Raw genomic sequence first — 57,671 nt, forward strand, 5'->3', positions numbered from 1 at the left:
CACGCCCCCGCGCGGGGGGGCGACTTGGCGATCATGGGATGCTTTGAAAGCCACAAAGTGTTTCGATCCACGCCCCCGCGCGGGGGGCGACGGCCGGCGGTCGAATAGACGATCGGATAGTCGTAGTTTCGATCCACGCCCCCGCGCGGGGGGCGACCACGGTGGTATTCCGTGGTGTTGACGCCGCCGAGGTTTCGATCCACGCCCCCGCGCGGGGGGCGACCATCGCGCTTCCCGCCGAGGCCAAAGCCGATTGGGTTTCGATCCACGCCCCCGCGCGGGGGGCGACTCGAGCAGAACGCGCCGCACCCGAGGTTGTAGATGTTTCGATCCACGCCCCCGCGCGGGGGGCGACCTGCGAGAACGTCTTGATCAGGCCCGGTTCGGTGTTTCGATCCACGCCCCCGCGCGGGGGGCGACGTGCGATGTCAGCGCGGTCCAGGCAATAGCCGAGTTTCGATCCACGCCCCCGCGCGGGGGGCGACGTGCATGGTGTGGTCGTCCCGGAGTGGGTCGTTCTGTTTCGATCCACGCCCCCGCGCGGGGGGCGACCGCCCGATCTCGATCCATTTATCGCGCCAAGCAGGTTTCGATCCACGCCCCCGCGCGGGGGGCGACCTTGGCGGATTCCTCATGCGACGGCGGCGTCGAGTTTCGATCCACGCCCCCGCGCGGGGGGCGACTCGTCTCATCGTCCTTCGGCCTGAGCCCGATCTGGTTTCGATCCACGCCCCCGCGCGGGGGGCGACTCAGAAACGTCCATCACGCCACCGCAATGCAGTCGTTTCGATCCACGCCCCCGCGCGGGGGGCGACCTGTGGGCGCTGATCGTCTCGCAGCCCAGCCTTGTTTCGATCCACGCCCCCGCGCGGGGGGCGACTTCGGGCACACCGATGACAGCGGCGATCTGACGGGTTTCGATCCACGCCCCCGCGCGGGGGGCGACGCCCGCGTTTAACGCGGGATTGGCGGCTGCGCTGTTTCGATCCACGCCCCCGCGCGGGGGGCGACCTTGCATGATCCGCGCGCTCGATGTATGCCGCAGTTTCGATCCACGCCCCCGCGCGGGGGGCGACTTCCTTATCAGTCATGGCTTTGCTCCTTTTTGTGTTTCGATCCACGCCCCCGCGCGGGGGGCGACAGGAAACGCGTGTAATTATAGTGTAGATAGATTGTTTCGATCCACGCCCCCGCGCGGGGGGCGACCACAAGACAACGGCGCCGTTCTGTCTCTCACTGGTGTTTCGATCCACGCCCCCGCGCGGGGGGCGACCGGCCGCTTTTGGCACCCTTGGCATCACCCAGCCGTTTCGATCCACGCCCCCGCGCGGGGGGCGACCTCGACCACGATGAGACCTACGGCACGCTCTATGGGTTTCGATCCACGCCCCCGCGCGGGGGGCGACTCCTCGCCACGGTATCAGGGCAGACGGCACAGACCGCGTTTCGATCCACGCCCCCGCGCGGGGGGCGACAATCGCAGCAGACCTCTGCAGCCGCCTCCGTGGCGTTTCGATCCACGCCCCCGCGCGGGGGGCGACAACCGTCCTGTTCGTTTGGCTGATCGGCAACCAGTTTCGATCCACGCCCCCGCGCGGGGGGCGACCACCGCGACTCGCTGGCAGTGCGCGAGATGATAGTTTCGATCCACGCCCCCGCGCGGGGGGCGACTTATGCGAGGGCCAGTGCCAAGGCGCGCAGCGTAGTTTCGATCCACGCCCCCGCGCGGGGGGCGACACGATCCCCATGCCGATCCGGCCAGCCAGCGCCGCGTTTCGATCCACGCCCCCGCGCGGGGGGCGACCGCACGAGGGCGAGCCATATGGCCACGTCACCCGTTTCGATCCACGCCCCCGCGCGGGGGGCGACTTGCCCTCGGCTGCCGTGCTGATCGGCGAGTCGCTGTTTCGATCCACGCCCCCGCGCGGGGGGCGACTGGCCGGCCGTCGTGATCTCTGAATGGAAACTTTTGTTTCGATCCACGCCCCCGCGCGGGGGGCGACACGGCGCTCAGGTGCAGGCGGAGCAGATTGCCGCGTTTCGATCCACGCCCCCGCGCGGGGGGCGACGATCATCGGGGTTGGGAATATCGAAAATCTGTATGTTTCGATCCACGCCCCCGCGCGGGGGGCGACAGAGGCGATGCGTTTAGCGCTCGATTGTGGATTAGTTTCGATCCACGCCCCCGCGCGGGGGGCGACCTGATAATCGGCCGCGCCGTCGGGAAACTCAGCCTGTTTCGATCCACGCCCCCGCGCGGGGGGCGACCCCAGCCGGTGCACGAACAGAGACGGACATCCGTGTTTCGATCCACGCCCCCGCGCGGGGGGCGACTTGTGTTGATCTGGAACCAATCGACCGCATACCAGTTTCGATCCACGCCCCCGCGCGGGGGGCGACCCGCATCGAAGCATGCCTCGACATACTCCGAGCAGTTTCGATCCACGCCCCCGCGCGGGGGGCGACGGTCATTTCTCGCATCACCAACGGCGCCGTCACTGCGTTTCGATCCACGCCCCCGCGCGGGGGGCGACTCCCCATGCTTTCTACAAGACCGTCATCTACAAAGTTTCGATCCACGCCCCCGCGCGGGGGGCGACCGCGCACTGGACACCGACAATCTCTACGGATCGGTGTTTCGATCCACGCCCCCGCGCGGGGGGCGACGTGTCGCCAATAACGTGCTCGCGCTTCCGTTCCAGTTTCGATCCACGCCCCCGCGCGGGGGGCGACCCCAGCCGGTGCACGAACAGAGACGGACATCCATGTTTCGATCCACGCCCCCGCGCGGGGGGCGACCCCAGCCGGTGCACGAACAGAGACGGACATCCATGTTTCGATCCACGCCCCCGCGCGGGGGGCGACATGACAGCCTCCTGACGTCGCTCTCGAATATCGCGTTTCGATCCACGCCCCCGCGCGGGGGGCGACTTCGCGCTTCGGCCGCCTCGAATTGCACCCCGAGGTTTCGATCCACGCCCCCGCGCGGGGGGCGACCAGACGCTCTATGCTTTGTATCGTGCGGCGCATGTTTCGATCCACGCCCCCGCGCGGGGGGCGACACGCGCTCGGCGCCTATGGTGTGAGTGTTCGGAAGTTTCGATCCACGCCCCCGCGCGGGGGGCGACCCCGCATCGCCGAAATCGAATGGAGACCCCATGCGTTTCGATCCACGCCCCCGCGCGGGGGGCGACACCGCATGAGGTTGTCTTGTATCGGCAGATCATGTTTCGATCCACGCCCCCGCGCGGGGGGCGACGTCGATCAACTTGTCGTTGATCCACCAAGCCGACGTTTCGATCCACGCCCCCGCGCGGGGGGCGACGCGCGATTCTGATCCGCCTGGCTTCGCTTACTATGTTTCGATCCACGCCCCCGCGCGGGGGGCGACGGCCTTGTTGTATCCGCAGAACTGCGCTTCGTCATCATTACCATTTGCGCGAACCTGGCCAATACAACCGGCGCACGGCGCCCGTAACCGGCGCCGCTAAAATATCCTATTCATTTGTCAAAGAATTTTACTCCGCGAACCCGCCCGGAAAATGCCGCTCGCTACAGGTTCGCGCGGCTAAAACAGCAGCGGGCCTTCCAGGTCCAAGTCAGGTTTCGCACCCACATGCTCCACGCGCCGCCGCCCCTCGGCGCCAAGCCGGTAAAAGCGCAAGCTATCCTCCGCCGGCAGGATTTCGGCAATCAGCCGGGTGCGCAACGCCACCCATTGCGCCGGGTCCACCTCGCACTCAAACACCGAGTTCTGCACGCGCTGGCCGTAGTCAAGACAGGCACGCGCCACCCGGCGCAGGCGCCGCCGGTCCGCTACGGTCGTCGTGCCAACATCATATGTAATGAGCATCAACATCGCCGCTATTTCCAGATGAACGCCGGGTAGCCATCCATATCGCCGCGCAGATGCCGTGCCAGCAGCTGGGCCTGGATGTGAGGAACCAGGCCCAGCGTAACCTTCTCGTTTAAAAATGGGTGGACGAGTTCATCCTTCTTGCGTTCTTGGTAGGCTACCAGCACGGTTTTGCGGGCCTCATCCGTCAACCGCACGGCGCCACCATCTTCAAAGACAAAATCCTTCGGCGTAAGCTGACGGCGATTGATGAGGCTGAGCACCAAGCGGTCCGCCAGGACAGGGCGGAATTCCTCCATCAAATCCAGGGCGAGGCTTGCCCGGCCAGGGCGATCAGCGTGAAGAAACCCCACCTGCGGGTCCAGCCCCACGCCCTCCAGCGCCGATCGGCAATCATGCCCCAACATCGCGTACAGAAACGAGAGCAGCGCATTCACGGCGTCCAATGGCGGGCGGCGGGTGCGCACCGAGAATGAAAAATCGCTGCTGCGGATGAGGTGATTGAAGACACTGAAGTACACCTGCGCGGCCTCGCCCTCCAATCCGCGCAACAGAGCGACGCCGTCATTTTGCAGTGCTCGCCGGGCAACATCCGAAAGCCGCGCCTCGGCGCCCGTCAGCGCCTCGCAGGCTTCAGACGCAAGCGTTTCACCATGATCTCGCAGCGCCCGGCGAACAACGGCGCGCTGGTTGGCCGTCTTGGCCGCGACGATTCCCTGTACAATGGAAACCCCGCGCGCCGGGTCGTCCGCCAAGCGATATTGGCCCCGGCGAAGCAGAACATTGCCGCTGCGCACCCCTTCCAAACGGGCCAGGAAGCGGCCATTCGGATCGAGCAACGACACGCAGATGCCCGCTTCGGCACAAGCCGCCAGCGCCGCCGGAGATGCACCAGCCCGCCCGAAGCAAATCAACCCCGAGAGCATGTGCAGCGGCGCGCGGCCCAGTTCCTGTCCCTTCGCCTCCACCACCAGATTTTCGCCGTCCTTGCGGACCCAGGCGTTCTCCGTGGTCACATAGATGGTGTTGAGATGCCGCCGCATGACTACCGCCCTATTTGCCGTACAAGCCAAGCCGTGATGCGGGGTGGCGTTTGCAAGGCCTCCGGCGCGCACAAATCATGCAGCGAGCAGTTCGCACAGCTTGGCTTGTACACAGGCGGCGGCGTCTGACCGGACGCCAACAGGGCACGGGTTTGCCGGGCGATTTCCTGCGTCAGAGCGCGAAGCGTGTTATCGAAGGCAACTTCAATACGCCGCCGCGTGGCGCCGTAGAACAAGGCCCCTTGTGGCACGGCGCAGTCAAACATCTCCTCCAGGCAGATCGCCTGCGCGCAAAGCTGCACCTCGTCAGCCCGGTGCGCCTTCGGCCGGCCACGCTTGTACTCCACCGGATAAGGCTGGCCGCCGTGCATCTCCACCACGTCCGCTTTGCCCGCCACGCCCAGCGAAAAGGAGCGCAACGTGAGTGAACGCAGGATTTTAACGCCCTGGCGCCGCTCCGGCGGCCCCGTATCGGCGCGCTGGTGCAGAGCGCGCCCTTCCGCCGTCGCCGAATCCTCGGCCCAAAGCCGCTCCACGTGGATGAGCGCGCATTGCCTCGGGCAAAACAGAAAATGCTGCAAAGCCGAGAGCGGTATCAGCGCCTCTTCCTGCGCCTCCGTTCCCGGCTTCAGGCTCACCGGTCGATCAACTCCACGCCAGCGGGCAGGTTGTCGCGGTCCACACGAATTTCATAGTCATCGAAGCTGCGGGCCGGCGGCCAGTTGTCTGTGGCATCGTCGCCAATCGCGTGGGTGGCCCCTTTGTAGCGGCGCAGCGTGGTGACCCGCCCGAACAGTTCGTGCGAAGGGGCATTGCCCAGAGCGGATTGATGCCGGAAGATGAACAGCTTGCGCTTTACCATCTCGCCACGCGCGGCGGAGCGGTCATGCTCGAACATGTTCTGGTCCAGCGCCTCGAACAACACGTCCAGGTCTTCTTGCGTAAAACCCGTGCCCTTGGTGTCGTGTGAGGCGAGAGGCGCGGAGACATAGCCATGCACCCGATACAACCCGTAAGGGATGATGTGCTTGCGGCCCATGGTGCGCTTGTCACCGCGCTTCTCGTCATCGCCTTCGGTGAACTCTTTCTTTTCCTTCTCGCTGGTCGCCGCCATACGGGTGATGGAGATTTCCAGCGGCAACACTGGTTCCACGGACTCCGCGAAGCTCAACTGTACGGGACCGCGCACCTGGCCGCAATTAATGCCGGTGGAGAGCACGCCGCCGAAGGCGCGAATGTCGAAGAAATTTCCGCACATGAATTTGCGCAGCTTCAGCGCATCATCATCGTTCTTCGGCGAAAGCTTCGTTGCCGTTTTCACCTCCTTGTAATCAGGGCATTCCGCAATATAGGCCTCGCGGTGCTTCTCGTTCAGCACCGCACCCTCCGTAACATAAATGCGGTAGCGCGGCTGGTTCTCCCGGCTCAGCTCCACCCAGTTACGGATTTTGCGCTTCAGGCACACATCCGTAACCAAGCCCCTGCTGGTCTCTGGATCCAGACGCGGCATGTTGCCAGCGTCCGGATCACCATTCGGGTTGCCATTGGTCACGTCGAAAAACAGCACGAAGTCGTGCCGCTGTGTCAGGGGCGTGCTCATTTATTGTCTCCCTCTTCCTGTTGCGCGGCTTCGCTCTGACTACGTGGCGCCCGCTCATGGTAATAGCCGACAGCGAAACGTCCTTGCGCTTCCAAAGTCAGCGTTTTCGGGAGAGCCGGATCAAGATGCGAAAAAATTTCTTCCAGACGCCGCTCGATCCACCAACCTTTGTTGCGCTTTTGCGCATCTGAAATGTGATTGCGGGCGTTACGCAATAGCGGACCAAACACACGCGCCGGTGTGGCTGAAGCCGCGCCGTAATATCTGTCAGCAATGGAGGCATTCACCTTACCTAACGCCTCTTTTTGCGCGCCAACCAACACGGCGAATAGCCGCCCTAATTGATACGCTTGATCGCGGGACTCCGGGTTGAGGGCCACGGGCAGCTTCTCCTTTTCCGAAACACTTTGGTTAATACAGGCTTTGATGACGGCGGCGTGCCAACCGGAGAGCGAATCGCCCGCACGCAAGCGCATGATGACGGCGGTAAGCAGCGTGCGTGGATAGGGGTGCCCGGCCAGAACGGCCCTGGCCGTCTCCCCGGCCAGCAGCGGCGGCACGTTCTCGGGTTTTTCCTGCAAGGCCGTTGTACGGACAAGCAAGTAACGGATGGACGGCGGACGGTTCCACGGCGCCGGTTCGATATTTAGTGCCTCAAAATGTTTAGCCAGACGCGCAAAGAAGTTGCCGAACGTATCCACCAGCCAGAAGCGCACGGCGAGCCGCGCCGCGTTGGGGGCAAGGCCCAGGATGTAAAAGCGCGTGCCCGATTGTAGACCCGGAAATGCACTCGGCGGGCGCCCCGCGCGAATGTCCACCAAGGCATCGCGCAGTTTAGTCGCCTCGGATGGATCGTCCGGTGGCTCCATGCCCATTGCCATCGCCATTTCGGCAGCGGCGGCGGCTTCCTCGCCAAATCCCTGAGCATCCGCCCAGAAGGCGATGGTGGTGTCGCCGATCTTAAGCCGGTTGCTACTGCCACGGTCCAGTAGCCGGTTCAGCGCCGTACCGTAACGGAACGCCGCCTGCACCGAGGTTGGCGCGTTGGCGCCACTATCCGCGCTGTAGGAAGTGAAAGCATCTGCGTTGTACGAAACGAGCCGCGCTCCGGAACTCTGCGCACCGTCCACCCCTTGGATCGCCGGGTGTAGCCGTTCGATTGGTCTTTCCTCACCCGTCACCAAGCAGATGCCGGTTTTCCAAACCTCTCCCGGCTCTTCGATCAGCCGCTGCGCCGCCGGGCGCTCATGCAGATATTCAAGCTTTCCGCCAGTCAACCCAAACACGACATTCCTGTCGAGCATATCGGGCAAAAAGCGCGCGTCTCCCTCAAAATCTTCCGGCTTCCACGTGTTGAGAAATGCCAGCAACGCACAAAGGCCCGCATCGTCCGAACCCACCAGGCGCTCGCGGTGCAAGCGAACGAATTCAGCGTGCTCCTTTTCAAAGAAACGGATCGCTTTCTTATCCTTGTCGCGCCCGACGCCCAGCGTGTAAGCGGTTTTGTCCCACAAGAAATTGCTGGAAATACCAGAGGTCCGAATGACCTCCTGCGGCACGGAAAGCCTGCGCGGTTGTGGCTTCTTGCCGCTGTAGTCGTTCAAGTCATCGACCTTTGCAATGCTTCCATCCGGGTTCAACCACACGCAAACCTCGATGGACTTGCGCGAATACCCCGGCGGCTCGGCATCCCCCCGCTCCGCCATGCGAACATAGTAATGGTTAAGCGCCTGTAGAACGGTCATGCCGTCAGCCCCTCAGCCACCAGTTTAGCAACGTTCAGCACGCCATCCTCAAGCCGGCCACGGAAAAAACGGGAGGTGTTGTCCTTGGCAAAGTCGATGTCGTGCAACATCCAGCCCAGGTCGCGGTTACGGTCCGCCTCCGGTAGCTCATTGACTGGTAGCAATGCACCTTCCGGGACCAAAGCGAAATTTGCGGCGAATTCCCGCGTGCCCAGGCAAGGGCGATGAAAACATTGCCCCGTCTCCGCGCGCCGGTTGAACATGGAGATGTGCTTGGCCTCGGTGTCTTCCGGGCCGGCCTTATCTGTGAGGGTGAAATGCGCTTCAATAACGTAGGCCACATGGCGCAGCAGCGTGGTGGAGCGCTGCGTGCCGTGTGGCGCTCCAGCAGAAAGGGACAACCCCTTGAGGTCGCCGCGCTTCATTGCGCTGCGCGCCGTCGATTCGGAGATTTTGTTGTTCACTTCGTTGCGGCGGATGGTCTGAAAGCGGATCGGCTTCAGCACATGAATCCGGTCCACCTGCCAAAGGATGGCGGGCTTCCAGTGAATCGCCTCCAGAATCCCCCGCGCGGCGGAGGGCGTCATCACGTCATAGGAGACGCGCTCAACCTTCATCTCTGGGCGCGTGAAGCAGGCATAATCGCCCCAGACATGCAAACGGACGCCATAACTCATGATTGGACGCTCCGAATCGCTCTACTTGTAAGGGAATTGTTGACGGAATTTTACCAAACTTCAATCCCGACGCTTTGGTCCTGGTAAATTCTTTGTTGGCAGTGCCCGTTGAGCGAAGAGAAAATTGCCCCCGACATTTCTGTCAGGGGCTTTTGCGCGTCAGTTGCAAACGAGATTAACACGTTTCGATCCACAGGCGGTCTCACGCCGCCCGACTATTATGGGCTCAATTTCGACTTCGAGATGAAACGCGCCAATACTTAACCTGATTGTCAGCTTTTGACGTCGACGCATTTGCCCAGCCTCCTTTTGGCCAGGAAGCCTGTTTGCCACATGCGCGGAACCGGGTCAATGTTCTTGCAAAGGAAATTAACACGAAGATTATATTGGACGGATGTTAAAGAACATTCTCCTCCGCTCCTCGCTCCCATGGATCATCCAGACTCAGCCCACTTACCTCGTCATAAAGACCTGCACTTTCCACCACCATAAACCGCTCGTCATAAGCATCTGGCCGCACTGGCTGGATGCCCCCGCTCTTGCGCAGCCCCTGCCACACGTCCTCGGGCACCGGCACGGTATATTGCTGAAGCTTCTGCAGCGTGCCGCGCGGCGGCACCGGGGCATGACGCAATGCTTCCAGCGCCTCTCCGGCGCCGCCGCGCCAATTCACGATCACGTTGCGCATCCTGTCATCAATCAACCGGAACGCTTCGGCAATGCTGGCGAAGGGAAAGTCCGCACCGCTCTCAGCCACGGCGCGCAGCACGCCTGGGAACTCTCCTACCGTGAGTGCATCCAGCTGGTCTGGCCCCTTATTGAAGTAAAGCTCCTGGAAATAGCCTTGTACCGCTTCCAGCCCCAGTGGGTCCGGCATCTTCAGCGGCCCCTCGGCGGCCTGAGAAAATGCACGGAAGGCGCGGGGCGTCTTGTGGTCAGCCGGCTCAAACACCACCACCCGGCCCTTCTCCGGCAACTTCCCTTCCCTATTGCACCGCCCCGCCGCTTGCGCGATTGAGTCCAGCCCCGCTTTCGCGCGCCAGACCTCGGCGAAGTCAACGTCCACTCCGGCCTCAATCAGGCTGGTCGCCACCAGACGCACCGGGCGCGAATTCGCCAGGTCGTCACGAATTTGCACCAGCACTTCGCGCCGATGGGCGGCACACATCAGCGTCGTCAAATGCCGCGCGCTTGGCAGAGCGGCAATCAACCCAAACAGCGCCTTGGCATGGGCGCGGGTATTCACGATGCACAGCATCCGGTCCTGTTTCACGAACCGGGCGGCAATTTCAGCATCCGTTACCGGCGCCGGCAAAACCTCAACCCGAACGCGCTTCAGGGCTGCAAACAAGGCTTCGGGGTCAGGGGCCAACTCACGCTCCGGGCCGATGTCAAACCCGAGTTGCCGCTTGTCTTTCATGCGTGGCAAGGCATTATCCTGGCGCCGCCAAGCGGGCTGCGTGGCCGTACACAACACCACGCTGGCGCCGTAATTCAGCGTCAACTCCTCCAATGCCGCGAGACAGGGCCGCAGCACGGGTAAAGGCAATGTCTGGGCTTCGTCCAGCACGATCACGCTGCGCGCGATGTTGTGCAGTTTGCGGCAGGCGGAAGGCCGTGCGGCAAACAGGCTCTCGAAGAACTGCACCGCCGTGGTCACGATGACCGGCTCCGCCCAATTCTCCGTCGCATTACGGAGTTTCTTAACCCCATCCGGGTCGGCCTCCTCTTTCGCCTTGTTTCCGTCAAAACCGCTATGGTGCTCCAGCACGTCCGCATCGCCCAGGGCGTTCTTGAAGACCTGTGCCGTCTGTTCGATGATCGAGGTGTAGGGGGCAACGTAGATAACCCGCCGCAACCCGTGCTTCGCCGCGTGCTCCAGCGCAAAAGAGAGAGACGCCAGGGTTTTGCCGCCGCCGGTGGGGACCGTCATGGTAAAAAGACCAGGGGCTAAGGCGGCGCTCTCACGGGCACGGGACAGAATTTGGTTGCGAAGCCTGTTCAACTCTCTGGCCTTCTCTGTGGCTTTCGCCTGGGCAAATTTCGCCATGAAGTCCGCAAGGCGGGCGTGCAGATCAGGAGTGGCGGCGAAACCATCCCGCGTTTTGGCGGCGGCGGGATCATAGAAGGCCTCCGTGGCGAGAAAATCCGCGTCCACCAGGCAAGAAAACAGCATCCGCACAAAGAAGGACTGCGTGAAATACTTCTCCGGGTTTCGCCGGTTTGCATCCTTACCCCAGTCAGGCAGCGCCAGCGAGGGGAGCGAGCCAGTATAGGCTTCCCACCCCGTGTATTTCTCCAGCTTCTTTCGCAGCCGCTCGTTCAGGGATTTGCCGTCCGCAAGACCGGCATGGTGCCCCGCCACGGCAAAGGCCAGAAAGCGCCCTAACGGCCCAAATTGCTGTACCGCTTCCACAGCGCCCGCAGTGCTATGGTCGGGGCTGACGCCCCTGCCACGGATATAGGACTGGTAGGCGTCCGACGCCTTGCCGATGTCGTGTAACAACCCAGAAGCTTCCCCCCAGTTTGCCAATTTGAGCGGCTCGCCGAAATCGTGTGTCATTTTGGCGACTTCCCGCAAGTGATCTCCCAGCGGTTCCCAGCAGGTTTCATCGGTTGTTCTCGGTACGGAGTGGGCAAAGCGGAACACGCCAAAAGCCTACCATTCAACCATTGGTGGCGGAAGCTTTTGAGCGACGGCGGCGCTGCGGCGGTTTGAGTTTTGCCATCCCTACGATATTTTACGGGGGGCAAGCCCCTGGTTGCACTTTTACCTTGGCGCTGCGCAATAATGACCGCAATGGTAGCTTCCGGGACAATATGGCGCTAATGACCAGTTACAGGGCCAGTTACTGTTTGCCCCTCGCGCTAACCTTGGAGGTTTTGACGCATGTTGAACCGGCCACCGCCGCATACGGAGGCTGAGATTCAAGCTCTGGTGGATGAGTTCGCGGCCTCGTACGAGCCGGGGGTGACAATCCTGACGGCGTGGTTCCGGCTGCAAGCGCCTCGGATAAATGGGTTGCTGGACGCACATTGGAAATGGGCGGAAATCGCCGCGATTCTGACGCGTGCGGGGGTGATTTACGGCACGGGCAAACCCTGGACGGTGGAGGTTCTGACGGCGACCTATCATCGGGCCAAGAAGCCACTCAAATCGTCAAAGCCCCGTTGGCCTGCCGCGAGTGACATGCCGGCTTCGCCGAATGAGCCCTCGAAATCCTCGTAAAACAGCTTTCAAATGGTTGGATATGGAGAAGGTGCAAAACCTGAAACTACCCATCTATCTACTCGGATAACTGCCTATATAACTCACGCTATAACTACCTATATTACTGCATATGAAACTGCCAATATAACTACCTAAGTAACTGGGTAATACCGGCCGTTAGGTGTGGTATTGGGTTATGTTTCTACAACAGACCAAGGAATGCAAGCGCATGCTGCGATATTGCAATGACGCCGCCGATCGCGCCACCGCGTCATTCACCTCCCTTCTGATCTTGATTCTCCCTGCATGTGCTCGGCTGTGCAAGGCCGCTCGCCGTGCTCGCCCGTCGGGCTGCGCGCGTCTGCGCGCCGTCCGCGGCGGTGGCCGCTGCGCGTCCATCCTTTGACGGCCTGCGCGCATTGCGGGTTATTGTTCCCAGGGACGGGACAAGGAACGGGGGTTTGCCGGTCCGAACAAAGAACGGCTGTTGCTGCCATGACAAATGTGCCATTATATGGTACAAATAGAATAATTACGTTTGAATTGGGACCGCCGCTATGAATCTACAAATACGAGACCCTCGTGCGCGCGAGCTTGCCAGACGAATTGCGCAGCGCCGCCACATCTCCATGACCGAGGCTGTTGTTGAGGCCCTGGAAGCGGAATACCGGCGCGTGGCCGCTCGGCAATCTCTCGCAGAGCGTTTAGGTGCTATCGCGGACGAACTTGCCGCTTTGGCCAAGCCAGGCGGGCGGGATATGACGAAGGACGAGATCGACGCGATGTGGGGTCATCCCTGATGTTCATCGACACGTCGGTCATCGTCGCGATCCTTTCCAAGGAGCCCGATGCAACCGAATTTGCGAACAAGATCGAGGCGGCGGAGTGCTGCACGTCGGCTTTGGTTATTCTGGAAGCTGCCATGAGGCTTTCAACAAAACTGGGGATTGATCCGGTTGAGGTGGAACAGCGGATTCAGGCTCTCTTGGACGAGGCCAGAATCAGGCTCGCACCGATGGATGCGAGAACAGCCAGCTTGGCGGTGAAAGCTTTTGCCGATTATGGAAAAGGCAGGGGCCATCCCGCCCAGCTCAACTTGGCAGACTGTCTCTCTTATGCTTGCGCCAAGGCGCAAAACATCCCGCTCCTCTACAAAGGGAAGGACTTTTCGCACACTGATTTGGGGTAAGCGTTACCTATCCTCACCCCGCGATGGCCCGATCTGCCCCGGCAGCAAGGAGAAAGATCAAGCCCTGTAACTGGTGCCAGAATTATGCGAATACCGGCGCCATGTGGACCCAAACCCCAAATTCGCCCGTTGGCTGGCCTGTAACCGGAGCGCCCAGAGCCCGAGTGGCGGCACATGAAACAGCCCAATACCTGAGATCATTGCGATTTCGACCTGCACAGATTCTACACAGGCCGAAAAACGCTAAAATTATTTAAGGAAATCAACATCATGCCCAGCTATCAATACGTCTACGTGATGAAAGACCTCACCAAAGCCTTCCCCGGCGGGCGCGAGGTGTTCAAGGGAATCACCCTGTCCTTCCTGCCCGGCGTGAAAATCGGCGTGCTCGGCGTCAATGGCGCGGGCAAATCCACCCTGCTCAAAATCATGGCCGGGATCGAAAAGGAGTTCGGCGGCGAAGCCTGGGCCGCCGAGGGGGCCACCATCGGCTATCTGTCGCAGGAACCGCATCTCGACGCCGGCTTGACGGTGGGAGAAAACGTCGCGCTCGCCTTCGCCGAACTACGCGCGGCGATCGCCCGGTTCAACGCGATCTCGGAAGAATTCGCCGAGCCGATGGACGACGCCAGGATGAACGCCTTGCTCGCCGAGCAGGCGGAATTGCAGGAGAAAATCGACGCCAAGGACGGCTGGGAACTCGACCGGCGGATCGATATCGCGCTCGACGCGCTGCGCTGCCCGTCGGCCGAAAGCGCGGTCACCAATCTTTCGGGCGGCGAGCGCAGGCGGGTGGCCTTGTGCCGGCTGCTGCTGGAAAAGCCCGATCTGCTGCTACTCGACGAACCGACCAACCATCTCGACGCCGAATCGGTCGCCTGGCTGGAAAAAACCATGCGCAACTATGCCGGCACCGTGATCGTGGTGACCCATGACCGGTATTTTCTCGAAAACGTCACCAACTGGATTCTCGAACTCGAACGCGGCCGCGGCTATCCGTTCGAGGGCAATTACACCTCCTGGCTGGAGCAGAAGCAGAAGCGGCTGGCGCAGGAAGAGAAAGAGGAATCCGCCCGCCAGCGCGCGCTCAAGGAAGAGCGCGAATGGATCGGCGCGTCGCCCAAGGCTCGGCAGGCGAAAAGCCGCGCGCGCATCACCCGCTACGAGGACATGCTGGCGAAATCGCAGGAGCAGGTGTCGGGCGTCGCCGATATCGTCATCCCGCCCGGCCCGCGCCTGGGCGGCACCGTCATCGAGGCGGAAGCCCTGCGCAAGGGCTTCGGCAACAACCTGCTGATCGACGGCGTGTCGTTCAAGCTGCCGCCGGGCGGCATCGTCGGCGTGATCGGCCCGAACGGCGCGGGCAAGACCACGCTGTTCAAGATGATTACCGGCGCCGAACACCCGGATTCCGGCACGTTCAAGGTCGGCGATACCGTCCGGCTCGGCTATGTCGATCAGTCGCGCGACAGCCTGAACGCCGACAAATCGGTCTGGGAGGAAATCTCGGGCGGCACCGACGTGATCCATCTCGGCAAGCGCGCGGTGCCGTCGCGCGCCTATGTCGGCGCGTTCAACTTCAAGGGCGCCGATCAGCAGAAGAAAGTCGGCATCCTCTCCGGCGGCGAGCGCAACCGCGTGCATCTCGCGAAAATGCTCAAGGGCGAACACAACGTCATTCTGCTGGACGAGCCGACCAACGATCTGGATGTCGATACCCTGCGCGCGCTCGAAGAGGCGCTGATGGAATTCCCCGGCTGCGCCGTCATCATCTCGCACGACCGCTGGTTCCTCGACCGTCTCGCCACCCATATCCTCGCCTTTGAAGGCGACAGCCACGTCGAATGGTTCGAAGGCAACTTCGAGGCCTACGAAGAGGATAAACGCCGCCGCCTCGGGGCCGACGCCACCGAACCCCACCGCATCAAATATCGCCCCCTGACACGGTGACACGCCGATGCGGGGTGTGCATGGGCGCATGGGGCTCCCCCTTCAGGCGCTTTCCATTGGCTTTCGCCAATGGAACCTTGGCGCCTTCCGCCCCATACCCCGCCAGAGGCTCCGCCTCTGGACTCCGCTAAGGGCTAGGCCCTTAGAACCGGGATTTGCGGCTCAGGACAGGCGGGGCCAGAACGTGCTCGTCGTGAGCGTTAGCCCCGCCTGCCCTGAGCCGCAGTTCTGGATTCCAAAGGCTCGGCCTTTGGTGGGGGTTCAGGGGGCAAAGCCCCCTGATGGGGATCAGGGTGAAACCCCGCGCGACCCATGAGCAACCCGGCATGGTGTGTCGCCACGGCCAGGCTGCGGTTGGAGCCGGTGGGGTGGGGGGATTTGGCGGATCTGGTGGCGTTGAAGACCGATCCGCGGGCGTTCGCGATGATGCTGGGCGGGGTGCGGACGCGCGAGCGCGTGGTCGAGGAGTTGGCCGAGGATGTTGCGGCGTGGGGTGCGCTGGGGTTCGGGATTTGGGCGGTGCGGGGGCTGCACACCGGCAATTTCCTGGGGATGACGGGTCTGGCGGAGCGGCCGGATCAGCGCGGGATTGCGCTGCGGTTCGCGTTATGGCCGGAGGTTCGGGGGGCCGGGCTGGCGCGCGAGGCGGCGGGTGCCGCGTTGCGCTATGGCCATGGGCAGGCGGGGCTTGGGCGGATCGTGGCCGTCGCGCGGGCTGACAATTTCGCCTCGCGCACGGTTCTGGGCGCGATCGGCATGGTCGAGTGCGAGGAGTTCGTGCGCGATGCGGTGCCGATGCTGGTGTATGAGAGTGTCGCGGAGCGGAGCGACGCGCAGGGTCAGGGATAGTGGCCGTCGATCGCGGCGAGGTAGCGTGTGGCGGAGCGGCGGAGCGCGGTCTTGGCGTCCTGGGCGATGACGGAATGCCACCAGCCGCCGTAGATCCGCTCGAAATCGTAAGGTTCCAGCGTGGCGGCGATGCGTTCGACCGAAGCGCGGCCGAGCGGAATATAATTCGGATAGCTGCGCAGGAAGCTGACATAGCGCGTGTCGGCGGCCACACTCGCGATATCGGCGGTGAGCAGGACGCCGCGCCCATCCGTGCCGTCGCGCCAGTGCAGCACGGTCGCGCCCTCGAAATGGCCGCCGGTGTTGATCAGGGTGACGCCGTCGAGAATTTCGCTCGTCTCGCCGGACCAGAAGCGGATCGCGGGGTCGGGACGGGCGACCGAAGCGCGGTCGGCGGCATGGACATGGATCGGCGCGTCGCCGAAGGCGCGGCTCCAGTCCACCATGGTCGCGTGGAAATGCGGGTGGGAAATGGCGATCGCCGCGATGCCGCCGAGGGCCGTGACGATGTCGCGCGTAGCGGCGTCGAGCAGGCTGATGCAATCCCACAGGATGTTGCCGTTCGGGGTGCGGACCAGCAGGGCGCGCTGGCCGATCGCGAAATGCGGCTCGGTGCCGATGCCGGTGAGGTTCGGTTCATGGTTTTGAAAGCAATTGCGGTGGCCGTTTGCCAGCGCGTCCATCGTGGTCCAGCGCTGGCCGCCGGTGGGCACGTATTGGCGTGGATCGGCGCAGATCGCGCAGAGGTCCGGCGGCTGGGCCGAGGCGTTCGTCTGCACGCCGCAGGTGGCGCAAATCCAGGCTGGTTCCGGCATCGCGGACATCACTCCTCATTCCCCGGAGCGTCGCGCAGCCGATTGACCAGATCGAGGATGATCGTTTCGTCCGTCTGTTTTGGCAGAAGCGGAATGAAATTGCGCTGCGGGCGGGCGGCATCGCCGGTTCTTTTGGGCACGGGATCGTCCATGGTTCGGGGCGGTTGCATCGGCGCATTCCGCCTCATCTTTCGGTCGGTGTCACCTAAAAAGCTGACACCGTCGTCCGATTTCGCCTTGACCAGTGTGGTGGATTGCATCGGCGCTTTCGCGCCTCGCAATGACGGGGCCGACATTCGGGGTGCGAACTCAGTCGGCGAAAAGGTGTGCGCGCATGAAGGTCAGGTCGTGGGTGCGGGGCGCGTTGGTGCGCTGGTAGGCGGCGAGTCTGCCCGCCACGCGGTGCAGCCGGAGCGCGAGGCCGATATCGACCATTTGCATCCGTTCCCCGAGATCGGTCAGCCAGGCGACGTAGCGGGGGACATGGGCGTCGCACAGCGCGCCGATGGCGCGGGAGGTTGGGTCGGACCAGTTCCAGTGCCTGTCGGCGATGGCTTCGATGCCGCCGAGCTTGGGGCCGTGGAAATGCAGTACGCCGGCGCGCGGGTCGTGCGGCCAGTAGGGTTTTGCGTTCAGGCCGGGATCGAGCCGGTCCCAGTGGCCGCGGAAGGCCTGGTTGAGCGCCACCTGGTCGTCGTAGGTTCGCGCATCGGCCTCCGCGAAGCGGGCGCGCAGTACCGTCTCGAAGGCGGGCTGGCTCGACCGCAGCGCCGCCAGGTTCAGCACCATCACGCCGGAATTGAAGTAGTTCCAGACATCGGGCGCGAATTCGGGGGCGGCGGCGAAGACGCGCGGGCGGATCGCGCCCCAGTCGACCGGGCGGAGGAAGGCGATGTCGCAATCGGTATAGAGGGCGAAATCGGCGTCCCGGTCGATCAGCGGGATGGCGAGGCGCAGCCAGTGGCCGAGCGAATGGGCGCGGAACGCGCCGCGCGCCTCGGCCACGCGCATCGCATCGAGGCAGGGCGGCTCGGCGTCGATGACCGTGACGCCGTGCCGCTCCATCCAGCGGGTGAACTCGTTGCGCGCGCCGTGATAGAGCAGGCGGGGTTCGAGCGTGCCGGCGAGGGCTGCGGAGCGCACCGCAAGCCGGGCATGCAGGCCGGCATCGCCGTCGCTGCCGCCCTCGTCGATCGCGAAATACCAGCGCATCGCCGATTCATCGCATGATCGGGGCGCATCTTCTATAGCTGAGCGATGCGCATTCTGGTCACCGGCTTCGAGCCGTTCGGCGGCGATGCCGTCAATCCCTCGGCGATCCTGGCGGAAACCCTGGCGGCGACGCCGGTTTCAGGGGCGGCGATCGTTTATGCCATCCTGCCCTGCGCCTTCGCGCCGCTGGGGGCAACGCTGAATGCGGCGATCGCGGCCTATCGGCCGGATGTCGTGCTGGGATTCGGGCTGGCGAGCGGGCGGAGCGGGGTTTCGCTCGAACGAGTGGCGATCAATGTGATCGATGCGCGAATCCCGGACAATCTTGGGGCGCAGCCGATCGACGAGCCGGTGATCCCCGGCGGCCCGGCGGCGTATTTTTCCACCCTGCCGATCAAGGCGGCCTGTGCGCTGCTGGGCGAGGCGGGGATTCCCGCCACTGTGTCCCAGACCGCCGGCACCTTCGCCTGCAACGCCGCGTTCTACCTCGCCCGCCACCGCGCCGAGGCGACGGCGATCCGCGCCGGGTTCGTCCATGTGCCGTGCCTGCCGGACATGCCGGATGCGCTGGGCGGCGCGCCGTCGCTCGATCTGCCGAGCCTGCGCGAGGCCGGAATCCTGATCGTCAAAGCGTGTCTTGAATGCAACACAGACCGGCGAATTGCGGGGGGTTCCATCGCATGACGTTGCCCGGTCTGCTTCTCTTGGCTAGACCCGTCATGTCATAGAACAGACATAAAAAAGCCCCGCCGGGGAAACCGGCGGGGTAAGTCAACAGGGAGGCTTCACGTCTGGGAGACGTTGGGATCCGAAGATCCCCATCCGGCCGGTCAGGGCCGGATAGCGGACGGCGCGAACGCCGAATTCCGTGGCCGAACGCTTGGCCTGCTCAACACATATGGCGCCGCAGCAATTATGGAAGGGCGGATTGCGCGAATCCGCCATGAAATTGTCGCATGATCGCGGCAAGGTGAGCGGTGCCCCCGGATTGCCTCGGTTTCGGCTCGCATGCCAGCGGAAAAGCTAGCGCCGGCCGATTTCGCTCACCAGGAAGTCGCGGAACACGCCGACTCGCTTCGAGTTCCGCAATTCCTCCGGGTAGACGAAATACATGTCGATTTTCGGCGTATTCGTGTCGGGCAGGATGCGCACCATGCCGGTCATGTCCTCGGCGAGGTATTCCGGCACCGCGCCGATGCCGAGCCCGCTCTTGATCGCGATCAGCATGGCTTGCAGCGAGTTCACCTCCAGCGCGCCGGAGCGCGGTGCCGCACCCTCGGGCCGGCCGAGAGCGGCGAGCCAGTTGACATCCTGCACCGGCGGCTTGCGGTCGCCGAACAGGATCAGTCGGTGCCGGTCGAGATCCTCGGGCCGTTGCGGCGTTCCGCCCGCGCCGGCGAGATAATCCTCCGCCGCCCAGATCTGCCAGCGGATTTCGCCGAGCGAGCGCTGTACCAGATCGGGCTGACGCGGCGCGTGCATCCTGATCGCGACATCCGCCTCGCGCATCGCAAGGTCGAGATCGGTATCGTCGAGCAGGAGCGTCATGCTCACATCGGGATACTGGTTGAGGAAGGTTTTCAGCCTCGGCGCGAGCCAGGCGACGCCGAAGCTATGGGTGGTGGTGACTTTCAGCCGGCCGGCCGGGCGTTCCTTGCTCTCGGCGAGCAGTGCCTCGGTCATCGCGAGCTTGGCGAACACCTCGCGCACCGTGCGATTGAGCTGCTCGCCCTGTTCGGTCAGGATCAGCCCGCGCGCGTGGCGGTGGAACAGCGGCACCGACAGCGCCTCCTCCAGCGCCGAGATCTGCCGCGATACCGCCGATTGCGACAGGTTCAGCGTGTCGCCCGCATGGGTGAAGCTGCCGGCTTCGGCGACCGCGTGGAACACGCGCAGCTTGTCCCAGTCCATATGATTGCCCGTCACGATCAGCTTCCCTTCCGCGGCCCGATTCGGGGCCGTTGCATTCTTGATAGTTTCATTACTCTCACGCCGCGCGCCGTTCCAGTGCGGCGTGCGCGGCGATGAATTTTTCGGCTTCAAGGGCGGCGATGCAGCCCGAGCCGGCGGCCGTCACCGCCTGGCGGAAAATCCGGTCCTGCACGTCGCCGGCGGCGAACACGCCTGGGACCGAGGTTTTCGTGCTGCCCGGCACGGTGGCGATATAGCCATCCTCGTCCATGTCGAGCTGGCCGCGGAACAAGGCGGTCGCCGGATCATGGCCGATCGCGACGAACACGCCGTCCACCGCGATCTCGCGCGCGGCACCCGACCTGACATTGCGCAGCCGCGCGCCGGTGACCACCGGAGGGGTACCTGCGCCGGTAATGTCCTCGACCGTGTGGTCCCAGACGACCTCGATCTTCGGGTTGGCGAACAGCCGGTCCTGCAGGATTTTTTCGGCGCGCAGCGCGTCGCGCCGATGGATCAGGGTGACGCTTCTGGCATGGTGGGTCAGATAGAGCGCTTCCTCGACCGCGGTATTGCCGCCACCGACCACGGCCACCGCCTTGCCGCGATAGAAAAATCCGTCGCAGGTCGCGCAGGCGGAAACCCCGGCGCCCTGGAAACGCCGCTCGGCGGGCAGGCCGAGCCAGCGCGCCTGCGCCCCGGTGGCGATGACCACGGCGTCGGCCAGATAGAGTGTGCCGGAATCGCCGGTCGCGCGCAGGGGGGGGGCGGAAAAATCGACCGAGGTGATGATGTCGTGCTCGATGGTGGTGCCGACATGGGCGGCCTGCGCCGCCATTTGTTCCATCAGCCATGGGCCCTGGATGACATCGGCGAAGCCGGGATAATTCTCGACATCGGTGGTGATCATGAGCTGGCCGCCCGGCTGCAGCCCGGCCACCAGAACCGGCTTGAGATTGGCCCGCGCCGCATAGATCGCCGCCGTGTAGCCGGCCGGCCCCGCGCCGATGATCAGAACCTGCGTCTCGATCGTTTTATGTGTCTCGGCCATGTCTTTCGCCACCAACCCGAACTGTCTCGATTTTATCATATCGAGGTTGTATCGCGTCGCACAAGGACATTGCGCGGCACCGCTTTCCGCCATTCCGACGGCAATGATCTTGCGTGCATTCACAGCGGCGCGATATGCAATTATATTGCGTCAATAACCCTGTCCCTGGTGATATCCATGCCGCCTGCCCCGGCCCAGCCGAACCCGACCACGAACTCCAACGCGGCTTCACGCCCCGCCGACCTGCCCCAGCTCGACGATATCGACCGGCGAATTCTGACCGAGTTGCAGGAAAACGGGCGGATGACCAATGTGGAGCTGGCCAGCCGCGCCGGCATTTCGCCGCCGCCCTGCCTGCGCCGGGTGCGCCGGCTGGAGGAGGCCGGGCTGATCAAGGGCTATCACGCCGAGACCGATCCGCAGAAACTCGGCTGGCAGATCCAGTTTTTCGCCATTGTCGGGCTCGACAGCCAGCGCCAGAGCGTGCTGGAGGCGTTCGAGACGATGATTTCCTCCTGGGAGGAGCTGCGCGAGTGCCACATGATCAGAGGCGGCGGCGATTTCCTGATGAAATTCGTCGCGCGCGACGCTGCGCACGAGAATAGGCTGACCGAGCAACTGATTTCGGCCCCCAACGTTTCGCGCGTGCAGACGCTGCAGACCATCCGCACCAACCGCATCCTGGCCGGGGTGCCGATTTAGCCTTATATTTGGCGCCATGGATGACGCGCGCCACGGCTTCGACCGGATTGATTGTTACGCGATCGGGGCGATCCTGATCGCGGGAGCGGCGCTCGACCTCGCGTGCCGGTTCGTGCCCGCCGATCTGCCCTATGCCGCGCCGTTCGTGTTCAACATCCCGGTCTTTGCCTTGTGCTGGCTGTTCGCCTTCTGGTACGGGCGCGGGCTTGCCCGCACGGCGGCGGGCGCGCGCCCGGCCTTGTGGCGGAGCCTGTGCTATTTCGCCGGAATCGTCGCGATCTATGCCGTGGTGCAGACGCGGTTCGAATATGCCGCCCAGCATATGTTCTTCCTCAACCGGCTGCAGCAGATGACGCTCGGCGTGTTCGGGCCGTTCCTGATCGCTTTCGCCTGGCCGCGCGATGTGCTGGCGCGCGGCGTGCCGTCCGAGCTGATTGGCATCGCGGCGTCGAAGCCGGTTCGCGCGCCGCTCGCGGTGCTGCGCCATCCGCTGGTCGCCGCGGTGCTGGCGATCGCGGTGACCGATATCTGGGTGATTCCGTCGGTCGATTTCGTCTCGATGCTCGACCCCACCCTGTATGCGGTCATGAACCTGTCGATGATCGCGACCGGGCTGCTGTTCTGGCTGGTGGTGCTCGACCCGAGGCCGCGCCCGGCCTGCCCCTATTCGTTTTTCGCGCGGATGGCGGCTGGGTTCCTGACGATGTTTCCGCAAATCGCGGTGGCCGGCACGATCGCGCTGTCGCGGACCAGTTTCTACGATTTCTACGAGCTGTGCGGCCGGCTCTATCCCGGCATTTCGCCGATCCACGACCAGTTGCTCGGCGGGATCATCCAGTGGATTCCGCCGGGGATGCTCAATACCGCCGTGCTGTTCGTGCTGCTGCACGCGATTCGCAAGCACGAGGACAGGCAGACGCGGGAGACGGTGATTCCGCCCGGAGCGCGGGTGATCGAAGCGAAGTGGACGGGACGATGAAATTCGCGTGCCGCATCCGAAACGCGCCCGCGCGACCGCTTCGACGCGATTATGCGCGGGTGATCGAAGCGAAGTGGACGGGGCGGTGAAATTCGCGTGCCGCATCCGAAACACGCCCGCGCGACCGCTTCGACGCGATCATGCGCGGGTGATCGAAGCGAAGTGGACGGGGCGGTGATGTCATGTCTGGCTCCCATGATCGCGCGGAGCTCGATGCCGTAAGGCGCGACTACGCAAAGCGGATGCTGGCGCTGGCCGGCGTTGCCGGCAATTCGCGGCTGGAGGACGCGTTCGGCGCCGTGCCGCGTGAGGATTTCCTAGGCCCGTTTCCATGGCGCGCGTTGGCGGCGGGCGATCTGACGAATGTCTATCAGGATGTCGTCATCCCGCTGGACCCGGAGCGCGGCGTCAATAACGGCAGCCCGGTGCTGCACGCGCTCTGGCTTGATGCGCTGGCGCCGAAGCCAGGCGAGGCGGTCGCGCATCTTGGCGCGGGCACCGGCTATTACACCGCGATTCTCGCGAAACTGGTCGGGCCGGGCGGCCATGTTCAGGCGGTCGAGATCGATCGCCGCCTCGCCGCGCGCGCGCGGGACAATCTGGCGGGATTCGGCAACGTGACCGTCATCGACGGGAACGCCGCCGAATTTCCCGAAGCGGCGACGGACTGCATCTATGTCAATTTCGGGGTCGAGCGGCCGGTGGCGCGCTGGATCGACCGCCTGGCGGCGGGCGGGCGGCTGGTGTTTCCGCTGGGCTATCTGCGGTACGACCCCTCTCCGGGTATCACGGGGGGCGGGTTTCGCATCGAACGGCGCGGCGATGCTTTTGCCGCTTCCTATCTCGGGCCGGCCTATTTCGTCGGCGATGAGTCGGCACCCGAGGAGCCGGACGCCTATCGCAAGCGGCTCAGGGCGGCGTTCAACAATGGCACGGCCGAGCGGATCGGGAGTTTTCGCTGGAAATGCGCGGCACCGCCCGAACGCTGCTGGTTCGGCGATGACGGCTGGGCGTTCGGCTATGAGCCGGTCGCGGGCTGAACGCGCGGTTTTGTGCGCCGCGGCATCGAATTGGGTTGACAGAGCGAGCTTGGCCTGATTATTTCATCACTCAATACAGAAATAATCATTTGCCATCCATGGCAAGCGACCGAGGAAACCGCCAGTGAAAGCCCGCGCGCGATGACGCAGCCATCATCGAAACCCGCCCATGACGATGCCGAACTGGCGACTCGCGCCGCGTGGCTCTATTACGAAGCCTCGCTAACCCAGGCGGAGATCAGCACCGAGTTGCGGGTGCCGCCGGCCAAGGTGCAGCGCCTGATTGCCAGGGCGCTGCGCGACGGGCTGGTGCGGATTCTGATCGAAGGCGATATGGCCGGGTGCATCACGCTCGAACGCGAGCTGATAGCGCGCCACGGGCTCGATTTCTGCCGGGTGGTGCCGGCGCTGCCGGGAGCCAATTTGTTTTCCGGCCTCGGCCGGGCGGCGGCCTCCTATCTGCACGGCGTGTTCGAGAAGCGGCAGCACCGCATCGTGGGCATCGGTCATGGCCGCACGCTCGCGGCGGCGGTGGAGCATCTGCCGCGCATCGATTGTCCTGACCTGACCGTGGTTTCCGTGCTGGGCGGGGTGCCGCGCCGGGTCGGCGCCAACCCGTTCGACGTGGTTCACGCCCTGGCCGAGAAGACCGGCGCTGCCGCCTATTTCCTGCCGGTGCCATTCTACGCCAATGACGAGGGCGACCGCGCGGTTCTGCTGCGCCAGCGCGGCGTTAGCGAGACATTGCGCATCGCCGAGGAGGCGAGCCTGTTCGTGCTCGGCGTCGGCGAGGTGAGGGAAGCCGCGTATCTCTGCGAAAGCGGCATGATCCTGCCTGAGGAAATCGCGCGCGCGCAGCGGGACGGCGCGATCGCCGAAGCGTTCGGCACATTCTACGACCGTGACGGCAAGCCGGTCGCGACCGATCTGCATCACCGGGTGATCGCGGTGGCACCCGAGGCGATGCGCGGACGCGATGTGCTCGCGGTGGCGGGCGGGGCGGAGAAAGCTGCGGCGATACGAGCGATGCTGAAAACCAGCCTGCCGACCGCGCTGATCACCGATGAGATGACGGCGCGGCTTCTCATCGCGCAGCCGAAGACGCGCGAGGCTGCCGACTGAAGCGGCAATATTTTCAACCATAAAACATGACGGGAGTTTACATGAGCGACAAAACCAAGGATGCGGCGAAGGCGTTGCTTGCGGGGGAGATCGACCGGCGCGGCTTTGGCAAGCGGATGGCCAGCCTCGGTATCGGTGCCGCGGCGGCGAATTTCGCGCTGGGTGGCGTGGCGACCGAGGCGCTGGCGGCGGATTTCAACTGGCAGGCGCATAAAGGCAAGACGCTGCGACTGTTGCTCAACAAGCACCCCTATGCCGATGCGATGATTTCCGATCTCGCGCATTTCAAGGCGCTGACCGGAATCGATGTGCAATACGACATCTTTCCCGAGGATGTGTATTTCGACAAGGTGACGGCGGCGCTGTCGTCGCATTCCAACCGCTACGACGTTCTGATGACCGGCGCGTATCAGACCTGGCAGTACGGCCCGGCGCAATGGCTGGTCGATATGAAGCCATACTTGAAGAATCCGGCGAAGACCGCGCCGAATTACGATTTCAACGGCATCATCGCCAATCTGCGCGATTCGGATGCGTGGTCCGGCGTGCCGGGCGAGGCGCTGGGAAGTGCGAACGCCAAGCAATGGGCGGTGCCGCTCGGTTTCGAGCTGTATAATGTGAGTTACAACAAGCGGATTTTCGACAAGCTGAAGATCGAGCCGCCGAAGAACCTGCCGGACATGATCGAGATCGGCACCAAGATTACCAAGGATGCCGGCGGTGCCTATGGCGTCGCGGTGCGCGGCAGCCGGTCCTGGGCGACGATTCATCCTGGTTATCTGTCGGCCTATACCAACTACGGCGCCAGGGATTTCGAGGTGAAAGGCACCAAGCTGACTTCTGCGGTGAATTCGGCGGAATCGAAGGCGATGAACAAGCTCTGGGTCGAGATGATCCAGAAGGCGGGGCCGAAAAACTGGGCGACCTATACCTGGTACGAATGTGCGCAGGATCTCGGCGCGGGCCGTTGCGGCATGATCTACGACGCCAACATCATTGGGTTTTTCGAGAACAGTCCGGGGACCAAGGAATCCGGCCATATCGGCTATGCGGCGTTCGTGCCGAACCCGAAAATGACGCATGCAACCTCGAATGTCTGGATCTGGTCGCTCGCGATGAGTAGTTTTTCGAAAGAGAAGGACGCGGCCTGGTATTTCATCCAATGGGCGAGCGGCAAGAATTTCGGCATTTATGGCGGGGTGAAGAAGAAGCTGGTCGATCCGGTGCGCAACACGACCTGGCACGATGCCGCGTTCAAGGCCCGGCTGGACAAGAATTATCCGGGCTTTTACGAGGCGTTCGAAAAGACCCTGCCGGATGCGAAGATTTATTTCACGCCTCAGCCGCTGTTCTTCAATGTCACGACCGAGTGGGCGGCGATGCTGCAACGCATGGTCGCCGGGCAGGTCACCATCGATGCCGGGCTCGACAAGCTCGCAGCCCATATCGACCGTGAAGTGAAGAGCGCGGGAATCTGAGGTCGTGGCGGCGGCGCGAGATCGCTCCCCTCGTGCCGCGCCAACCGCGACTATTCCCAGGAAAGCAGCCGATGAACGATATCGCGACGCATCCCGAGTTGATTACCGCCAAGCCAGCGCGGCGGCGGGCGAATCCGCTGCCCTATCTGCTCAGCCTGCCAGCGCTGATCGTGTGCATCGGCATTCTGATTCCGTTTTTCACCGCGGTCTGGTACAGTCTCGAATCCTATAACATGGCGTTTCCGACCGGCCGGCATTTCGTCGGAATCGGCAACTATATCGATCTGTTTTCCAGCGGCACGTTCTGGCACACCATCGTGGTCTCGATGGTTTACATGGGTGCCAGCGTGATTTTCGAATTGCTGCTCGGCCTTGGCATAGCCCTTCTGCTACGCGAGCGCAGCAAGCTGAACAATATCATCTCGGTCGCGCTGCTGATGCCGCTGATGGTCGCACCGGTGATCGCCTCGCTGATTTGGAAGCTGATGACCAACCCGAATTTCGGAGTCTATGCCTGGATCGTCAACGGATTGGGGTTCACCAATTTTGGCTGGGCGTCGAGCCCGGATACCGCGATGTTCACCGTCATTCTGATCGACATGTGGGTGAATACGCCGTTCATCATGATCCTGCTGCTGGCCGGGCTGCGCAGCCTGCCGACCCAGCCCTTCGAGGCGGCGAAACTCGACGGCGTGCCGGCGCGGTTCGTGTTCTTTCGGATCACGCTGCCGATGCTGATGCCTTACATCATCACCGCGACGCTGTTTCGTCTGCTGTCCGCGATTCAGGAGTTCAGCATCGTGTATGGAATGACCCAGGGTGGGCCGGGGGATTCGCTGATGGTGTTTCAGATCCGATCCTATATCGATTTCTACCAGAACACCAATGTCGGCCGGTCCTCCGCGATCCTGATGGTACTGTGGGCGATTACCTTCGGGTTGTCGAAGCTATTCGTCAATCAATGGCACGCGATGCGCGAACGGAGCAAGGCCGGTGCGTGACATGATCCTGAAATCCCTGCGGGGTGTGGCACTGTTGCTGGTCGTGCTGTTCTTCATGTTCCCGATCTTCTGGATCGTGGTGATGTCGTTGCAGACCAATGCGGAAATATTGTCGCTGCCGCCGAAGCTGATTTTTCCGCCGACGCTGATGAATTACACGGCGTTGATCACCGGGCATCTGAAAACCTCGGTGGGCACGCTGAACATCGCGTTCATGCATAATCTGTGGAACTCGTTCCTGCTGTCGGCATTGTCGGTGATCGTTGCCTTGGTGCTTGGCGTGCCGGCGGCCTATGCGTTCGCGCGCTACAAGTTCCGACTCGGCGAGGATATGGCGTTTACCCTGCTATCCCTGAAATTCGCGCCACCCCTGCTGGTGCTGCTGCCGCTGTCGCTCGAATTCCAGCGGGTCGGGCTCGACAATACCTATATCGGACTGATCTGGATTTATCAGCTCATCACCCTGCCACTGATTCTGTGGATCGTGCGCGGCTATTTCGAGGATGCGAGCCCGGACATCGAATATGCCTATCGCGTCGATGGCCATTCCTGGCTCAAGGGATTTCTGAAAATCGCGATTCCGCTGGCGCGGCCGGGCATCGCGGCGGCGGTGGTTTTGTCGATCATTCCGACCCTGGCGATCGCGCTCTACGCGCAGCGCTGGCTGGTCGAAGGGTTGAGCCTGGGAGCGGTAAAAGGATGAGCGCGCTCATTGTTACGTCACTGTCGGTTCGTTACGGCACCCACCACGTGCTGCGCGATGTCGATCTCGACGTGCGGCAGAATGAGCGGGTGGTTCTGTTCGGACCGTCCGGCGTGGGCAAGACGGTGATGCTGCGCGCGATCGCCGGGCTGGAGCCGGGGGCGGTCGGGCAGGTGGTTCTGGCGGGGCGGGATGTGTCGCGCGATCCGCCGGAGGCGCGGCATCTCGGCATGGCGTTCCAGAATTTCGCGCTGTATCCGCACATGCCGGCGCGAGAGAATATCGCGAGTCCGCTGCGCGCGCGGAAGCTCGACACCGCGCCGATCGCGGCGAAGGTGAAATCGGTCGCCGAATTGCTGCGGATCGATCACGTACTCGATCATTTTCCGCGCCAGCTTTCGAACGGACAGAAGCAGCGCACCGCGCTGGCGCGCGCTCTGGTGGGCGAGCCGAAGCTGATTCTGTTCGACGATCCGCTGCGCAACGTGGATGCGAAACTGCGCTACGAGATGCGCATCGAACTGCCGCGTTTGCTGGCTAAGCGCGAGACGGCGGCGATTTATGTGACGCAGGATTTTCGTGAGGCGATGGCGATCGGCGACCGGGTCGCGGTGCTGATCGATGGCGAGATCGCGCAGTTCGCCCTGGCCGACGAGGTGTATGACCGGCCGGCAACCATCGCGATCGCGCGGCTGTTCGGCGATCCGCCGATGAACCTGATCGCGGCGCATGGCCAGGCGCGTGGTTCGGGTACGCTCGTACGCGCGGCGGGGCTGGTGTTCGGCTTCGATGCGGCACCGCCGCGCGAGCCGGTGTTCGGGATTCGTCCTGAAGCGGTCATGCTGTTTTCCGAGCCGGAGACGGGGCGGGTCGCGGCGCAGATCGTCGCGGTGACGCCGATGAACGAGCGGTATCTGGTGCTGCTGCGCACCGAGGACGGCACCGAACTGGTGGCGAGTCACGACACGCCGCCGCCGCACGGCTCGCATATCTGGATCGGTGCGGAGCCTGGGTTGGGCGCGCTGTTCGACGCCGCGACCGGGCTGTGCGTGGCGGCGGCGCCGTCTTCCGAGGAGATCGCGGCATGAGCCTGAACCTCGAATCAGTCAGCAAGATTTATGGCGAGGGATCGCGCCATCCGGTTCATGCGGTGCGCACCATGGACCTTGAGGTCAAGGACGGCGAGATCATCGCGCTGCTCGGGTCGTCGGGCTGCGGCAAGACCTCGACCCTGCGGATGATTGCCGGATTCGAGACGGTGAGCAGCGGCACGATCAATCTCGCCGGGCGGCGGATCGACCATCTGGCGCCGGCGCAGCGCCGGGTGGCGATGGCGTTCGAGGGTTACGCGCTGTATCCGCCGCTCACCATTGCCGAGAATATCGGGTTTGCATTGCGCGGCGACAGAACGCAGGCGGCGACGGCATCCGCGCAGGTGAAGGAAGTGGCGGAGCTTCTGGAAATCGGCCCGATTCTGAACCGGCGACCTAACGGATTGTCAGGCGGGCAGCAGCAGCGCGCCTCGCTCGCGCGGGCGCTGATCCGCAACGCCGAGCTGCATCTGCTCGACGAGCCGATGGGGCAGCTCGAACCGCAATTGCGCGCGGTGCTGCGCGGGCGGGTGAAGGCGCGGATCCAGGAGCGCGGCTATACCGCGGTTCTGGTGACCCACGACCAGGGCGAGGCGAACGCGATGGCGGACCGGATCGCGGTGATGGAGGCGGGGGTGTTGCAGCAATACGGCACGCCGGCCGAGTTGCGCGACCGGCCGGCGAATTTGTTCGTCGCGACGTTTTTCGGCGAGCCGCCGATGAACACGCTGCCCGGCATCGTCACCGAAGCGGGCTATGACGCGCTCGATGCGGCGGGGGCTGTCGCGCTGCGGATTCCGGTGGCGGCGCCGCGCGGACTCGCCCATGGACGCCGGGTGGTGCTGGGATTACGGCCGCACCGGCTGCATCTCGGGCGTGACGACTATCGCGGCGTCATGGTCTCCAACCAGTGGCTCGGCGATCAGGCGCATGTCGCGATCGAGGCGACGGGGCGGATGCTGATCGCGATTCACCCGACACGCATTGCGGCGCGGCTCGGCGAGACGATCGGGTTCGGTTTCGACCCCGACGATCTGCACCTGTTCGATGCCGAGAGCGGGGCGGCGCTGGCGCATGGGGCGGCTTCGTGAGCGCGCGGCAGCTCATCATCGCGCTGGATGCCGGAACCTCGATGATGAAGGCGGTGGCGCTCGATATCGCGGGCGATCCGGTAGCGATCGAGAGCCGGCGCAACCAGTATCGCGAGGCGCCGGGCGGTGTCGCCGAGCAGGACATGGCGCGGACCTGGGACGAAGCCGCCGCGACTATCGCCGCCGTGGTGGAAAAACTCGATGACGCGGAGGTTGTCGGGCTCGCGGTGACCGGCCAGGGCGACGGCACCTGGCTGATCGATGAAGCTGGCGAACCGGTGGGACCGGCTTTGCTGTGGCTGGACGGCAGGGCGGGGCCGATCATCGAGCGGATCAGGGAAAGTGACGCGGGACGGGTGATTTTCCGCGAATCGGGAACCGGGCCCGCCGCCTGCCAGCAATCCGGCCAGTTGCTCTGGCTCGCGGAAAACCGGCCCGAGCAGATCGCCCGCGCCGCGACCGCGATGCATTGCAAGGACTGGCTTTATTTCAACCTGACCGGCGAGCGCGCGACCGATCCGTCGGAGGGAAGTTTCACTTTCGGCTCCTGGCGCAAGCGCGGTTATTCGGATGTCACGATCGATGCGCTGGGGCTGGCGAAATACCGGCATATGCTGCCGCCGGTAACCGACGGCACGCGCGTGCATCATGCGTTGAGCAGGGCGGCGGCGCGGCGGCTTGGACTAACGCCGGGGTTGCCGGTGGTGCTCGGCTATGTCGATGTGGTGTGCAGCGCGCTGGGGGCCGGGATTTACGGCACCGGGGAGGATTGCGGCACCTCGATCATCGGCAGCACCGGGATGAATATCCGGCTCGCCGATGACGATTTCGACCGCCCGCAGGACGCGCCGCTGAGCGGCTACCGGATGGTGTTTCCGGTGCCGGGCAAGACCGCCTTGTTGCAATCGTCCCTGGCGGCGACACTGAACATCGACTGGCTGGTGGGTATTGCCGACCAGGCGGTGCGGATGGCGGGGCACTCCTCGGATCATGCTTCGATGCTGCGGGTACTGGACGCGGCGGTGCTTGCGGCGACGCCGGCGCAGGCGATGTATCATCCCTATATTTCGGCGGCGGGCGAGCGCGGGCCGTTCACCGATGCGCGGGCGCGCGCGAGCCTTGCCGGGTTCGACCGCAGCCTCGATCTGCCGGGGATGATGCGGGCAATTTACGAAGGCCTCGCGCTGGGCGCGGCGGATTGTTATGCGGCGATGGGCGGCGCGCCTTCGGTGATCAGCATCACCGGCGGGGCGTCGCGCTCGGACACGATGCGGCGGATTTTCGCGGCGGTGGTGAACCGGAAGGTGCGGATCATCAAGGAACATGGCAGCGGCGCGCTGGGGGCGGCGATGATCGCCGCGGTGTCGCTCGGGATCATGCCGGACATGGCGCATTGCGCGAAAAGCTGGGTGGTGCCGCTGCTCGGCGAGACGGAGACGCCCGATCCGGTGCTCGCCGCGACGTACGCGCCGTTAGTGCCGGTGTATCAGGACGCGCGCGGGGCTATGCCCGGATTTTGGCACGAATTCGGACGATTCCAGGAGGCACGGCATGGACACTGAAACGCGCGATTGCGCGGTGATCGGCGATAATTTCATGCGCCCGGAGAAATTCGAGACCGCGATCCGCGCGCGCTGCGGCGATGCGGTGTCGCTGCGCAGCATGACGCTGCCCTGGCCCGACGAGCCGATGGAGCACGGCTATGCGAAAGCCGGGATGGACGGGCTGAAGGAATATCAGGGCGATCCCGACATGATCGCGGCGTTCGTCGGCACTGCCGAGATCCTGGTGACGCATCTGGCTCCGGTTTCGGCGCGGATGCTGGAGCGGATGACCCGGCTGCGGCTGATCGCGGTGTCGCGCGGCGGACCGGTGAATATCGACATGCGGGCGGTGAAATCGCGCCAGATCCGCGTGGTCAATACGCCGGGGCGCAACGCGAGCGCGGTCGCCGAATTCACCATCGGCGCGATTCTGGCGCAGACGCGGCTGATCGGCATCGGGCATGACTCGCTGCGCGCGCATGACTGGCGGGGCGATCTGTATCGCGCCGATCTGACCGGGCGGGAATTGTCGGAACTGACCGTCGGCGTGATCGGCTACGGCCATATCGGCGCGCGGGTAGTGCGGTTGTTGAAACCGTTCGGTTGCCGGATTCTGGTGTATGACCCTTATGTTGGTCTTTCGGATGCGGATCGCGCGGATGGGGTGGAAGCGGCAGCACTTGACGCTCTGTTAGCGGAGGCGGATGTGGTGACGCTGCATCCGCGCGTGACCGAAGAGACTAGGGGGATGATGAGCGCCGCGCGGCTCGGCGCGATGAAGCGCGGCGCCTATCTGATCAATACCGCGCGCGGCCCGCTGGTGGATTACGATGCGTTGACCGCGGCACTGCGATCCGGCCAACTGGGCGGTGCGGCGCTGGATACGTTCGGGATCGAGCCGGTGCCGGCGGACTGGACGCTGCTCGATCTGCCGAACGTGACGCTGACGCCGCATATCGCCGGCGCCTCGGTGAAGACCGTGACCGTCGCGGCCGAAGCGGCGGCCGAGGAGCTGCGCCGGTTCATCGCCGGCGAACCCGCGCTCAACCCGTGCTGATCCGTCTAACAGGAGCCGTTCCACCATGACCGAACTTTCGATCCGCAAAGCCCTGATCCACGCCTGCCAGCAGATGAACGCGCTCGGCATCAACCAGGGCACGTCCGGCAATATCAGCGTGCGCCATGACGGCATGATGCTGATTTCGCCTTCGGCCACGCCCTATCACCTGATCGAGCCGGAGATGGTCGCGGCGATGCCGATCGAGGGCGAATACGGCACCTGGACCGGGCCGAAAAAACCCTCGACCGAATGGCGGTTTCATCTCGACATCATGCGGGCAAGGCCCGAGGTGAATGCGATCGTGCATTCGCACCCGACCTTCGCGACGGTGCTGGCGATCGCGCGCAAGAATATCGAAGCGTGCCACTACATGATCGCGGCGTTCGGGGGCACCGATATCCGCTGCGCGCCCTATGCGACGTTCGGCACCAAGGCATTGTCGGTTCATGCGGTGGAAGCGCTGCGCGATCGGATGGGCTGTTTGCTCGCCAATCACGGCATGATCGCGCTGGGTGAAAATCTGGACAAGGCGATGTGGCGCGCGGTCGAGCTGGAGACGATCGCTCGGCAATACTACCACGTGCTGGTTCTGGGCAATCCGCATATCCTGACCAGGGCGGATATCGACGCGACCCTGGCGCAGTTTTCCGGCTACGGCATTCAGGACGAGACGGCGAGCGCCGCATGAATTCTGACTACGATCTCGTCGTCATCGGCGGCGGCATCAACGGGGCGGGGATCGCGCGCGACGCGGCGGGACGGGGGTTGAAAACCCTGCTGTGCGAGAAAGGCGATTTCGCCGAAGGCACCTCGTCGCGCTCGGGCAAGTTGGTGCATGGCGGGCTGCGTTATCTGGAGTATTACGAGTTCCGCCTGGTGCGCGAGGCGCTGATCGAGCGCGAGGTGCTGCTGCGCGCCGCACCCCATATCGTCTGGCCGATGCGCTTCGTGCTGCCGCACAGCCCGGAGCAGCGGCCGGCCTGGATGGTGCGGATCGGGCTGTTTCTCTACGATCATCTCGGCGGGCGCGAGAGGCTTCCCGCCAGCCGGGCGCTCGATCTGCGGCGCGCGCCCGAAGGCGATGCGGTGAAGGACGGATTCCCGCGCGGCTTCGAGTATTCCGATTGCTGGGTCGATGACGCGCGGCTGGTGGTGCTGAACGTGCTGGACGCGGCGCGGCGCGGTGCCGAGGTTCGTCCGCGCACGGCGGCGGCTTCGGCACGGCGCGCGGATGGGGTCTGGCAGGTGACGCTGGACGATCATAACGGCGCGACAGAAACCGTGACGTCACGCATCCTGGTCAATGCCGCCGGGCCGTGGGTCGCCGAGGTGATGCGGGGCGTGGCCGGACTGAATACGCCGGCGAAGGTGCGGCTGGTCAAGGGCAGCCATATCGTCGTGAAAAAATTCTGGAAGGGGCCGCAGGCCTACCTGTTGCAGAACGACGACAAGCGGGTGATTTTCGTCAACCCTTACGAGGACGATCTCTGCCTGATCGGCACCACCGACATTCCCTATGAGGGCGCGGCCGAGGATGTCGCGGTCGAGGACGCGGAGCGCCGGTATCTCTTGCGTGTCGTCAATCGCTACATGAAGGTGCACTTGACCGAGGCCGATATCGTCAGCGAATTTTCCGGCGTGCGGCCGCTCTATGACGACCTTGCGGCGAACCCCTCGGCGGTGACGCGGGATTATGTGTTCGATATCGACCACCTTCCCGGCGAGGCGCCGCTGCTGTCGGTGTTCGGCGGCAAGATCACCACCTATCGCAAGCTCGCCGAGCACGCGCTGGACAAGCTCAGGCCGTTCCTGAACGGCGCGTCCGGCGCGTGGACCGCGACGGCTTCGCTGCCCGGCGGCGAGATGCAGAACGCCGATTTCGATGAATTTCTCGCGGCGCTGTCCCGCGAATATCCGTTTCTGCCGATGACTTTGGCGCATCACTACGCGCGGCTTTACGGCACGCGGGCGCGCGAGATGCTGGGAGATGCGCGCGGCATGGGCTCGCTTGGCCGGCATTTCGGCGGGCTGCTCCATGAAATCGAGGCGGAGTTTCTGCGCCGCACCGAGTGGGCGCTGACCGCCGAGGATATTCTGCTCCGGCGCACCAAGCACGGGCTGCATCTGACGCAAGCGGAGCAGGTGGAGTTCACCAAGTGGATGGCGGCATCGTGACGGCGCTTGCCGAGCTGGCGGCGGCGTCGGCGCGGCTCGGGGCGGACCGGCTGCGCGTGCAGGCGGCGGGCGGCAATACTTCGGTCAAGCTCGACGATACGCTTTGGATCAAGGCGTCCGGCCAGTGGCTGGCGGATGCAGAGGCGCGCGACATCATGGTGCCGGTAGCGCTCAGCGCGCTGTGCCACGCGTTCGCGTGCGGCGAGGATGTCGAGAGTGTCCAGCGATTCGTGCGCGACGACACCGCGCTGCGCCCCTCGATCGAGACCGCGATGCACGCGCTGCTGCCGGGGCGCGTGGTGCTGCATGTGCATTGCGTCGCGACCATCGCCGTCGCGGTGCGCGAAGATGCGCCGGAAATTCTGGCGCGCGCGCTTGATGGCCTGCTCTGGACGTTCGTTCCCTATGTGCGGCCCGGCCAGCCATTGGCCGAGGCGGTGGCGGCGCAGCCGGGCTTCGACATTTACGTGCTCGGCAATCACGGCCTGACCGTGTGCGCCGAAACGGTCGCGGCGGCGATGGCGCTGCTCGATACCGTGGCGGAACGGCTCGCGGTGGCGCCGCGCCCGGCGCCGGAAGCCGATATCGGGCGTCTGGCCGCCCTGGCGGACGGCACCGATTATGTGCCCGCGACCGACGCTGCGCTGCACGCGCTGGCGACCGATCCGGTGTGTCTTGCGGTCGCGCGGGCGGGGTCGCTCTATCCCGATCATGTGATTTTTCTTGGCCCCGGCGCGGCGGAATGGCCGAAAGCGACCGCGCCATTGGCTTTGGTGCCAGGCGCGGGGGCGCTGCTGCGGCGCGACGCTTCGACCTCCGCGCTGGCGATGGCGCGCTGTCTCGCCGATGTCGCGGCACGGATTCCGCCCGGAGCGCCGCTTGTGGCGCTGAGCCAGGCGGACGAGGCGGCGCTGCTCGGCTGGGAGGCGGAGACCTATCGGCAGGGGCTGAGGCGGTGAGGGTCGGGCTCGGGATCGATCTCGGCACCTCCGGGGTTCGGGCGGTCGCGATCGATGCGGGCGGGGCGGTGCTCGGCCAGGGGTCCGCACGGATCGCGGCGGAGAACCGGCGCGATCCCGGATCGATCTGGCGGGCGGTCGGGGCGGCGCTGGAGGTGCTGTGCGCTTCGACCGATCCGGGCGCGGTGGATGCCATCGCGGTCGATGGCACGTCGGGCACGATCCTCGCGACGGATGCGAAGGGTGCGCCGCTCGGCCCGGCCTCGCTCTATAATGACCGGGCGGCGCCGGATGCGGTCGCGCGCATCGCCGGGGTTGCCCCGCGGGACAGTGCCGCGCATGGCGAGACCTCGCCGCTTGGGCGGATGGTTTCGCTCCTTGATCGGCCTGGGCTTGCCCATGTTTTGCATGAGGCGGATTGGGTGGCGCATCGTCTGGGCGCGCCGCTCGGCGTGTCGGATGCCAATAACACGCTGAAATCGGGCTATGATCCGGTCGCGGGCGGGTGGCCGGGCTGGATCGGGCGGCTCGGGCTCGATGTTTCGCTGCTGCCGCGCGTGGTCGAGCCGGGGGTGGTGATCGGCGCGGTCGGGCGGGACGCCGCGGCGCGCTTCGGGTTCCGCGCGGATGCGCGGATCGTCGCCGGGACCACCGATGGCTGTGCCTCGTTCCTCGCGACCGGCGCCGCGCGGGCGGGCGACGGGGTGACGGCGCTGGGCTCGACCCTGACACTGAAGCTGCTGTCGGACCGGCCGGTGTTCGCGCCCAATCATGGTATCTACAGCCATCGGCTGCTCGGGCAGTTCCTGCCCGGTGGTGCCGCGAATGCCGGAGCGGCGGTGCTCGCGCAGTTTTTCGCGCCCGAGCGGATCGCGGAACTTTCGGCGCGGATCGATCCGGCGCGGGATTCCGGGCTCGATTACTATCCGCTGCCCGCGCCGGGCGAGCGGTTTCCGGTCAACGATCCCGGCTTGCGGCCAAGGTTGGAGCCGCGCCCGGATGACGATGCGCGGTTTCTGCACGGGCTGCTGGAGGGGTTGGCGCGGATCGAGGCGCTGGGCTACCGGCGGCTCGCCGAGCTGGGCGCGCCGCCGGTGCGCCGGGTGCTGACGGTGGGCGGCGGCGCGGTGAACCCGGTATGGACTGCTTTGCGCGCGCGGATTCTGGGGGTCGAGGTGGTGGCGGCACGGCAGACCGAGGCGGCCTATGGCACGGCACGGCTCGCGCTGCTGGGGCTCGCGTCATGCGGATGATTCCGGGTCTGTCGGCGCTGATGGACGAGGCGGATGCGTTCCTGATCGACCAGTTCGGCACGATCCATGACGGAGCAAAACCCTATCCGGGGGCGGCGGAGACGCTGAGGCGGCTGCGCGCTGCCGGGAAGGTGGTCATTCTGCTGTCGAACTCGGGACGGCGCGCGGCGAACAATGATCGCCGGCTCGCCGCCATGGGGATCGGGCCGGAATGCTACGATGCCTCGCTGTGTTCCGGCGAGGTGGGCTGGGCCGCGCTGCGCGCGGACCCGCCGGAGGTGCTGCACCGGCGCTGCCGGGTTCTGCTGTTCGCGCGCGACCCCGCGCTCGATATTCTGGAAGGCTTCGATATCGAGCTGGTGGCGGATGCCGATCGGGCCGATCTGGTGATGATCGCCGGTTCCGAGACCGACCGCTACGGCTACGACGCGCTGTGGGCGCGGATGGCGGCGGCGGCGGCGCGCGGAGTTCCCGCGATCTGCACCAACCCGGATCGGCTGATGCTGGCCGATGGAGCGCTGCATCCGGGCGCCGGGGCGCTGGCCGAGGCGTATCGCGTGGCGGGGGGCACTGTGCGCTGGTTCGGCAAGCCGCATCCGAAGCTGTATCAGGCGGCGTTTTTACTCCTGCCGGGAATGCCGCACGCGCGGATTTTCGGTGTGGGCGACAGTATCGAGCACGATATCGCCGGGGCGGCGGCGCAGGGCTGCCGCACGCTTCTGGTGCGCACCGGCATTCTGGCCGGTGCCGGCGAGGCTGGGCTCAGCGCGGAGGCGGAGCGGTTCGGCGTCCGGCCGGGCGCGGTTACGCCCCGGTTTGCCTGGTAGTTCATGATTCTGAGAGCGCGATGACTTTCGGTCGATCACGCTTGTCTTATGACGGTGTTGGTTCATCCGATCCAAGATGAGCCGTCGCCGGCGAGTTGCGATCTCGCGATGCTCGGAGGGTTCGGGGTCAGGCGGGCAGGTCGATGGTTTCGATCCGTTTGCCGCGGGCGGCGAGGGCGATTTTGCCCGCCTTGAGGCGGAGCGCGTCGGTGCCGAAAATCTCGGCGCGCCAGCCGTGCAGGCAGGGCAGGTCGGGCGCATCCTCGCCGGCGAGACGGTCGATATCCTCCGACGAGGCGATCAGCCGCGCGGCGACGTGATGGGCGCTGGCGCACTCGGCGAGGAGGACTTTCAATAATGCGACCATGGCCGGGGATGGCTTGAGGAATTCGTTGGCGCGGGGGAGTAGGGGCAGGGCGCTGTCCGGCAGGGATTTGGCCTCGCGAATGGCGGCGAGGAGCGAAGTGCCTGATTTTCCTTCCGCGAACCCCTTGGACAGGCCGCGTACGCGGGTGAGATCGTCGGGGTTGGACGGGGCGATCGCGGCAAGTTCGGGGATCTGCTCGTCCTTGACCACGCGCTGGCGAGGAATGTCGATGCGCATCGCCTCGCGCTCGCGCCAGGCGGCGATCGCCTGGATCAGGGCGAGCTGGCGGCGGTTGGCGCCGCGCAGTTTAAGGCGCTTCCAGGCTTCCTCGGGTTCGGTGCGGTAGGTGCCGGGTTCGGCGAGGACGGCCATTTCCTCGGCGACCCAATCGAACCGGGAATCGCGCTCCAGCCGGTCGCGCAGCGCTTCATAGACGCGGCGCAGCCAGGTCACGTCGGCGGCGGCATACTCGATCTGCGCCGCCGAGAGCGGGCGTGCCTGCCAGTCGGAAAAGCGATGGGCCTTGTCGATGCCGCCGCCGGCGAGGGATGAGACCAGCGTGTCGTAACCGACCTGATCGCCGAAGCCGGCGACCATGGCGGCGATCTGGGTGTCGAAAATCGGGGTGGGAACCGCGCCGAATTTCAGGAGAAAGATTTCGACATCCTGGCGGCAGGCGTGGAACACCTTGGTGACGGACGGATTGGCGAGCAGGGCGCCGAGCGGGGCGAGATCGAGGCCCGGCGCCTGAGCGTCGATCACCGCGACATCCGTGGCACCGCCGAGCTGGACCACGCAGAGCTGGGGGAAATAGGTGCGCTCGCGCATGAATTCGGTATCGACCGTGACATAGGGTTCCGCCGCAAGACGCTCGCAGAGTGCCGCGAGGTCGGCGGTGGCGGCGATCAGGACGGGTGCTGGGAAGGTCGCTTGCGGCTTCATGTCCGGTCAGTGGCACGGGGCGGGTTGACAGAAAAGAGGCCGGCCGGTCATTTGCCCCGGATTTCATTCAGGATCGGTTCCCCATGCACGAGTATCGCACCCATGATTGCGGCGCCCTGCGCGCGGCCGATGCCGGTTCGGCGGCGCGGCTGTCCGGCTGGATACACGCCAAGCGCGACCATGGCGGGCTGCTGTTCATCGATCTGCGCGATCATTTCGGGATGACCCAATGCGTGGTGCCGAACGGGTCTTCGGTGTTCGAGGCGGCCGAGGCGCTGCGGGTGGAAAGCGTGATTACCGTGACTGGGGATGTGGTGGCGCGCGAAGTCGGGACGGTGAACCCGAAGCTGCCGACCGGGGAGATCGAACTGCGCGTGGCGACGCTGACTGTGCAGTCGGCGGCCGATGTGCTGCCGATCCAGGTGGCGGGGGATGCGCAATTCCCCGAGGATTTGCGGCTGCGCTACCGGTTCATCGATTTGCGACGGGAAAAGCTGCACCGCAACATCATGCTGCGTGCCCAGGTGGTCGCGTGGCTGCGGCGGGAAATGACGGCACGCGGGTTCACCGAATTCACCACGCCGATCCTGACCGCGTCCTCGCCGGAAGGGGCGCGGGATTTTCTGGTCCCGGCCAGGCTGCATCCGGGCAAATTCTACGCGCTGCCGCAGGCGCCGCAGCAGTTCAAGCAGTTGCTGATGGTGGCCGGGTTTGACCGGTATTTCCAGATCGCGCCGTGTTTTCGCGACGAGGCGAGCCGGGCGGATCGGGCGCCGGGCGAGTTTTATCAGTTGGATTTCGAAATGAGCTTCGCGACGCAGGAGGATGTGTTCGCGACGATCGAGCCGGTGCTGGGCGGGTTGTTCCGCGCGTTTTCGGGCGGCAAGCGCGTCAGCGACTGGCCGTTTCCGCGCATCCCCTATGGTGAGGCGCTGCTGAAATACGGCTCGGACAAGCCGGATTTGCGCAATCCGCTGGAAATCGCCGATGTGACCGAGGCGTTTCGCGATTCGGGGTTCGGGCTGTTCGCGAAGATCGTGGCGGGCGGCGGCGTGGTGCGCGCGATTCCGGCGCCGGGGACGGCGGGCCAGCCGCGCAGCTTTTTCGACAAATTGAACGAATGGGCGCGCGCCGAGGGTGCCGGCGGGCTGGGTTACATCGTTTTCGAGGAAGGCGGTGCGAAGGGTCCGATCGCGAAGAATCTTGAAGCGTCGCGCTGCGAGGCGATTCGCGAGGCTTGTGGCGCGAAGCCGGGGGATTCGGTGTTTTTCGCGGCGGGTGCCAGGGATGCGGCGGCGAAATTCGCCGGTGCGGTGCGCACCAGGCTCGGACATGATCTGGGATTGATTTCGGGGACGGAATTCCGGTTCTGCTGGATCGTCGATTTCCCGATGTTCGAACTGGATGAGGAGACCGGGCAGATCGGGTTTTCGCACAACCCGTTCTCGATGCCGCAGGGCGGTCTTGAGGCGCTGAACGGCCAGGACCCGCTGACCATCAAGGCGTTTCAATACGACATCGTGTGCAACGGGGTGGAATTGTCGTCCGGGGCGATCCGCAATCATCGCCCGGATATCATGCTGCGGGCGTTCGAGATCGCCGGGTACGGCGCGGAAGAGGTCGAGGCGCGGTTCGGCGGCATGCTGAACGCGTTCCGCTATGGCGCGCCGCCGCATGGCGGTTCGGCGCCGGGGATCGACCGGATGGTGATGCTGCTGACCGACGAACCGAATCTGCGCGAGGTGATCGCCTTCCCGCTCAATCAGCAGGGCGAGGATCTGATGATGGGCGCGCCCGCGCCGGTGCCGCCGGCGCGGCTGAAGGAATTGTCGCTGGCGCTGGCTTTGCCGGCGAAGAAAGCCTGATCGTTCTGATTCGGAAATGCTCAGGCTGATTTTTCGGCGGCGATCAGGAATTCGCGATTGCCGTCGCCGCCGGCGATCGGGCTGTCGGTGACGCCGATGACGCGCCAGGACGGCAGGGCACTCCACCAGGTTTCGATCGTGTCGCAGACCGCGCGATGGATCGCGGGATCGCGCACGATGCCGCCTTTGCCGATCGCACCCCGCCCGGCTTCGAACTGGGGTTTGATCAGGGCGATCGCGAAGGCGCCGGGCGCGCAGAGGGCGAGACCGGCCGGCAGGGCGAGGCGCAGGCCGATGAAGCTGACATCGCAAACGAGGGCGCCGATCGGCTCGGGGATCGCGTCTTGCGCGAGATGCCGGGCATTGCACTCCTCCATGACGCGAACACACGGATCGTTCCGCAATCTAACCGATAGTTGGTTATGGCCAACATCAACCGCATAGACGTATTTTGCGTCGTTTGCTAACAGAACCTCGGTGAAGCCGCCGGTCGAGGCGCCGATATCGAGACAGATGCGCCCGGCCGGCGAGAGGCCGAAATACGCGAGCGCGTGGGCGAGCTTGATGCCGCCGCGCGACACCCAGCCATGGCCGGAGCCAAGCAGTGCGAGGGGGGCGTCATCGTCGATCGGATCGCTTGGGCGGGTGATGGCGCGGGTGCCGGAGACCACTTGCCCGGCCTTGATCGCCGCCTGCGCGCGCGCGGCTGGGCGCAAGGCCGCGCGCGACGAGGGCGAGGTCGGCGCGTTGCCGTGTCAGCTTCGGGCGAGGCGCTTCGCGGTTCGGAGCAGGATCTGGCGATCCTCCGGCGCGCAGGCGCGATAGAGGCGCATCAGCGCAAGCTCGTCGCCTTGCAGCGACCCGGTCTCGCCCGAGACCAGATAGGCGAGCGAGGTGCCGAGAACCTTGGAGATGCGCTCAAGATTTTCGCGCACCTGCCCGGCCCGGTCGGTCTCCCACTGGGCGATGGCCGAGCGGGAGACCCCGAGCTGCTGCGCGAACTCGTCCTGAGTGAGGTTATTGGCAAGACGGAGGGCGCGAATCCGCTGACCGACCGACTCCTGGGCTACTTGTTTTTTTGCGGGCATGATTTTCATCATACAGGTTCAAACAGATAAAATCTATAGTTTGTTATCGTGTTAGGTCATTGATCCTGTAGTAAAACGAAACTTTTTTAGTCATCGGCGGTTGGTTTGCCGGGCGCTGACCTTCCGTCAGGCCGGAATGACCTTGCCGTTTCGTTCTGACGGCGGGGTTTCAGCAAAGGATGTGGGCCGGAGGGAGTGGCTGGGCGCGGCGACGGGACGGAGAGATGGGGCCGGAGCCGGGTTCGGCGGCCCGCCGGCGGCGGGGAAACCGGAACGGAACGGTGCCGTTCTCCGGGGGCTTCGCGAAATCGTGACCGTGCAATTTCCGACATCGCGGTTTCTTGACAATCCCCGGAAACCGGCATACCGATGAGGCTCGAATAGGTAAGTTGCTTGTTGATTCCGTGCCGCTAAGGTGAGGGATAGCAGAACTTAGCGGGCGGTTTCCGAACCTTGGATCGGGAGCGCGCCGGATGGGAAAAGCGACACATCTTTGGTTTCTGGTCGTGTATTTCGGCGCCGTCTTCGCGCTCGTCGCGGCGATGATCGGAGGCTCTTTCGTCCTCGGCCAGCGGCATACCGCGCGATCCACCATCCAGCCCTTCGAATCCGGAATATTGCCGGTCGCGGATGCGCGGATGCGCTTTCCGATCCAGTTCTACCTCGTCGCCATGCTGTTCGTGGTCTTCGATCTCGAAAGCGTGTTCATCTATGCCTGGGCGATCGCCATTCGGCCCGCGGGGTGGAACGGCTATATCGCGATGCTCGGGTTCATCTTCCTGCTGTTAGCGGCGCTCGCCTATCTCTGGCGCATCGGCGCGCTGGACTGGGGGCCGAGGCCGCGAATCCGGCCGGTGCCGGGGGTAAGGTGAGCGGCGATGGCATGGTCCCTCACCCGTACCGACGACAGAATGGCTGATCCGGCGGCCGCCGGCGTCCAGGGCGGCTCGTTCACCGACGCGGTCATGCGCAATCTGGTGCTGGGCAAGCTGCAGGATCTGGTCGCCTGGGGGCAGAAGAATTCGCTCTGGCCGTTCAATTTCGGGTTGTCCTGCTGCTATGTCGAGATGGCCACCTCGTTTACCAGCAAGTTCGATATCGCACGGTTTGGCGCGGAAGTGTTGCGGGCGACGCCGCGCGAAGCGGACGTGATCGTCATTTCCGGGACGGTATTCGTGAAAATGGCCCCCGTGATCAAGTATCTATACGACCAGATGCTGGAGCCGCGCTGGGTGATTTCGATGGGGTCCTGCGCCAATTCCGGCGGGATGTACGACATCTACAGCGTGGTGCAGGGGGTCGACACCTTCCTGCCGGTCGATGTGTATGTGCCGGGATGCCCGCCGAGGCCGGATGCGCTGTTCGAAGGGCTGATGCTTCTGCAGAAATCGATCGCGAGCGATCGCCGCCCGCTGAGCTGGGTGGTCGGGCCGCAGGGGGTGGTGCGGGCGCCGCGGCCGAGCTTTCGCGACATCAAGCGCGAGAGGCGCAACCAGGCGACCGATCTCGACCCCCCCGATCGAATCTGACGAGGCGAATGCGCAATGCTGCAAAGAACCGCGTCGATCCATACCGAGCCGCCGATTGCCCGCGAGCTTGCGGACAGGTTCAGATCGCGGTTCGTCAAGGTGCAGCCGACCTGCGACGATATTCCGACGATCTGGGTCGAGCGCGAACACCTGCGCGAGACGCTCCACTACCTGAAAAGCGAGGCGCCCGACCCTTTTCGGATGTTGTTCGATCTGACCGCGCTCGACGAGCGGATGCGCACGCATCGCGCCGATCAGCCGGAAAGCGATTTCACCGTGGTGTATCACCTGATGTCGTTTACCCGGAATCAGGATGTGCGCATCAAGGTGGCGCTGAGCGGCGAGACGCCCAGCCTGCCGACCATCAGCGATTTCTGGCCGAACGCCAACTGGTACGAGCGCGAGGTGTGGGACATGTTCGGCGTGACCTTCACCGGCCATCCGCATCTGACCCGTATCCTGACGCCGCCGACCTGGACCGGCCACCCGCTGCGCAAGGACCATTACGCGCGCGCGACCGATATGGGCATCTATGATCTCTCCGAGGAGAAGGAGATCGCCGAGCAGGAGGCGCTGCGCTTCCGCCCCGAGGATTGGGGCATGGTGCGCCAGAGCGAATCGACCGATTTCATGTTCCTCAACATGGGGCCGAACCATCCGAGCGTGCATGGCGTGTTCCGCCTGATCCTGCAGCTCGAGGGTGAGCAAATCGTCGACGTGGTGCCGGAGATCGGCTTTCATCATCGCGGCGCCGAGAAGATGGGCGAGCGGCAATCCTGGCACACCTACATCCCCTACACCGACCGCATCGACTACCTCAGCGGCGTGATGAACAATTTTCCCTATGTGATGGCGGTCGAGCGGCTGGCCGGGATCGAGGTGCCGCCGCGCGCGCAGATGATCCGCATCATGATGGCGGAGCTGTTTCGGATTGCCAGCCATCTGGTGTTTTTCGGCACCATGTCGCAGGATGTCGGCCAGCTTTCGCCGGTGTTCTACATGTTCACCGATCGCGAGCGCGTGTTCGAGATCATCGAGGCGGTGTGCGGGTTTCGGATGCATCCGGCGTGGTTTCGGATCGGCGGGGTCGCGGCCGATCTGCCGCAAGGCTGGGACAGGCTGATCGGCGATTTCTGCGCGTATCTGCCGAAGCGGCTCGACGAATACGTCAAGCTCGTCATGCAGAACCGGATCTTCAAGGCGCGCACCGTCGGCATCGCCGCCTATACGCTGGACGAGGCGATCGACTGGGGGGTGACCGGGCCCGGTTTGCGCGCCTGCGGGATCGACTGGGATTGCCGGAAAAAGCGGCCCTATTCGGGCTACGATCAACTGGAATTCGACGTGCCGGTCTATACCCATGGCGATTGCTACGATCGCACGATGGTGCATGTCGAGGAATTGCGCCAGAGCGTGCGGATCATCCGGCAATGCATCAAGAACATGCCGAGCGGTCCGTATAAATCCGATCACCGGCTGACCACGCCGCCGATCAAGGAACGGACGATGCACGACATCGAGACCTTGATCACCCATTTCCTCAATGTGAGCTGGGGGCCGGTCATCCCGCCCGGCGAAGCCTGCGTCGGGATCGAAGCGAGCAAGGGGATGAACGCCTATTATCTGACCAGCGACGGCGATACCATGTCGTATCGCACGCGCATCCGCACGCCGTCGTTTCCGCATCTGCAGATGATTCCGCTGATCAGCCGGGGCGCTTTCGTCGCCGATCTGATCGCGCTGATCGGCAGCATCGATTTCGTGATGGCCGATGTCGATCGTTGAAACCGAAGCGGGACTGACCGCCGAGCAGCGCGCCGCGATCGAGGCGATGGCGGGACATTACGACGACAAGCGCGCGGCCTGCATCGAGGCGCTGCGCTATGTCCAGGGTCATTACCGATGGGTTTCCGACCGGCATCTCGCCGAGGTCGCGGCACTGCTCGATATGTCGCGCGCCGATCTCGACGGAGTGGCGACCTATTACAACCTGATCTTTCGCCGTCCGGTCGGCGAGCACGTGATTTTCCTGTGCGACAGCATCTCGTGCTGGGTGATGGGACGGGAGGCGGTGAACGCGCATCTATGCAAGCGCCTCGGCATTCAGCCGGGCGAGACCAGCAAGGATGGCGCCTATACGCTGCTGCCGATCGTGTGCATCGGCCATTGCGACCATGCGCCGGCGATGCTGCTGGATGACGAGCTGCACGGCGATCTCGATGCGGTGCGGATCGATACGATACTCGGGATTCAACCATAGCGAAAAAACCCAATGGAAACGCCGCTCACCAATAACATCCGTCCCGATCGCGAGCCGCTCGACATCGAAGGCTATGAGCAGGCGGGCGGCTATCGCGCGGTGCGCAAGGTTCTCGGCGGGATGGCGCCGGCGGATGTGATCGAGGCAATCACGCAGTCCAAGCTGCGCGGCCGCGGCGGGGCGGGATTTCCCACCGGCATCAAATGGAGCCTGGTGCCGAAGGATCTCGCGGCGTCGGGGCCGCATTATCTCGTGGTCAATGCCGACGAGATGGAGCCGGGTACGTTCAAAGACCGGCTGCTGCTCGAAGGCGATCCGCACCAGATGATCGAGGCGGTGATCGTCGCCGCCTATGCGATTCAGGCCGAGACCGCCTACATCTTTTTGCGCGGCGAGTATTTTCTGGCCGAGCGCCGGCTGCGGCGGGCGGTCGGGGAGGCGGACGCGCGCGGCTATCTCGGCACGAACATCCTCGGATCGGGCTACGATCTTGCGGTTCACGTTCATGCCAGCGGCGGGCGCTATATCTGCGGCGAGGAGACTGCACTGCTCACCGCACTTGAAGGCAGGCGCGCGGTGCCGCGCGCGAAACCGCCCTTTCCGCAGACCAGCGGTCTGTGGGGCAAGCCGACGGTGGTGAACAACGTCGAAACGCTCTGCAACGTTCCGCATATCATCAATAACGGCGCCGACTGGTTCATGGGCTTGGGACGGGGCGAGGATGGCGGCACCAAAATCTACGGCGCGAGCGGACGGGTGCGCCGGCCCGGCTCGTGGGAGCTGCCGATGAGCACCCCTTTGTGCGAAATCATCGAGGAGCATGCAGGCGGGATGCGCGACGGCTACGAGCTGCGCGGGGTTTTGCCGGGCGGCTTGTCGACCTCCTTCATCATGGCCGACGATATCGAAGTGAAAATGGATTTCGCCTCGGTCGAGAAAGTCGGCAGCCGGCTCGGCACGGGGGCGGTGATCGTGCTCGATCAGCGGACTTGCCCGATCGGGATGCTGCGCAATCTTGAGCATTTTTTCGCCCAGGAATCCTGCGGCTGGTGTACCCCGTGCCGAGACGGGCTGCCCTGGGTCGAGCGACTGCTCGCCGGGATCGAGGCGGGCGAGGGCGAGATGGACGATCTCGACATTCTCGAACAGCACGTGAAATTTCTTGGACCGGGCCGGACATTCTGCGCCCATGCGCCGGGAGCGATGGCGCCGCTCGCATCCGGGCTGAAATATTTCCGCGCCGAGTTCGAGCAGCATATTCATGAGAAACGCTGTCCGTGGAACGAGGCGCACTGACCATGGCGATCATCCATATCGACGACCGCGAATTCACCGCCAACCCGAAGGACAACCTGCTGCAGGCGTGTCTGTCGAACGGGTTCGATCTGCCGTATTTCTGCTGGCATCCGGCGCTCGGATCGGTGGGAGCATGCCGGCAATGTGCGGTGCGGCAATTCGCCAATCCAGAGGATACGACGGGGCGGATCGTGATGGCGTGCATGACGCCGGCGACGGATGGGACGCGGATTTCGATCGCCGACCCGGAGGCCGTGTCGTTTCGTGCCAGCGTGATCGAATGGCTGATGACGAATCATCCGCATGACTGCCCGGTTTGCGAGGAAGGCGGCGAGTGTCACTTGCAGGACATGACGGTGATGACCGGCCATGCCTATCGCCGCTACCGCTTCAGCAAGCGCACGCATCGCAACCAGTATCTGGGCCCGTTCGTCAAGCACGAGATGAACCGCTGCATCGCCTGCTATCGCTGCGTGCGGTTCTATCGCGATTATGCGGGTGGTGCCGATCTCGACGTGTATGCGGCGCGCAACAACGTCTATTTCGGGCGGGCCGAGGACGGGGTTCTGGAAAACGAGTTCAGCGGCAATCTCGTCGAAGTGTGCCCGACCGGCGTGTTCACCGACAAGACGCTATCGGCCGCCTATAACCGGAAATGGGACATGCGCAGCGCGCCGTCGGTGTGCGTGCATTGCGGGGTCGGCTGCAATACCAGCGTGAACGAGCGGGGCGGCCAGGTGCGCCGCATCCTGAACCGCTATAACGGCGCAGTGAATGGCTATTTCCTGTGCGATCGGGGCCGGTTCGGCTACGGGTTCGCGAACCGGCCGGACCGGGTGCGCACGCCGGTGCTGCGCGACCCCGGCGGTAGCATGCGAACGGCGACCAGGACCGAGGCGCTGGATGCGCTGACGAAGACGCTTGGCACGGGCGGCAAAATCATCGGGATCGGCTCGCCGCGCGCGTCGCTCGAAGCGAATTTCGCGCTGCGGCGGCTGGTTGGCGCCGATGGGTTCCATGCCGGGGTTTCGGCGCGGGAGGCACGTTGCCTTGCCACGGCGATTGAAATTCTACAGGCGGGGGCGGTGCCGACGCCGACACTGCGCGAGATGGAAGCGGCGGATGTCGTGCTGGTGCTGGGCGAGGATGTCGCGGACACGGCACCACGGGTTGCGCTGGCGCTGCGCCAGGCAGCGCGGGGGCGCTCGATGGAGATCGCCGATCGGCTGAAGATCGCGCATTGGCAGGATGCGGCGGTGCGCGACGCGGCGCAGGGCGCGCGCAGCCCGCTTTTCGTCGCCTCGGTTGCGGCAACCCGGCTCGACGATATCGCCGCGCGGACCTGCCGCGCCGCGCCGTGCGATATCGCGCGGCTCGGTTTCGCGATCCGGCATCGGATCGATGCGAATGCGCCTTCGGTCGAAGATCTGCCGGAGGCGATGCAGGCGCTGGCGGGAGAGATCGCCGATGCGCTGCTGGCGGCGAAGCGCCCGCTGATCGTGTCGGGCTGCGGGCTGGGCGACGAGGCGGTGCTGCGTGCGGCGGCCGGCATCGCCCAGGCGCTGAACGGCGCGGACCGGCTTCCCGGCATCGTGCTCGCGGTGCCGGAATGCAACAGCATGGGGCTCGCGCTGATGCAGGGCGGCAGCGTGGAGGATGCGATCGACACCGTCACCGAGGGGGCCACGGTGATCGTTTTGGAAAACGATCTGTACCGGCGGGCGGAACGCAAGCGGGTCGATGCGCTGTTCGATGCCGCGGCGAATGTGATCGTTCTCGATCATGTATCGACGGCGACCGTGGCGAGAGCCGATATCGTGCTGCCCAGTGCGAATTTCGCGGAATGCGACGGCACGCTGGTCAGCGGCGAGGGGCGGGCGCAGCGCTCGTTCCAGGCGGTGTTTCCGAAGGACGACGTGCAGGCGAGCTGGATGTGGCTGCGCGATATCGCTGGAACTTCGGAATGGCACCGGCTCGACGATGTCGTGCGGTCTCTGGCATCCGCGATGACGCAATTCGTGGCGATCGGCGAGGCCACGCCGCCGGGCGATTTCAGGATTGCCGGAAGCCGTATCCGCAGCGAGCCGCATCGCTACAGCGGCCGTACCGCCGTCGATGCCGACCGGACCGTGCACGAGCCACGCGCATCGGTGCCGGAGGAGTCGCCGTTCAGCAGCACGATGGAAGGCTATTACGGTCAGATGCCGGCGTCGCTGATCCCGTTCTTCTGGGCGCCGGCCTGGAATTCCATCCAGTCGCTCAACAAGTTTCAGGATGAGGTCGGCGGCGCGCTGCGCGGCGGCGACCCCGGCGTGCGGCTGTTCGAGCCGAATGGCGCCGCGGCGCCGCGCCCCGATGCCACGGCACCCGGCCAGTTTGTCCGTGGGCCGGGACAATGGTTCGTCGTGCCGCGCCGGCCGATTTTCGGCGGCGAGGAACTCAGCGCGCTGGCCCCGGCGGTCGCGGAACGGATCGCGGCGCCGAGCCTCGCGCTGAACCCAGCGGATGCGCGCAGCCTCGATGTGGAAAACGGTGGCATGATCGACATCGATTTCAAATCTGGGTCGTATCGTCTGGCGGTGACGGTGGCGCCGGAATTGCCGTCCGGTGTCGCGATGCTGAGCGTCGGGCTGCCGGGGATGGATTGGTGCGCGCTGCCCGGCTGGGGCACGCCGCGGCGCGCGGAGCCGGCGCCATGAACCTGATCCTGTTCGGTCTGCTCAACATCGTCGGCATTCTGCTCATGCTGGTGATCGGCGCCGCGCTGCTGACCTGGATCGAGCGGCGGCTGCTCGGCTTCTGGCAGGACCGGCGCGGGCCGAACCGGGTGGGGCCGTTCGGGTCGCTTCAGGTGGTCGCCGACATGATCAAAATCCTGTTCAAGCAGGACTGGATACCCCCTTTCGCCGACCCGGTGGTGTTCGTTCTTGCCCCGGCGGTCGTGATGGTCGCGGCGCTGCTGGCGTTCGCGGTCGTGCCGGTAACGCCGTCGATCGGTATCGCGGGTAATCTGAATATCGGCATTCTGTTCTTTCTCGCGATGACGTCGCTGTCGGTCTACAGCGTCGTTCTCGCCGGCTGGGCCTCGAACAACAAATATTCGCTGCTGGGCGGGATGCGCGCGGCGGCGCAGATGGTGAGCTACGAGGTCTTCATGGGGCTGGCGCTGATCGGCGTGGTGATGCTGACCGGCTCGTTCAGCCTTGCCGATATCGTGCGCGCGCAACAGGAGCTGTGGTTCGTGGTCCCGCAGTTTCTCGGCTTCATCGTGTTCATGATCGCCGGAATCGCCGAGACCCATCGGCTGCCCTTCGATCTCCCGGAAGGCGAGAACGAGCTGGGTGCCGGGTTTCACACCGAATATTCCAGCATGAAATTCGGGATGTTCTTCGTCGGCGAATATATCGGCATCATCCTGGTCTCGGCGATGATCGTGATCCTGTTTTTCGGCGGCTGGCAGGGGCCGCTGCTGCCGCCGATATTGTGGTTCGCGATCAAGACCGGGGCTTTCGTGGGCTTCTTCATCCTGCTGCGCGCGGCGCTGCCGCGTCCGCGCTACGACCAGCTCATGGCCTATGGCTGGAAACTGATGCTGCCGCTGTCGCTGTTGAATATCGCTGTTACCGGTGCCGTCATGCTGACGCACTGACCGTTCGGCCGATCGGCCGGGAAAGGCTGCCGCGATGCTGAGTTCGATACGCACGCTCTGGTACACATTCCTGCATCTGTTTCATCACAGCGAAACGGTGCAGTACCCCGAACAGATGCCGTATCTCGCGCCGCGCTACCGCGGCCGCATCGTGCTGTCGCGCGACCCCGATGGCGAGGAACGTTGCGTGTCCTGCTATCTGTGCGCCGTGGCCTGCCCGGTCGACTGCATCAGCCTGCAGAAGACCGAAGAGGACGGGCGGTGGTATCCCGAATGGTTTCGGATCAATTTCTCCCGCTGCATTTTCTGCGGATTTTGCGAGGAGGCGTGTCCGACCTATGCCATTCAGCTCACCCCGGACTTCGAGATGAGCGAATATGAGCGGGAAAACCTGATTTACGAAAAAGAGGATCTGCTGATCAGCGGCACCGGCAAATATCCCGATTACAGTTTCTATCGGGTGTCGGGCCTCGCGATACCGGGCAAGGGCAAGGGTGAGGCGGAGCGCGAGCGGCCGCCGATCGACACCCGCGCGCTGCTGCCGTGAGAAAGTATCAGCCATGAACGCGACATTCTATCTCTCCGCCGCCATCGCCGTGCTCTCCACGGTTCTCGTGATCACGCGGGCGAACGGCGTGCATGCGCTGCTGTATCTGGTCGTCTCGCTGCTCGCGGTGGCGCTGGTATTCTTCACGCTGGGCGCGCCGTTCGCGGCGGCGCTCGAGGTGATCGTCTATGCCGGCGCCATCATGGTCCTGTTCGTCTTCGTCGTGATGATGATGAATCTCGGCGATGCGGCGGCGGTGCGCGAGGCGCGGTGGATGGAGCCGAAAATCTGGGTCGGTCCGTCGATCCTGGCGATTCTGCTGACCGCGCAACTGGCTTATATGCTCGACAGCAACACGATGAGCCAGCCGCATCATGCGATAGTTCCGGCGCGGGCGGTCGGCATCGCGATGTACGGGCCGTATCTGCTCTGCGTCGAACTGGCGTCGATGCTGCTGCTCGCGGCGCTGGTCGGCGCCTATCGCCTCGCCCATACCGAGCATGGGAGGCTCTGAGCCAATGACGACGATTCCGCTCGATCACGTTCTGATCCTTCCGGTGCTGCTGTTCGCGCTCGGCGTGATCGGCGTTCTGGTGCGGCGGAATCTCGTGTTCATTCTGATGTCCATCGAGATCATGCTGAATGCGGCGGGGCTGATGTTCATCATCGCCGGGGCGCGCTGGGGGCAGCCCGACGGCCAGGTGATGTTTCTTCTGGTGCTGACGCTGGCGGCGGCGGAGGTTTCGGTCGGCCTCGCGCTGATCATTCGCATCCGCCACCGGCTGACCACGCTCGATTCCGACGCGGCCGATCTGTTGCAGGGGTGAGAGGATGATCCACGATCTTTGGCTGGTTCCTGCTTTCCCGCTCCTTGGCGCCGCGATCCTGATGATCAGCGCGGGGCGGCTGCCGTCCCGCGCGGTCGCGCTGGTGGGGGTGGTGCCGGTTGCCGTGTCGGCGATCGTCTCCGCGATCATCGGCATCGGGTTCATGGCGGCGCCGCCAAGCGGGCACGCATTCACCGAGATATTGTGGCGATGGATCGCGATCGGCGGGTTCAGGCCGGCGGTCGGGCTCTATCTCGATCCGCTGTCGCTGGTGATGATGCTGGTGGTCACCATCGTGGGGTTTCTGATCCTGCTCTACTCGACCGAGTTCATGGCGGGCGACGAAGGCTATAGCCGGTTCTTCGCCTATATGAACCTGTTCGTCTCGGCGATGCTGGTGCTGCTGCTCGCGAGCAATCTGCTGTTCCTGTATGTCGGCTGGGAAGGAGTCGGCCTGTGCAGCTATCTGCTGATCGGGTTCTGGTATCAGGATGCGGCCAACGGGCTTGCCGCGCGCAAGGCGTTCATCGTCACCAGAATCGGCGACACCGGGCTGATGATCGGGCTGTTCGTTCTGTTCACCCATCTCGGCACGCTGGATATCCAACCTTTGCTGCACCGTGCCGCAAGCGTCTGGCCGCATGGTTCGGCGATCGCCTCGCTTGCCACCGCGCTGCTGCTGATCGGCGCGCTCGGCAAATCCGCGCAAATCCCACTGCAGACCTGGCTGCCCGACGCGATGGCCGGGCCGACGCCGGTGAGCGCGCTGATCCATGCCGCCACCATGGTGACCGCCGGCGTCTACCTGATCGCGCGGATGCACGGGCTGTATATGCTCGCACCCGCGATTCAGATGACGGTCGCGGCGATCGGCGCCGCCACACTGTTCGTCGCCGCCTTCGCCGCGCTCAATCAGCATGACATCAAGCGCATCCTGGCTTATTCGACGGTCAGCCAGATCGGCTACATGTTCCTTGCCCTCGGGGTCGGGGCGTGGACCGCGGCGATCTTTCATTTCATGGCGCATGCGTTCTTCAAGGCGCTGCTGTTCCTTGCCGCCGGAGCGATCACCATGCGGCTGGAGCACCACGAGCACGATATTTTCCGCATGGGCGGGCTGGCCAAAAAACTGCCGGTGGCGTTCTGGAGTTTCCTGATCGGCAGTGCCTCGCTCGCCGCGCTGCCGCTGGTGACGGCCGGTTTCTACAGCAAGGAAATGATCCTGTCGGAAACCTGGGCGCATGGCGGCGCGGTGCCGATTCTGTGGGCCGCCGGGCTGGTCACCGCGTTCGTCACCGCGCTGTATATTTTTCGCGCGGTGTTCATCGTGTTCTTCGGCGAGGCCAAGACGCCGATCGTCGGGCGCTACGGGATACGGATCGTGCTGCCGCTCGCGGTGCTTTCGGTGCTCGCGGTGATCGGCGGTTTCGTCGAGACGCCGAACGGGCTTGGCGGCGTCACGATATTCTCACGATTCATGGGCAGCGTGTTCGGGCCGGCGCCGCTTGCCGCCGGTGCCACGGAAACCGCGCTGCTGGTGTTCGCCTCTCTGGTGTCGCTGTCGGGCGTCGGGCTTGCGTGGCTGCTCTACATGCGTCCGGCGCCGCGTTTCGCGGCATGGACGCAAACGCCTTCCGTTGTCGCGTGGCGCGCGTTCTTCCTGTCCGGCTGGGGGTTCGATGTCGTGTATGACCGGCTGGTCGTGCGGCCGTTCCTCTATGTGGTGCGGATCAACCGGCATGATGCGATCGACGATGTCTATACCGGCATCGCGGAGGCGAGCCGGGGGCTGCACCGCCTGCTCAAGCTGACCCAGACCGGGCGAATCCGATGGTATGCCGGCTGGCTCGCCGCCGGGTCGATCCTCACCATTGCCGTCGCGGTGATCCGATGATGCTGGTATGGCTGATCCTGATCCCGCTGCTCGGCGGCCTGCTCGCCTGGCCTGCCGCACGGCTGCGCGCCGCCGCCGCGCGCTGGGTTTCGCTCATCGCCATGGCGCTCGACCTGCTGGTTCTGCTGCTGGTGTGGCTGCGTCACGCCGGCCCGATCGAGATCACCGGCGGCGGACGTTGGATCGCGATGTTCGACGCCCCCTGGATTCCGCAACTCGGCATCAGCCTGCGGCTCGGCCTCGACGGGCTGAGCCTGCTGCTGATTTTGCTGACCATCGGGCTTGGATTCGTTTCGGTGGTGATTTCCTGGACTGAGATCGGCGAGCGGGTCGGGGCGTTCCATTTCAACCTGCTCTGGACCATCGCGGGGACCATCGGGGTATTTCTGGCGCTCGATCTGTTCCTGTTCTTCTTCGCCTGGGAAATCATGCTGGTGCCGATGTATTTCCTGATCGCGCTGTGGGGGCACGAGAACCGGATTTATGCGGCGATCAAGTTCTTTCTGTTCACCCAGGGCAGCGGATTGCTGATGCTGCTGGCGATTCTGGCGCTGGTCTTCGTGCATCAGCGAACCACCGGCACCCTGACCTTCGACTATTTCCGGCTGCTCGGCACGCGGATGAGCCCGTCGACCGAAATGTGGATCATGCTCGGGTTCTTCATCGCCTTCATCGTCAAGCTGCCGGCAGTGCCGTTCCATACCTGGCTGCCGGACGCGCATACCGAGGCGCCGACGGCGGGAAGCGTGATCCTGGCCGGCATCATGCTGAAAACCGGCGCCTACGGGCTGCTGCGCTTCGTTGTTCCGCTGTTCCCGCTCGCCGCGATCCGGTTCGCGCCGATCGCCATGCTGCTCGGGGTGATCGGCATCATCTACGGCGCGCTGCTCGCCTTCGGCCAGAACGACCTGAAGCGGCTGGTCGCCTATAGCAGCGTCAGCCATCTCGGCTTCGTGCTGCTCGGCGTTTTCGCCTGGAACGCGCTCGCCTTGCAGGGAGCGGTGATGCAGATGCTGGCCCACGGGGTGAGCACCGGCGCGCTGTTCATCATGGTGGGCGCGTTGCAGGAACGGCTGCATACGCGCGACATGCGGCTTATGGGCGGGCTGTGGGCGAACATGCCGAAACTGTCCGCGATCGGGATGTTTTTCGCCATCGCCTCGCTCGGCCTGCCGGGGCTCGGCAATTTCATTGGCGAATTCCTGATCCTGATCGGCACGTTCCGGGTGTATCCGGCGTTTGCCGTGGTGGGCACGCTCGGCGTGATCGCCGCCGCCGCCTATGCGCTGATCCTGGTGCAGCGCGCGTTCCATGGACCGCCTCGGGATGCGGTGGCGGCGCCGGATCTGCGGGCGCGCCATCTCGCGGTGATGGCGGCGCTGACCGTCGCGATCGTCTATCTCGGCGTCTATCCGCAGCCGGTGTTCGACATGGCTTCGGGCGGCCTTGCCAATCTGCAAACTGCGACGCATGGCGTGCTGAAGCTGGCCGAGGGAGATCCGCGATGAGCCCCGCCTTGCGCGCCAGCCTGCCGTTCCTGGTGCTGTCCGCCGCGATCGTGGTGGTGATGCTGCTGATCGCGGTGCGGCGGGATCATCGGATGATCGCGACGGTGACGGCGATCGGGCTGCTCGCCTCGCTCGCGGCGATCATCGCCGCGGCGCCGGCCGCACCCGTCGCGGTGACGCCGATGTTCCTGGTCGATGGGTTCACGCTGTTCTTCCTCGCACTCGTGCTGGTCGCGTCGGTCGCGGTGGTGCTGCTGTCCCACGCCTATCTCGACGGCACCCATGACGGACCGTATGACGAATATTATCTGCTGTTGCTGCTCGCCACCCTCGGGGCCGGCGCTTTGCTGGCGAGCGTGCAGTTCGCCTCGTTCTTTCTCGCGTTGGAGACGCTCAGCATCGCGCTGATCGGGTTGATCGCCTATCCGCGCGGCCGGGCGGGCGCGATCGAGGCCGGGATCAAATATCTGCTGCTCGCGGGCGTATCCTCGGCGTTCCTGCTGTTCGGTATCGCGCTGATCTATCTCGATTTCGGCACGATGTCGTTTGCCGCGCTGGGCCGGCTCTGGAGCGCCGCGCACGGCCCGACCGACATCTACGCCTATACCGGCTTCGCGATGCTGCTGACCGGGATCGGCTTCAAGCTGTCACTGGTGCCGTTCCATATGTGGGCGCCCGATATTTACGAGGGTGCGCCCGCGCCGGTGACCGGCTATGTCGCGGTGGTTTCCAAGATCGGCGTGTTCGCGCTGCTGCTGCGCTATTTCGTGCTGATGGACGGCTACCACGATCCCTCGCTGCTGCGGGTGATCGCCCTCGTCGCCATCCTGTCGATGCTGATCGGCAATCTGCTGGCCTTGCTGCAGGACAATGTCAAACGGATTCTGGCCTATTCGTCGATCGCCCATCTCGGCTACGTTCTGGTCGCCCTGCTTGCCGGCGGCGTGATCGGCATCGAGGCAGCGAGCTATTATCTCGCGGCCTATGCGGTGACCACGATCGGCGCTTTCGGGGTGGTGGCCGTGCTGTCCCAACAGGGCAGCCTGCACGATACCGACCGGCTGGACGCCTATCGCGGTCTGATGTGGACCCGGCCCTGGCTGGCGAGCGCGTTTACCGCGTTTCTGCTGTCGCTTGCCGGGATTCCACCGACCATGGGCTTCATCGCGAAAGTTTATGTGATGACCTCCGGCGTGGGGACGCTGCTGATCTGGCCGCTCGCGGCCTTGGTTATCGGCAGCGTGATCGGGCTGTATTATTACCTGCGCATCATCGTCGTGCTGTTCTCGCCGGTGCGGGATGCGGAGCCACTTCCCCCGAAAGCCGGGGTGTCGTGGGCTGGCGGACTAACGCTCGCGGTTCTGGTCGTGTTGCTGATCGGACTCGGCGTGTATCCGACGCCGGTGATCGCACTGGCGCACGAAACCACGGCTGGATTGATGCCACATCAGAAAACCATTCATACGGCAGAGATTTTGCCGACACGTTAGATAACCATAATCGTTCGTTGGAGAGGGGAAGACAATTAAGCTGGGTTATATTGGCGGTTAACGCGAAGTTTTTCGTCCGTTTGCGCTTCCGGGTTTGGGTCATCGATGAAGGCGGCCGTTCGACATCCGGGCCGATCGACGATTATCGCCGACCGGGATGCATGGCGCCGCATGCTCAAGGCACGCTCGACGTGCGAGATTCGGGAGAAAGGCCATGGAAACCAGGGTTTCCGCTATTCTGAAACGAAAAGGCAGCAACATCGTCACCGCCGTGC

At 64.4% G+C, this 57,671-nt stretch carries 51 protein-coding genes, 1 pseudogene and 1 CRISPR repeat array (1 of these 53 running past the window's edge); of the genes and pseudogenes, 37 read left to right on the forward strand and 15 right to left on the reverse strand.

What is annotated here, in order from left to right; translation table 11 throughout:
• Positions 1-59: 59 nt before the first annotated feature.
• A CRISPR array of direct repeats spans positions 60-3,391; the repeat unit is 32 nt; unit sequence GTTTCGATCCACGCCCCCGCGCGGGGGGCGAC.
• Between the two features lie 177 nt (positions 3,392-3,568).
• From cas2 to L2A60_RS10535, 7 genes are all read right to left on the reverse strand, one after another.
• Positions 3,569-3,859, reverse strand: coding sequence for a CRISPR-associated endonuclease Cas2 (gene cas2, locus L2A60_RS10505; protein WP_235704336.1), 291 nt, complete (start codon positions 3,857-3,859; stop codon positions 3,569-3,571).
• 5 nt (positions 3,860-3,864) lie between these two features.
• On the reverse strand, positions 3,865-4,899 hold the full coding sequence (gene cas1c, locus L2A60_RS10510) for a type I-C CRISPR-associated endonuclease Cas1c (RefSeq protein WP_235704337.1): 1,035 nt from the start codon (positions 4,897-4,899) through the stop codon (positions 3,865-3,867).
• Between the two features lie 2 nt (positions 4,900-4,901).
• On the reverse strand, positions 4,902-5,537 hold the full coding sequence (cas4, locus tag L2A60_RS10515) for a CRISPR-associated protein Cas4 (RefSeq protein WP_235704338.1): 636 nt from the start codon (positions 5,535-5,537) through the stop codon (positions 4,902-4,904).
• Positions 5,534-6,499, reverse strand: coding sequence for a type I-C CRISPR-associated protein Cas7/Csd2 (gene cas7c, locus L2A60_RS10520; protein WP_235704339.1), 966 nt, complete (start codon positions 6,497-6,499; stop codon positions 5,534-5,536). The genes cas4 and cas7c overlap by 4 nt, the downstream gene beginning before the upstream one ends.
• A complete protein-coding gene (gene cas8c / locus L2A60_RS10525) occupies positions 6,496-8,244 on the reverse strand; it encodes a type I-C CRISPR-associated protein Cas8c/Csd1 (RefSeq protein WP_235704340.1) in 1,749 nt (582 codons plus the stop codon). Before cas8c ends, cas7c begins: the two co-directional genes overlap by 4 nt.
• Positions 8,241-8,921 (reverse strand): type I-C CRISPR-associated protein Cas5c, encoded by a 681-nt coding sequence (gene cas5c, locus L2A60_RS10530; RefSeq protein WP_235704341.1) that lies wholly within the window; start codon positions 8,919-8,921, stop codon positions 8,241-8,243. The genes cas8c and cas5c overlap by 4 nt, the downstream gene beginning before the upstream one ends.
• A gap of 397 nt (positions 8,922-9,318) precedes the next feature.
• Positions 9,319-11,571: a CRISPR-associated endonuclease Cas3'' gene (locus L2A60_RS10535; RefSeq protein ID WP_262312680.1), complete on the reverse strand. Its 2,253-nt coding sequence runs from the start codon at positions 11,569-11,571 to the stop codon at positions 9,319-9,321.
• Positions 11,572-11,943: 372 nt separating this feature from the next.
• On the opposite strand from L2A60_RS10535, the gene L2A60_RS10540 reads away from it, so the two are divergent.
• The 5 genes from L2A60_RS10540 to L2A60_RS10560 all read left to right on the forward strand — a co-directional run bounded on the left by L2A60_RS10540 (position 11,944) and on the right by L2A60_RS10560 (position 16,120).
• Positions 11,944-12,150: a hypothetical protein gene (locus L2A60_RS10540; protein ID WP_235704343.1), complete on the forward strand. Its 207-nt coding sequence runs from the start codon at positions 11,944-11,946 to the stop codon at positions 12,148-12,150.
• Between the two features lie 539 nt (positions 12,151-12,689).
• Positions 12,690-12,932 (forward strand): type II toxin-antitoxin system VapB family antitoxin, encoded by a 243-nt coding sequence (locus L2A60_RS10545; RefSeq protein WP_235704344.1) that lies wholly within the window; start codon positions 12,690-12,692, stop codon positions 12,930-12,932.
• Positions 12,932-13,321, forward strand: a complete 390-nt coding sequence (locus L2A60_RS10550; protein WP_235704345.1) for a type II toxin-antitoxin system VapC family toxin — start codon at positions 12,932-12,934, stop codon at positions 13,319-13,321. The genes L2A60_RS10545 and L2A60_RS10550 overlap by 1 nt, the downstream gene beginning before the upstream one ends.
• Positions 13,322-13,591: 270 nt before the next feature.
• Positions 13,592-15,271, forward strand: a complete 1,680-nt coding sequence (gene ettA / locus L2A60_RS10555) for an energy-dependent translational throttle protein EttA (RefSeq protein ID WP_235704346.1) — start codon at positions 13,592-13,594, stop codon at positions 15,269-15,271.
• 312 nt (positions 15,272-15,583) lie between these two features.
• The gene (locus L2A60_RS10560) at positions 15,584-16,120 is read left to right on the forward strand and encodes a GNAT family N-acetyltransferase (RefSeq protein ID WP_235704347.1); all 537 of its coding nucleotides are present in this window, start codon (positions 15,584-15,586) and stop codon (positions 16,118-16,120) included.
• Here L2A60_RS10560 and L2A60_RS10565 read toward each other — a convergent pair.
• From L2A60_RS10565 to L2A60_RS10575, 3 genes are all read right to left on the reverse strand, one after another.
• Positions 16,111-16,944, reverse strand: coding sequence for an MBL fold metallo-hydrolase (locus L2A60_RS10565; RefSeq protein ID WP_235704348.1), 834 nt, complete (start codon positions 16,942-16,944; stop codon positions 16,111-16,113). The two genes, L2A60_RS10560 and L2A60_RS10565, sit on opposite strands and share 10 nt — an antisense overlap.
• Positions 16,944-17,105 (reverse strand): hypothetical protein, encoded by a 162-nt coding sequence (locus L2A60_RS10570; RefSeq protein WP_235704349.1) that lies wholly within the window; start codon positions 17,103-17,105, stop codon positions 16,944-16,946. Before L2A60_RS10570 ends, L2A60_RS10565 begins: the two co-directional genes overlap by 1 nt.
• A 139-nt stretch (positions 17,106-17,244) precedes the next feature.
• The gene (locus L2A60_RS10575; protein WP_235704350.1) at positions 17,245-18,147 is read right to left on the reverse strand and encodes a glycosyltransferase family protein; all 903 of its coding nucleotides are present in this window, start codon (positions 18,145-18,147) and stop codon (positions 17,245-17,247) included.
• A gap of 45 nt (positions 18,148-18,192) precedes the next feature.
• On the opposite strand from L2A60_RS10575, the gene pcp reads away from it, so the two are divergent.
• Entirely contained in the window at positions 18,193-18,831 is a 639-nt protein-coding gene (gene pcp / locus L2A60_RS10580) for a pyroglutamyl-peptidase I (RefSeq protein WP_235704351.1), read from the forward strand.
• A gap of 339 nt (positions 18,832-19,170) precedes the next feature.
• Here pcp and L2A60_RS10585 read toward each other — a convergent pair whose 3' ends face one another.
• Both L2A60_RS10585 and trxB read right to left on the reverse strand, forming a co-directional pair.
• A complete protein-coding gene (locus tag L2A60_RS10585; protein WP_235704405.1) occupies positions 19,171-20,058 on the reverse strand; it encodes a LysR family transcriptional regulator in 888 nt (295 codons plus the stop codon).
• Between the two features lie 76 nt (positions 20,059-20,134).
• Positions 20,135-21,109, reverse strand: coding sequence for a thioredoxin-disulfide reductase (gene trxB / locus L2A60_RS10590; protein WP_235704352.1), 975 nt, complete (start codon positions 21,107-21,109; stop codon positions 20,135-20,137).
• 177 nt (positions 21,110-21,286) lie between these two features.
• Between trxB and L2A60_RS10595 the strand changes: the two genes are divergently transcribed.
• From L2A60_RS10595 to L2A60_RS10670, 16 genes are all read left to right on the forward strand, one after another.
• On the forward strand, positions 21,287-21,811 hold the full coding sequence (locus tag L2A60_RS10595; protein ID WP_235704353.1) for an Lrp/AsnC family transcriptional regulator: 525 nt from the start codon (positions 21,287-21,289) through the stop codon (positions 21,809-21,811).
• A 16-nt stretch (positions 21,812-21,827) separates the two neighbouring features.
• The gene (locus L2A60_RS10600) at positions 21,828-22,790 is read left to right on the forward strand and encodes a cytochrome c oxidase assembly protein (RefSeq protein ID WP_235704354.1); all 963 of its coding nucleotides are present in this window, start codon (positions 21,828-21,830) and stop codon (positions 22,788-22,790) included.
• Between the two features lie 182 nt (positions 22,791-22,972).
• Positions 22,973-23,830, forward strand: coding sequence for a protein-L-isoaspartate O-methyltransferase family protein (locus tag L2A60_RS10605; protein WP_235704355.1), 858 nt, complete (start codon positions 22,973-22,975; stop codon positions 23,828-23,830).
• Positions 23,831-23,971: 141 nt separating this feature from the next.
• Complete coding sequence (locus tag L2A60_RS10610; protein ID WP_235704356.1) at positions 23,972-24,952, forward strand: sugar-binding transcriptional regulator; 981 nt, start codon at positions 23,972-23,974, stop codon at positions 24,950-24,952.
• Between the two features lie 41 nt (positions 24,953-24,993).
• On the forward strand, positions 24,994-26,430 hold the full coding sequence (locus L2A60_RS10615; RefSeq protein ID WP_235704357.1) for an ABC transporter substrate-binding protein: 1,437 nt from the start codon (positions 24,994-24,996) through the stop codon (positions 26,428-26,430).
• A 71-nt stretch (positions 26,431-26,501) separates the two neighbouring features.
• Positions 26,502-27,431, forward strand: a complete 930-nt coding sequence (locus tag L2A60_RS10620; RefSeq protein ID WP_235704358.1) for a carbohydrate ABC transporter permease — start codon at positions 26,502-26,504, stop codon at positions 27,429-27,431.
• 1 nt (position 27,432) lies between these two features.
• A complete protein-coding gene (locus L2A60_RS10625; protein WP_235704406.1) occupies positions 27,433-28,134 on the forward strand; it encodes a carbohydrate ABC transporter permease in 702 nt (233 codons plus the stop codon).
• A complete protein-coding gene (locus L2A60_RS10630) occupies positions 28,131-29,222 on the forward strand; it encodes an ABC transporter ATP-binding protein (protein WP_235704359.1) in 1,092 nt (363 codons plus the stop codon). Before L2A60_RS10625 ends, L2A60_RS10630 begins: the two co-directional genes overlap by 4 nt.
• A complete protein-coding gene (locus L2A60_RS10635; RefSeq protein ID WP_235704360.1) occupies positions 29,219-30,316 on the forward strand; it encodes an ABC transporter ATP-binding protein in 1,098 nt (365 codons plus the stop codon). Before L2A60_RS10630 ends, L2A60_RS10635 begins: the two co-directional genes overlap by 4 nt.
• The gene (locus L2A60_RS10640) at positions 30,313-31,878 is read left to right on the forward strand and encodes an FGGY-family carbohydrate kinase (protein WP_235704361.1); all 1,566 of its coding nucleotides are present in this window, start codon (positions 30,313-30,315) and stop codon (positions 31,876-31,878) included. Before L2A60_RS10635 ends, L2A60_RS10640 begins: the two co-directional genes overlap by 4 nt.
• Positions 31,868-32,917: a 2-hydroxyacid dehydrogenase gene (locus L2A60_RS10645; RefSeq protein ID WP_235704362.1), complete on the forward strand. Its 1,050-nt coding sequence runs from the start codon at positions 31,868-31,870 to the stop codon at positions 32,915-32,917. The genes L2A60_RS10640 and L2A60_RS10645 overlap by 11 nt, the downstream gene beginning before the upstream one ends.
• A gap of 25 nt (positions 32,918-32,942) precedes the next feature.
• Complete coding sequence (locus L2A60_RS10650; protein WP_235704363.1) at positions 32,943-33,608, forward strand: class II aldolase/adducin family protein; 666 nt, start codon at positions 32,943-32,945, stop codon at positions 33,606-33,608.
• Positions 33,605-35,095 carry a glycerol-3-phosphate dehydrogenase gene (locus L2A60_RS10655; RefSeq protein WP_235704364.1) on the forward strand — a complete coding sequence of 497 codons (1,491 nt, stop codon included), beginning with the start codon at positions 33,605-33,607 and terminating at the stop codon, positions 35,093-35,095. Before L2A60_RS10650 ends, L2A60_RS10655 begins: the two co-directional genes overlap by 4 nt.
• Positions 35,077-36,054: a class II aldolase/adducin family protein gene (locus tag L2A60_RS10660; RefSeq protein ID WP_235704365.1), complete on the forward strand. Its 978-nt coding sequence runs from the start codon at positions 35,077-35,079 to the stop codon at positions 36,052-36,054. The genes L2A60_RS10655 and L2A60_RS10660 overlap by 19 nt, the downstream gene beginning before the upstream one ends.
• Positions 36,051-37,307, forward strand: a complete 1,257-nt coding sequence (locus L2A60_RS10665; RefSeq protein WP_235704366.1) for an FGGY-family carbohydrate kinase — start codon at positions 36,051-36,053, stop codon at positions 37,305-37,307. The genes L2A60_RS10660 and L2A60_RS10665 overlap by 4 nt, the downstream gene beginning before the upstream one ends.
• A complete protein-coding gene (locus L2A60_RS10670; RefSeq protein WP_235704367.1) occupies positions 37,298-38,134 on the forward strand; it encodes a TIGR01459 family HAD-type hydrolase in 837 nt (278 codons plus the stop codon). The genes L2A60_RS10665 and L2A60_RS10670 overlap by 10 nt, the downstream gene beginning before the upstream one ends.
• Positions 38,135-38,261: 127 nt before the next feature.
• Here the strand turns inward: L2A60_RS10670 and rnd are convergent, their stop codons facing one another.
• On the reverse strand, positions 38,262-39,443 hold the full coding sequence (gene rnd / locus L2A60_RS10675) for a ribonuclease D (RefSeq protein WP_235704368.1): 1,182 nt from the start codon (positions 39,441-39,443) through the stop codon (positions 38,262-38,264).
• An 83-nt stretch (positions 39,444-39,526) separates the two neighbouring features.
• Here rnd and aspS point away from each other — a divergent pair, with 83 nt between their 5' ends.
• The gene (aspS, locus tag L2A60_RS10680; protein ID WP_235704369.1) at positions 39,527-41,308 is read left to right on the forward strand and encodes an aspartate--tRNA ligase; all 1,782 of its coding nucleotides are present in this window, start codon (positions 39,527-39,529) and stop codon (positions 41,306-41,308) included.
• A 20-nt stretch (positions 41,309-41,328) separates the two neighbouring features.
• On the opposite strand, the pseudogene L2A60_RS10685 reads toward aspS, so the two are convergent.
• A pseudogene (locus L2A60_RS10685) lies at positions 41,329-42,067 on the reverse strand (TlyA family RNA methyltransferase).
• Positions 42,064-42,396: a helix-turn-helix domain-containing protein gene (locus L2A60_RS10690; RefSeq protein ID WP_235704370.1), complete on the reverse strand. Its 333-nt coding sequence runs from the start codon at positions 42,394-42,396 to the stop codon at positions 42,064-42,066. Before L2A60_RS10690 ends, L2A60_RS10685 begins: the two are co-directional and overlap by 4 nt.
• Positions 42,397-42,869: 473 nt before the next feature.
• Between L2A60_RS10690 and ndhC the strand changes: the two genes are divergently transcribed.
• From ndhC to L2A60_RS10760, 14 genes are all read left to right on the forward strand, one after another.
• The gene (ndhC, locus tag L2A60_RS10695; RefSeq protein ID WP_235704371.1) at positions 42,870-43,268 is read left to right on the forward strand and encodes an NADH-quinone oxidoreductase subunit A; all 399 of its coding nucleotides are present in this window, start codon (positions 42,870-42,872) and stop codon (positions 43,266-43,268) included.
• A gap of 6 nt (positions 43,269-43,274) precedes the next feature.
• Positions 43,275-43,925, forward strand: a complete 651-nt coding sequence (locus tag L2A60_RS10700) for an NADH-quinone oxidoreductase subunit B (protein ID WP_407932540.1) — start codon at positions 43,275-43,277, stop codon at positions 43,923-43,925.
• Between the two features lie 15 nt (positions 43,926-43,940).
• Complete coding sequence (gene nuoC, locus L2A60_RS10705; RefSeq protein ID WP_235704372.1) at positions 43,941-45,710, forward strand: NADH-quinone oxidoreductase subunit C/D; 1,770 nt, start codon at positions 43,941-43,943, stop codon at positions 45,708-45,710.
• The gene (gene nuoE / locus L2A60_RS10710; protein WP_262312701.1) at positions 45,703-46,185 is read left to right on the forward strand and encodes an NADH-quinone oxidoreductase subunit NuoE; all 483 of its coding nucleotides are present in this window, start codon (positions 45,703-45,705) and stop codon (positions 46,183-46,185) included. The genes nuoC and nuoE overlap by 8 nt, the downstream gene beginning before the upstream one ends.
• Positions 46,186-46,197: 12 nt before the next feature.
• On the forward strand, positions 46,198-47,481 hold the full coding sequence (nuoF, locus tag L2A60_RS10715; RefSeq protein ID WP_235704373.1) for an NADH-quinone oxidoreductase subunit NuoF: 1,284 nt from the start codon (positions 46,198-46,200) through the stop codon (positions 47,479-47,481).
• A gap of 2 nt (positions 47,482-47,483) precedes the next feature.
• Positions 47,484-50,180 carry an NADH-quinone oxidoreductase subunit NuoG gene (gene nuoG, locus L2A60_RS10720; protein WP_235704374.1) on the forward strand — a complete coding sequence of 899 codons (2,697 nt, stop codon included), beginning with the start codon at positions 47,484-47,486 and terminating at the stop codon, positions 50,178-50,180.
• Positions 50,177-51,130, forward strand: a complete 954-nt coding sequence (gene nuoH, locus L2A60_RS10725; RefSeq protein WP_235704375.1) for an NADH-quinone oxidoreductase subunit NuoH — start codon at positions 50,177-50,179, stop codon at positions 51,128-51,130. The genes nuoG and nuoH overlap by 4 nt, the downstream gene beginning before the upstream one ends.
• A 34-nt stretch (positions 51,131-51,164) precedes the next feature.
• On the forward strand, positions 51,165-51,677 hold the full coding sequence (gene nuoI / locus L2A60_RS10730) for an NADH-quinone oxidoreductase subunit NuoI (RefSeq protein WP_235704376.1): 513 nt from the start codon (positions 51,165-51,167) through the stop codon (positions 51,675-51,677).
• A 13-nt stretch (positions 51,678-51,690) separates the two neighbouring features.
• Positions 51,691-52,191, forward strand: coding sequence for an NADH-quinone oxidoreductase subunit J (gene nuoJ, locus L2A60_RS10735; RefSeq protein ID WP_235704377.1), 501 nt, complete (start codon positions 51,691-51,693; stop codon positions 52,189-52,191).
• A 4-nt stretch (positions 52,192-52,195) separates the two neighbouring features.
• Complete coding sequence (gene nuoK / locus L2A60_RS10740; RefSeq protein ID WP_235704378.1) at positions 52,196-52,504, forward strand: NADH-quinone oxidoreductase subunit NuoK; 309 nt, start codon at positions 52,196-52,198, stop codon at positions 52,502-52,504.
• A 4-nt stretch (positions 52,505-52,508) separates the two neighbouring features.
• A complete protein-coding gene (gene nuoL, locus L2A60_RS10745) occupies positions 52,509-54,398 on the forward strand; it encodes an NADH-quinone oxidoreductase subunit L (protein WP_235704379.1) in 1,890 nt (629 codons plus the stop codon).
• The gene (nuoM, locus tag L2A60_RS10750) at positions 54,395-55,906 is read left to right on the forward strand and encodes an NADH-quinone oxidoreductase subunit M (protein ID WP_235704380.1); all 1,512 of its coding nucleotides are present in this window, start codon (positions 54,395-54,397) and stop codon (positions 55,904-55,906) included. The genes nuoL and nuoM overlap by 4 nt, the downstream gene beginning before the upstream one ends.
• Positions 55,903-57,396 (forward strand): NADH-quinone oxidoreductase subunit N, encoded by a 1,494-nt coding sequence (locus L2A60_RS10755; RefSeq protein ID WP_235704381.1) that lies wholly within the window; start codon positions 55,903-55,905, stop codon positions 57,394-57,396. Before nuoM ends, L2A60_RS10755 begins: the two co-directional genes overlap by 4 nt.
• 214 nt (positions 57,397-57,610) lie before the next feature.
• Positions 57,611-57,671: the beginning of a CBS domain-containing protein gene (locus tag L2A60_RS10760; protein ID WP_235704382.1), read on the forward strand. Its footprint extends 377 nt past the window's final position; 61 of the gene's 438 nt are visible here — the first part of the coding sequence; it begins with the start codon at positions 57,611-57,613; its stop codon lies off the right edge, out of view.

This window comes from Acidiphilium iwatense, from assembly GCF_021556475.1.
GTDB classification, from domain to species: Bacteria; Pseudomonadota; Alphaproteobacteria; order Acetobacterales; family Acetobacteraceae; genus Acidiphilium; species Acidiphilium iwatense.

Coding starts and splice junctions, on each gene's coding strand:
- cas2 (WP_235704336.1), bottom strand. CDS start 3,859: ATGTTGATGCTCATTACATATGATGTTGGCACGACGACCGTAGCGGAC.
- cas1c (WP_235704337.1), bottom strand. CDS start 4,899: ATGCGGCGGCATCTCAACACCATCTATGTGACCACGGAGAACGCCTGG.
- cas7c (WP_235704339.1), bottom strand. CDS start 6,499: ATGAGCACGCCCCTGACACAGCGGCACGACTTCGTGCTGTTTTTCGAC.
- cas8c (WP_235704340.1), bottom strand. CDS start 8,244: ATGACCGTTCTACAGGCGCTTAACCATTACTATGTTCGCATGGCGGAG.
- cas5c (WP_235704341.1), bottom strand. CDS start 8,921: ATGAGTTATGGCGTCCGTTTGCATGTCTGGGGCGATTATGCCTGCTTC.
- L2A60_RS10545 (WP_235704344.1), top strand. CDS start 12,690: ATGAATCTACAAATACGAGACCCTCGTGCGCGCGAGCTTGCCAGACGA.
- L2A60_RS10550 (WP_235704345.1), top strand. CDS start 12,932: ATGTTCATCGACACGTCGGTCATCGTCGCGATCCTTTCCAAGGAGCCC.
- ettA (WP_235704346.1), top strand. CDS start 13,592: ATGCCCAGCTATCAATACGTCTACGTGATGAAAGACCTCACCAAAGCC.
- L2A60_RS10560 (WP_235704347.1), top strand. CDS start 15,584: ATGAGCAACCCGGCATGGTGTGTCGCCACGGCCAGGCTGCGGTTGGAG.
- L2A60_RS10565 (WP_235704348.1), bottom strand. CDS start 16,944: ATGTCCGCGATGCCGGAACCAGCCTGGATTTGCGCCACCTGCGGCGTG.
- L2A60_RS10570 (WP_235704349.1), bottom strand. CDS start 17,105: ATGCAACCGCCCCGAACCATGGACGATCCCGTGCCCAAAAGAACCGGC.
- L2A60_RS10575 (WP_235704350.1), bottom strand. CDS start 18,147: ATGCGCTGGTATTTCGCGATCGACGAGGGCGGCAGCGACGGCGATGCC.
- pcp (WP_235704351.1), top strand. CDS start 18,193: ATGCGCATTCTGGTCACCGGCTTCGAGCCGTTCGGCGGCGATGCCGTC.
- L2A60_RS10585 (WP_235704405.1), bottom strand. CDS start 20,058: ATGGACTGGGACAAGCTGCGCGTGTTCCACGCGGTCGCCGAAGCCGGC.
- trxB (WP_235704352.1), bottom strand. CDS start 21,109: ATGGCCGAGACACATAAAACGATCGAGACGCAGGTTCTGATCATCGGC.
- L2A60_RS10595 (WP_235704353.1), top strand. CDS start 21,287: ATGCCGCCTGCCCCGGCCCAGCCGAACCCGACCACGAACTCCAACGCG.
- L2A60_RS10600 (WP_235704354.1), top strand. CDS start 21,828: ATGGATGACGCGCGCCACGGCTTCGACCGGATTGATTGTTACGCGATC.
- L2A60_RS10605 (WP_235704355.1), top strand. CDS start 22,973: ATGTCTGGCTCCCATGATCGCGCGGAGCTCGATGCCGTAAGGCGCGAC.
- L2A60_RS10610 (WP_235704356.1), top strand. CDS start 23,972: ATGACGCAGCCATCATCGAAACCCGCCCATGACGATGCCGAACTGGCG.
- L2A60_RS10615 (WP_235704357.1), top strand. CDS start 24,994: ATGAGCGACAAAACCAAGGATGCGGCGAAGGCGTTGCTTGCGGGGGAG.
- L2A60_RS10620 (WP_235704358.1), top strand. CDS start 26,502: ATGAACGATATCGCGACGCATCCCGAGTTGATTACCGCCAAGCCAGCG.
- L2A60_RS10625 (WP_235704406.1), top strand. CDS start 27,433: ATGATCCTGAAATCCCTGCGGGGTGTGGCACTGTTGCTGGTCGTGCTG.
- L2A60_RS10630 (WP_235704359.1), top strand. CDS start 28,131: ATGAGCGCGCTCATTGTTACGTCACTGTCGGTTCGTTACGGCACCCAC.
- L2A60_RS10635 (WP_235704360.1), top strand. CDS start 29,219: ATGAGCCTGAACCTCGAATCAGTCAGCAAGATTTATGGCGAGGGATCG.
- L2A60_RS10645 (WP_235704362.1), top strand. CDS start 31,868: ATGGACACTGAAACGCGCGATTGCGCGGTGATCGGCGATAATTTCATG.
- L2A60_RS10650 (WP_235704363.1), top strand. CDS start 32,943: ATGACCGAACTTTCGATCCGCAAAGCCCTGATCCACGCCTGCCAGCAG.
- L2A60_RS10655 (WP_235704364.1), top strand. CDS start 33,605: ATGAATTCTGACTACGATCTCGTCGTCATCGGCGGCGGCATCAACGGG.
- L2A60_RS10670 (WP_235704367.1), top strand. CDS start 37,298: ATGCGGATGATTCCGGGTCTGTCGGCGCTGATGGACGAGGCGGATGCG.
- rnd (WP_235704368.1), bottom strand. CDS start 39,443: ATGAAGCCGCAAGCGACCTTCCCAGCACCCGTCCTGATCGCCGCCACC.
- aspS (WP_235704369.1), top strand. CDS start 39,527: ATGCACGAGTATCGCACCCATGATTGCGGCGCCCTGCGCGCGGCCGAT.
- L2A60_RS10690 (WP_235704370.1), bottom strand. CDS start 42,396: ATGCCCGCAAAAAAACAAGTAGCCCAGGAGTCGGTCGGTCAGCGGATT.
- ndhC (WP_235704371.1), top strand. CDS start 42,870: ATGGGAAAAGCGACACATCTTTGGTTTCTGGTCGTGTATTTCGGCGCC.
- L2A60_RS10700 (WP_407932540.1), top strand. CDS start 43,275: ATGGCATGGTCCCTCACCCGTACCGACGACAGAATGGCTGATCCGGCG.
- nuoC (WP_235704372.1), top strand. CDS start 43,941: ATGCTGCAAAGAACCGCGTCGATCCATACCGAGCCGCCGATTGCCCGC.
- nuoF (WP_235704373.1), top strand. CDS start 46,198: ATGGAAACGCCGCTCACCAATAACATCCGTCCCGATCGCGAGCCGCTC.
- nuoG (WP_235704374.1), top strand. CDS start 47,484: ATGGCGATCATCCATATCGACGACCGCGAATTCACCGCCAACCCGAAG.
- nuoH (WP_235704375.1), top strand. CDS start 50,177: ATGAACCTGATCCTGTTCGGTCTGCTCAACATCGTCGGCATTCTGCTC.
- nuoI (WP_235704376.1), top strand. CDS start 51,165: ATGCTGAGTTCGATACGCACGCTCTGGTACACATTCCTGCATCTGTTT.
- nuoJ (WP_235704377.1), top strand. CDS start 51,691: ATGAACGCGACATTCTATCTCTCCGCCGCCATCGCCGTGCTCTCCACG.
- nuoK (WP_235704378.1), top strand. CDS start 52,196: ATGACGACGATTCCGCTCGATCACGTTCTGATCCTTCCGGTGCTGCTG.
- nuoL (WP_235704379.1), top strand. CDS start 52,509: ATGATCCACGATCTTTGGCTGGTTCCTGCTTTCCCGCTCCTTGGCGCC.
- nuoM (WP_235704380.1), top strand. CDS start 54,395: ATGATGCTGGTATGGCTGATCCTGATCCCGCTGCTCGGCGGCCTGCTC.
- L2A60_RS10755 (WP_235704381.1), top strand. CDS start 55,903: ATGAGCCCCGCCTTGCGCGCCAGCCTGCCGTTCCTGGTGCTGTCCGCC.